General features: G+C 47.2%; 47 protein-coding genes, 10 tRNA genes, 3 rRNA genes and 1 other RNA gene (2 of these 61 running past the window's edge). 57 read left to right on the forward strand and 4 right to left on the reverse strand.

Going from position 1 to position 57671, the window contains the following annotated elements:
- Positions 1–899, reverse strand: partial view of a PBP1A family penicillin-binding protein gene (locus NSQ20_RS00545; protein ID WP_340031587.1) — the beginning only. It extends 1180 nt beyond the left edge of the window; 899 of the gene's 2079 nt are visible here — the first part of the coding sequence; it begins with the start codon at positions 897–899; the stop codon falls past the left edge of the window.
- Between the two features lie 413 nt (positions 900–1312).
- Here NSQ20_RS00545 and speE point away from each other — a divergent pair, with 413 nt between their 5' ends.
- Positions 1313–2140, forward strand: coding sequence for a polyamine aminopropyltransferase (gene speE / locus NSQ20_RS00550; protein WP_340031589.1), 828 nt, complete (start codon positions 1313–1315; stop codon positions 2138–2140).
- Between the two features lie 15 nt (positions 2141–2155).
- On the forward strand, positions 2156–3025 hold the full coding sequence (gene speB, locus NSQ20_RS00555) for an agmatinase (RefSeq protein WP_036607280.1): 870 nt from the start codon (positions 2156–2158) through the stop codon (positions 3023–3025).
- 308 nt (positions 3026–3333) lie between these two features.
- On the opposite strand, the gene NSQ20_RS00560 is transcribed toward speB, so the two are convergent.
- Positions 3334–3465 carry a hypothetical protein gene (locus NSQ20_RS00560; protein ID WP_017691304.1) on the reverse strand — a complete coding sequence of 44 codons (132 nt, stop codon included), beginning with the start codon at positions 3463–3465 and terminating at the stop codon, positions 3334–3336.
- Between the two features lie 628 nt (positions 3466–4093).
- On the opposite strand from NSQ20_RS00560, the gene NSQ20_RS00565 reads away from it, so the two are divergent.
- The 5 genes from NSQ20_RS00565 to argS all read left to right on the forward strand — a co-directional run bounded on the left by NSQ20_RS00565 (position 4094) and on the right by argS (position 9619).
- Positions 4094–5281 carry a hypothetical protein gene (locus tag NSQ20_RS00565; protein ID WP_340031590.1) on the forward strand — a complete coding sequence of 396 codons (1188 nt, stop codon included), beginning with the start codon at positions 4094–4096 and terminating at the stop codon, positions 5279–5281.
- A 218-nt stretch (positions 5282–5499) separates the two neighbouring features.
- Positions 5500–6981: an alpha-N-arabinofuranosidase gene (locus NSQ20_RS00570; protein ID WP_036667691.1), complete on the forward strand. Its 1482-nt coding sequence runs from the start codon at positions 5500–5502 to the stop codon at positions 6979–6981.
- A 3-nt stretch (positions 6982–6984) separates the two neighbouring features.
- A complete protein-coding gene (locus tag NSQ20_RS00575; protein ID WP_036667692.1) occupies positions 6985–7251 on the forward strand; it encodes a DUF6171 family protein in 267 nt (88 codons plus the stop codon).
- A gap of 266 nt (positions 7252–7517) precedes the next feature.
- On the forward strand, positions 7518–7943 hold the full coding sequence (locus NSQ20_RS00580; protein ID WP_017691299.1) for a DUF1934 domain-containing protein: 426 nt from the start codon (positions 7518–7520) through the stop codon (positions 7941–7943).
- Positions 7940–9619 carry an arginine--tRNA ligase gene (gene argS, locus NSQ20_RS00585; protein ID WP_036667693.1) on the forward strand — a complete coding sequence of 560 codons (1680 nt, stop codon included), beginning with the start codon at positions 7940–7942 and terminating at the stop codon, positions 9617–9619. The genes NSQ20_RS00580 and argS overlap by 4 nt, the downstream gene beginning before the upstream one ends.
- 289 nt (positions 9620–9908) lie before the next feature.
- Here argS and NSQ20_RS00590 read toward each other — a convergent pair whose 3' ends face one another.
- Positions 9909–11063 (reverse strand): S8 family peptidase, encoded by a 1155-nt coding sequence (locus NSQ20_RS00590; RefSeq protein ID WP_036667694.1) that lies wholly within the window; start codon positions 11061–11063, stop codon positions 9909–9911.
- A gap of 461 nt (positions 11064–11524) precedes the next feature.
- Between NSQ20_RS00590 and rpoE the strand changes: the two genes are divergently transcribed.
- The 49 genes from rpoE (at position 11525) to NSQ20_RS00835 (ending at position 56271) form a co-directional block, all read left to right on the forward strand.
- Entirely contained in the window at positions 11525–12094 is a 570-nt protein-coding gene (rpoE, locus tag NSQ20_RS00595) for a DNA-directed RNA polymerase subunit delta (RefSeq protein WP_036607268.1), read from the forward strand.
- 453 nt (positions 12095–12547) lie between these two features.
- Positions 12548–14152, forward strand: coding sequence for a CTP synthase (locus NSQ20_RS00600; protein WP_036607266.1), 1605 nt, complete (start codon positions 12548–12550; stop codon positions 14150–14152).
- 228 nt (positions 14153–14380) lie between these two features.
- Positions 14381–14767, forward strand: coding sequence for a response regulator (locus tag NSQ20_RS00605; protein ID WP_017691292.1), 387 nt, complete (start codon positions 14381–14383; stop codon positions 14765–14767).
- A 260-nt stretch (positions 14768–15027) separates the two neighbouring features.
- Entirely contained in the window at positions 15028–15882 is an 855-nt protein-coding gene (fba, locus tag NSQ20_RS00610; protein ID WP_036607263.1) for a class II fructose-1,6-bisphosphate aldolase, read from the forward strand.
- A gap of 147 nt (positions 15883–16029) precedes the next feature.
- Positions 16030–17283: a UDP-N-acetylglucosamine 1-carboxyvinyltransferase gene (locus NSQ20_RS00615; protein ID WP_036607261.1), complete on the forward strand. Its 1254-nt coding sequence runs from the start codon at positions 16030–16032 to the stop codon at positions 17281–17283.
- A gap of 465 nt (positions 17284–17748) precedes the next feature.
- On the forward strand, positions 17749–19074 hold the full coding sequence (rho, locus tag NSQ20_RS00620; RefSeq protein WP_036607258.1) for a transcription termination factor Rho: 1326 nt from the start codon (positions 17749–17751) through the stop codon (positions 19072–19074).
- Positions 19075–19171: 97 nt separating this feature from the next.
- Positions 19172–20446: a radical SAM protein gene (locus NSQ20_RS00625; RefSeq protein WP_340031592.1), complete on the forward strand. Its 1275-nt coding sequence runs from the start codon at positions 19172–19174 to the stop codon at positions 20444–20446.
- Positions 20447–20548: 102 nt separating this feature from the next.
- Positions 20549–20746, forward strand: a complete 198-nt coding sequence (gene rpmE, locus NSQ20_RS00630) for a 50S ribosomal protein L31 (RefSeq protein WP_036607255.1) — start codon at positions 20549–20551, stop codon at positions 20744–20746.
- Positions 20747–20893: 147 nt separating this feature from the next.
- An RNA gene (gene ffs, locus NSQ20_RS00635) (signal recognition particle sRNA large type) lies at positions 20894–21161 on the forward strand.
- A gap of 174 nt (positions 21162–21335) precedes the next feature.
- Positions 21336–23081, forward strand: coding sequence for a DNA polymerase III subunit gamma/tau (dnaX, locus tag NSQ20_RS00640; RefSeq protein WP_036607251.1), 1746 nt, complete (start codon positions 21336–21338; stop codon positions 23079–23081).
- Between the two features lie 41 nt (positions 23082–23122).
- The gene (locus NSQ20_RS00645) at positions 23123–23434 is read left to right on the forward strand and encodes a YbaB/EbfC family nucleoid-associated protein (protein ID WP_036607248.1); all 312 of its coding nucleotides are present in this window, start codon (positions 23123–23125) and stop codon (positions 23432–23434) included.
- Between the two features lie 36 nt (positions 23435–23470).
- Positions 23471–24070, forward strand: a complete 600-nt coding sequence (gene recR / locus NSQ20_RS00650) for a recombination mediator RecR (RefSeq protein ID WP_036607246.1) — start codon at positions 23471–23473, stop codon at positions 24068–24070.
- 184 nt (positions 24071–24254) lie between these two features.
- Positions 24255–24530 (forward strand): DUF2508 family protein, encoded by a 276-nt coding sequence (locus NSQ20_RS00655; RefSeq protein WP_036607244.1) that lies wholly within the window; start codon positions 24255–24257, stop codon positions 24528–24530.
- Positions 24531–24564: 34 nt separating this feature from the next.
- Positions 24565–24834 carry a pro-sigmaK processing inhibitor BofA family protein gene (locus NSQ20_RS00660; protein WP_036607241.1) on the forward strand — a complete coding sequence of 90 codons (270 nt, stop codon included), beginning with the start codon at positions 24565–24567 and terminating at the stop codon, positions 24832–24834.
- Between the two features lie 348 nt (positions 24835–25182).
- Positions 25183–26735: ribosomal RNA gene (locus tag NSQ20_RS00665) — 16S ribosomal RNA — on the forward strand.
- 106 nt (positions 26736–26841) lie between these two features.
- Positions 26842–26958 (forward strand): 5S ribosomal RNA (gene rrf / locus NSQ20_RS00670).
- A gap of 36 nt (positions 26959–26994) precedes the next feature.
- A tRNA-Ile gene (locus NSQ20_RS00675) sits at positions 26995–27071 on the forward strand.
- Between the two features lie 22 nt (positions 27072–27093).
- Positions 27094–27169: transfer RNA gene (locus NSQ20_RS00680), tRNA-Ala, on the forward strand.
- A 208-nt stretch (positions 27170–27377) separates the two neighbouring features.
- Positions 27378–30303: ribosomal RNA gene (locus NSQ20_RS00685) — 23S ribosomal RNA — on the forward strand.
- The 16S, 23S and 5S rRNA genes sit together here with 10 tRNA genes alongside, the layout of an rRNA operon.
- Before the next feature lie 81 nt (positions 30304–30384).
- A tRNA-Ser gene (locus NSQ20_RS00690) sits at positions 30385–30476 on the forward strand.
- A gap of 43 nt (positions 30477–30519) precedes the next feature.
- Positions 30520–30596: transfer RNA gene (locus NSQ20_RS00695), tRNA-Met, on the forward strand.
- A 9-nt stretch (positions 30597–30605) separates the two neighbouring features.
- A tRNA-Val gene (locus tag NSQ20_RS00700) sits at positions 30606–30681 on the forward strand.
- A 5-nt stretch (positions 30682–30686) separates the two neighbouring features.
- Positions 30687–30762, forward strand: a tRNA-Thr gene (locus NSQ20_RS00705).
- 9 nt (positions 30763–30771) lie between these two features.
- Positions 30772–30849: transfer RNA gene (locus tag NSQ20_RS00710), tRNA-Asp, on the forward strand.
- A 21-nt stretch (positions 30850–30870) separates the two neighbouring features.
- A tRNA-Phe gene (locus NSQ20_RS00715) sits at positions 30871–30943 on the forward strand.
- A 12-nt stretch (positions 30944–30955) separates the two neighbouring features.
- Positions 30956–31041 (forward strand) — tRNA-Tyr (locus NSQ20_RS00720).
- 7 nt (positions 31042–31048) lie between these two features.
- Positions 31049–31121 (forward strand) — tRNA-Lys (locus NSQ20_RS00725).
- Between the two features lie 144 nt (positions 31122–31265).
- Positions 31266–32459: a helix-turn-helix domain-containing protein gene (locus tag NSQ20_RS00730; RefSeq protein ID WP_340031595.1), complete on the forward strand. Its 1194-nt coding sequence runs from the start codon at positions 31266–31268 to the stop codon at positions 32457–32459.
- A gap of 103 nt (positions 32460–32562) precedes the next feature.
- A complete protein-coding gene (gene ugpC, locus NSQ20_RS00735; RefSeq protein ID WP_017691279.1) occupies positions 32563–33690 on the forward strand; it encodes a sn-glycerol-3-phosphate ABC transporter ATP-binding protein UgpC in 1128 nt (375 codons plus the stop codon).
- Positions 33691–34108: 418 nt separating this feature from the next.
- On the forward strand, positions 34109–35047 hold the full coding sequence (gene hprK / locus NSQ20_RS00740; RefSeq protein WP_017691278.1) for an HPr(Ser) kinase/phosphatase: 939 nt from the start codon (positions 34109–34111) through the stop codon (positions 35045–35047).
- Positions 35048–35169: 122 nt separating this feature from the next.
- Positions 35170–36195 (forward strand): prolipoprotein diacylglyceryl transferase, encoded by a 1026-nt coding sequence (gene lgt, locus NSQ20_RS00745; RefSeq protein WP_340031596.1) that lies wholly within the window; start codon positions 35170–35172, stop codon positions 36193–36195.
- A 6-nt stretch (positions 36196–36201) separates the two neighbouring features.
- A complete protein-coding gene (gene ppaX / locus NSQ20_RS00750) occupies positions 36202–36858 on the forward strand; it encodes a pyrophosphatase PpaX (RefSeq protein WP_017691276.1) in 657 nt (218 codons plus the stop codon).
- A complete protein-coding gene (locus tag NSQ20_RS00755; protein WP_036616162.1) occupies positions 36855–37397 on the forward strand; it encodes a DapH/DapD/GlmU-related protein in 543 nt (180 codons plus the stop codon). The genes ppaX and NSQ20_RS00755 overlap by 4 nt, the downstream gene beginning before the upstream one ends.
- 389 nt (positions 37398–37786) lie before the next feature.
- Positions 37787–38986, forward strand: coding sequence for an ATP phosphoribosyltransferase regulatory subunit (locus NSQ20_RS00760; RefSeq protein WP_036616165.1), 1200 nt, complete (start codon positions 37787–37789; stop codon positions 38984–38986).
- Between the two features lies 1 nt (position 38987).
- Positions 38988–39647, forward strand: a complete 660-nt coding sequence (gene hisG, locus NSQ20_RS00765; RefSeq protein WP_036616167.1) for an ATP phosphoribosyltransferase — start codon at positions 38988–38990, stop codon at positions 39645–39647.
- 133 nt (positions 39648–39780) lie between these two features.
- Complete coding sequence (gene hisD, locus NSQ20_RS00770; protein ID WP_340031597.1) at positions 39781–41085, forward strand: histidinol dehydrogenase; 1305 nt, start codon at positions 39781–39783, stop codon at positions 41083–41085.
- Entirely contained in the window at positions 41078–41707 is a 630-nt protein-coding gene (gene hisB, locus NSQ20_RS00775) for an imidazoleglycerol-phosphate dehydratase HisB (RefSeq protein ID WP_340031600.1), read from the forward strand. Before hisD ends, hisB begins: the two co-directional genes overlap by 8 nt.
- A 3-nt stretch (positions 41708–41710) precedes the next feature.
- Positions 41711–42337, forward strand: coding sequence for an imidazole glycerol phosphate synthase subunit HisH (hisH, locus tag NSQ20_RS00780; RefSeq protein WP_340031601.1), 627 nt, complete (start codon positions 41711–41713; stop codon positions 42335–42337).
- A 62-nt stretch (positions 42338–42399) separates the two neighbouring features.
- Positions 42400–43134 (forward strand): 1-(5-phosphoribosyl)-5-[(5-phosphoribosylamino)methylideneamino]imidazole-4-carboxamide isomerase, encoded by a 735-nt coding sequence (gene hisA, locus NSQ20_RS00785; protein ID WP_340031603.1) that lies wholly within the window; start codon positions 42400–42402, stop codon positions 43132–43134.
- Between the two features lie 30 nt (positions 43135–43164).
- Positions 43165–43926 (forward strand): imidazole glycerol phosphate synthase subunit HisF, encoded by a 762-nt coding sequence (gene hisF / locus NSQ20_RS00790; protein ID WP_338589869.1) that lies wholly within the window; start codon positions 43165–43167, stop codon positions 43924–43926.
- A gap of 1 nt (position 43927) precedes the next feature.
- A complete protein-coding gene (gene hisIE, locus NSQ20_RS00795) occupies positions 43928–44653 on the forward strand; it encodes a bifunctional phosphoribosyl-AMP cyclohydrolase/phosphoribosyl-ATP diphosphatase HisIE (RefSeq protein ID WP_076216873.1) in 726 nt (241 codons plus the stop codon).
- A 12-nt stretch (positions 44654–44665) separates the two neighbouring features.
- Complete coding sequence (gene hisJ, locus NSQ20_RS00800; protein WP_340031604.1) at positions 44666–45490, forward strand: histidinol-phosphatase HisJ; 825 nt, start codon at positions 44666–44668, stop codon at positions 45488–45490.
- Between the two features lie 302 nt (positions 45491–45792).
- Complete coding sequence (locus tag NSQ20_RS00805; RefSeq protein ID WP_036616184.1) at positions 45793–46740, forward strand: ribose-phosphate pyrophosphokinase; 948 nt, start codon at positions 45793–45795, stop codon at positions 46738–46740.
- A gap of 254 nt (positions 46741–46994) precedes the next feature.
- Positions 46995–49256 carry a helix-turn-helix domain-containing protein gene (locus tag NSQ20_RS00810; RefSeq protein WP_036616187.1) on the forward strand — a complete coding sequence of 754 codons (2262 nt, stop codon included), beginning with the start codon at positions 46995–46997 and terminating at the stop codon, positions 49254–49256.
- A 449-nt stretch (positions 49257–49705) separates the two neighbouring features.
- The gene (locus NSQ20_RS00815) at positions 49706–51307 is read left to right on the forward strand and encodes an extracellular solute-binding protein (RefSeq protein WP_340031605.1); all 1602 of its coding nucleotides are present in this window, start codon (positions 49706–49708) and stop codon (positions 51305–51307) included.
- Between the two features lie 114 nt (positions 51308–51421).
- Positions 51422–52321, forward strand: a complete 900-nt coding sequence (locus NSQ20_RS00820; RefSeq protein ID WP_036616191.1) for an ABC transporter permease subunit — start codon at positions 51422–51424, stop codon at positions 52319–52321.
- Positions 52322–52391: 70 nt separating this feature from the next.
- Complete coding sequence (locus tag NSQ20_RS00825) at positions 52392–53264, forward strand: carbohydrate ABC transporter permease (protein ID WP_036616194.1); 873 nt, start codon at positions 52392–52394, stop codon at positions 53262–53264.
- A 49-nt stretch (positions 53265–53313) separates the two neighbouring features.
- Positions 53314–54264 carry a TIM barrel protein gene (locus tag NSQ20_RS00830; RefSeq protein WP_047841453.1) on the forward strand — a complete coding sequence of 317 codons (951 nt, stop codon included), beginning with the start codon at positions 53314–53316 and terminating at the stop codon, positions 54262–54264.
- 255 nt (positions 54265–54519) lie between these two features.
- The gene (locus tag NSQ20_RS00835) at positions 54520–56271 is read left to right on the forward strand and encodes a hypothetical protein (RefSeq protein WP_076329604.1); all 1752 of its coding nucleotides are present in this window, start codon (positions 54520–54522) and stop codon (positions 56269–56271) included.
- 146 nt (positions 56272–56417) lie between these two features.
- Here the strand turns inward: NSQ20_RS00835 and NSQ20_RS00840 are convergent, their stop codons facing one another.
- Positions 56418–56870, reverse strand: a complete 453-nt coding sequence (locus tag NSQ20_RS00840; protein ID WP_340031608.1) for a hypothetical protein — start codon at positions 56868–56870, stop codon at positions 56418–56420.
- Positions 56871–57304: 434 nt separating this feature from the next.
- On the opposite strand from NSQ20_RS00840, the gene NSQ20_RS00845 reads away from it, so the two are divergent.
- Positions 57305–57671, forward strand: the beginning of a protein-coding gene (locus tag NSQ20_RS00845; RefSeq protein WP_340031609.1) for a tetratricopeptide repeat protein. Its footprint extends 1367 nt past the window's final position; the window shows 367 of its 1734 coding nt (coding positions 1–367); its start codon is at positions 57305–57307; its stop codon lies beyond the right edge, outside the window.

A 57671-nucleotide genomic window follows, 5' to 3' on the forward strand; every position in this document is an offset into this window, starting at 1 on the left:
TAGATATTCAATCCCCCATGATCCAGCATCGCTTCGCTGATTCCCAACTCTTTGATGGCCAGATTCCGGATATAGTCACGGAAATACGGGGCGCTTTCCACCGTTTTACGCTCACTTTCCGGTTTGAACGAAAGCATTTTCTCATAGGCCTTATCCGCTTCGACCTGGGTGATCTTGCCGATATCAGCCATGGCATTCAGCACAATCTTCTGTCGGTCTTTGGCATTCTTCATATGGTTATAGGGTGAATAGTAGGTAGGTCCTTTCGGGATTCCTGCCAGCATGGCACTCTCTGCGAGATCCAGCTGTTTGGCTGATTTGCCAAAATACATTCGTGAAGCCGCTTCAATTCCGTACGCACCATGCCCATAATAGATTTCGTTCAGATACATCTGCAAAATTTCATCCTTGCTGTATTTCATCTCCAATTGCGCCGTGTACATGGCTTCCTTGGCTTTGCGAGTCCATGTTTTCTCATGAGATAGATACAGGTTACGCGCCAGCTGTTGAGTCAATGTACTTGCACCTTGCGACATCTGCATATGTTCGAGGTTAACGAGCACAGCCCGTCCCATCCCTTGCACGTCGAACCCGTAGTGATTATAGAATTTGCGGTCCTCTACAGCCAGAGTGGCGTTGACCAGATTTGGAGCGATATCCTCCAGTTGAACGGGTACAGAGTCTTTGCCACCTGCGGAGAAGGTAGCGATGACTTCACCCTGACTGTCCAGTAATCTGGAATTCCGATCAGAGTCTGCTAGGGGAAGGCTGGTTGCGTATAGATAGACCAATCCTGCAGCGGTAGCAAGTATGGCGAGCACGGCGAGCAGAGACAGGTTTTTAAACAATTTACGTACACGGAACCCGCGTTTGCGGGTCTTTTGATTTGGCTTGGTCATGGAACGGGCTCCTCTCTTTTCTTCCAGTATGGGACTTGATTGGCAGGGATATTCAATCGGGTGCATAAGCAAACAAAATGTAGCATTTTCGCCTTAAAAACCGTTTTGCAGTATAAACGTCAATCGCGTATAATGCAAAAGGGTAATGAAAAGGTAAGATTCGGCACAAGATACTAAAGCGCGTAAGGACGAACAGACGAATGGTCATTGATTCATTGATTAGTCAGACGCTCTGCATGCTCTGGTCAAATTTAATCTATATAATGAAGTGAACCGCGGACCTTTCCCGCAGGCCAGCAATGATAACGCGATATGGCGCCGAACGCTGGACGTGCTTGGGCGAACCGATTATAGTGCACAGCGCTTGGTCGGGTATGGCTGATCATTAACTTTACGGAAAGAAGGTAGAGATTATGGAATTGTGGTTTACGGAGAAACAGACCCCGGTATTCGGGATCACCGCGAAGATTAAGCAGACCTATGTTACAGAGAAAACGGATTTTCAAGATTTGGCCATGGTAGAGACCGAGGAATTCGGTAACATGTTGCTTCTTGATGGCATGGTGATGACTACCGTAAAAGACGAATTCGTATATCACGAAATGGCGGCACATCCTGCGCTGAACACACACCCAAATCCGAAAAAAGTTCTGGTTGTCGGTGGCGGCGATGGCGGAGTCATTCGTGAAGTCATCAAGCATGCTGCTGTAGAAAAAGCAGTTCTCGTCGAAATTGACGGTAAAGTTATTGAATACTCTAAAAAATATTTGCCTGAAATCGCCGGCAAGTTGGACGAGCCTAATGTTGAAGTGCTCGTGAACGACGGCTACATGCATATTATTGAACATAAAAATGAATACGATGTGATCATCGTAGATTCTACGGAGCCTGTAGGTCCGGCTGCGCCATTGTTTGAGCGTGGGTTCTACCAAGGCATCTACGAAGCATTGAAAGAAGACGGAATCTTCGTTGCCCAAACGGACAACCCTTGGTTCAAGGCGGATCTGATCCAGAAGGTGAACAAAGACGTCAAAGAAATCTTCCCGATCGTACATGTGTACGGCTGTAATATTCCAACCTATCCAAGTGGTTTGTGGACATTCACCATGGGTAGCAAGAAACATGACCCGCTTGAAGTGGATGAGACTCAACTCCCGGAGATGGATACCAAGTATTACTCTCCGCGTCTGCACAAAGCAGCATTTGTACTTCCTAAATTCGTGGAAGATTTAACGAAATAAAAGGGGAAATCATTAATGAAACTGGATCAAGCTTATTCAGGAAACGTATTTATTTGCAGCTCTGAGGATTATGAGAACTCCAAAGCGGTTATCTATGGTATGCCGATGGATTACACCGTCAGCTTCCGTCCGGGTTCCCGTTTCGGCCCATCTCATATCCGTCAAGCATCGGTTGGACTTGAAGAGTACAGCCCATATCTCGACAAAAGCATTGTAGACATGACATACTTTGACGCTGGAGACCTGCTCTTGCCTTTCGGTAACGCGGGACGCAGCCTTGAGGTAATTCATGAATACATCGGCAGTCTGCTCGCTGACGACAAATTCCCAGTTGGTCTCGGTGGCGAGCATCTGGTTACTTGGCCAGTCATCCAACAGATGTACAAGAAATACCCAGATCTTATTCTGATTCATATTGATGCACACGCAGACCTTCGTGAAAACTATGAAGGCGAGCCATTGTCCCACTCCACGCCAGTACGTAAAGCAGCTGAGTTGATGGGTGGCAAAAACATCTATCAGTTCGGTATCCGTTCTGGCTCTCGTGAGGAGTTCCAGTACGGTCGCGAGAACATCAACTTCTATCCATTTGAAGTGGCAGCTCCGATGAAGGAAGCTCTTCCGAAGATGGGCAACCGTCCGGTGTATGTGACCATCGACATCGATGTGCTTGATCCGTCAGCAGCACCAGGAACAGGTACAGCAGAAGCGGGTGGCATTACGTCCAAGGAACTGCTGGAAGCCATTCATATGATCGCAGGATCTGATGTAAATGTAGTTGGTTGTGACTTGGTTGAAGTTGCACCAATCTATGATCCAACACAACAGACACAGATTGTAGCTGCGAAGCTGATCCGTGAAATGCTGCTTGGATTCGTGAAATAATTACTGAATAATCGATAAGTATAACGCTCTCTGTCTGCGCGGGTTCAACTTTGCGCAGGGGAGGGCGTTTTGTATTGTTAACTTTTGTACAGAGCTGTGCTATACTGACTACATAAGTATTCAGTAGTATATTAATTGATATATTACATTCGTGAAGTATATGGTGATCGGGTTCGGTCATATACTAAAAAGAGCCTTTACCGCTGCCAACGGTAAAGACTCTTAGGACCCGAAAGGCTGTGGATTGCCACGGCGCGCATGAACTAAATAATGCTATTCAAGCAAAACCCACCGTCAGGCTTCCGACCTTATGAGGTGGGTTTTCGCTTGCTACGAAACTTTTTGCGTAACCAACGGTAAAGCTTTCGCCCACTCAGTACAATACTGAGGATCGCAGCAATCCATCGAATTACATCAAGCAACGCCACAAGTTTGACCATCGACGTCACCCCCTTTCGGGAAGCTGCGCCGTGGTCTGGAAAACATCCACCGATATTCAAAAGTCCATAACATTAATTATAGCACGTATGTTCCCTTGACTCTACCATTTATTTCATGTATTAGTATGGACTCTCCTCTTACGCAGATATTGTGCCTTGGTATGACTCTATCTTAATATTTGTGTATAATATGGAAATAGAGGAAGGGAAAGGTGGATGTGAATGCGTGTGATTCGGACTCAATTGAGTATGTATCCCAAGTGGCTGACTGCAGTTTTTATAGTGTTTGTCATCAATTTTGTATTAGCAGTGACGATATTTCTCAACTTTACGTTGATGTTGGCTGATCTGGCTATGCTTTTTGCTGCATATAGTATTCGGGAATATAAATACAACAAAATATATTTTAGTTTATGCCTTTTATTAAGTATCAGTTTTGTTATCCTTGCTGTGGTGACGTATCCCATTTAACTTAGAGTACACAATGTTTGGTGATGAACCACCCTTGCCTACATGATCCAATCATGGGTAAAGGTGGTTTTTTTCTTGCAAAATTGTCATCAGGGTTAATCAGATTGTTACGTTAGAACCATCAAATTTGGGTAAAACCATAGAAGGAGGTGTTACGATGACAACCAAGAGTACAATGACATGGAAACGGATTGGTGCACTCGCATTATCGTTAACGCTGGCTTGGGGGATGGGTCCGGTACATACGCTATCAGGTGCTAACGCTGCATCCTCACAGGCATGTGGAAAGGGAGATCATGGACTATCTGCTACATTAAAAAAGGGCAGCAGTGTGGAAGAGCAACACCTGCAATTTACTGACATTGATTTTCTTAATGATACGACTGGACGAGCTGGGGGTGAAGGCTTCCTGATCGGTACTTCGAATGCAGGATGTACGTGGCAGTCCATATATACCGGGCAGTGGCAATTCACTCAGCTTGATTTTCCGAATAATGTGAACGGATATGCGCTGGCGCGAGTGAAGGATTCACCTGCAACCTATCTGATCCGTACCCATGATGGGGGATCGCACTGGACGCGGCTCGATACGCCGGGCATTCAATTCAAGCGAATTGATTTTCGCAATAAAGATGTAGGTTATGGTTACACCTATAATGGTGCATATCAGACGAAGGATGGCGGGGTAACCTGGAGTAAATTGAATACACCTGCCAACACGCGTGCAGCTGCCTTTGCGACAGAGAAACAAGGGTATGCCGTCGTGGTTGTACCTGGATCGGGATATCATCTGAAGCAAACGAGTGATGGCGGCAAGAACTGGACAACCTCTCTTCGAGTTGTCTCAGACACATGGAGCGGAGCGGATCTGTATGCACATGGCCAACAAGTATGGGCCCTTCTGTATGGTGATGCAGGCATGTCCCAACAATCTTACTCCCTCTATGCGAGCGATAATCAAGGCAAGAACTGGACCCAAGTATTTGCACAATCCACAGCAGGGGGAGGTCCTGCACCGGGTACAAACAGTACGGGCAAAGGAAACGGACCAGCCAACCCGGGTGGTCATCCCGGCAACATGGCGTTGATTGGTAATCAGACGGCGTATCTGTCTGCAGGTTCACCCGCAGCTGGCAAAGTGGGTATTGGACGTTCTTATGATACAGGTTCCACGTGGAAAAATATTGACCTGAGAGATCCGGGATACAGTTCCCGTATCTCGTTCCCATCGGCCAAGACGGGTTGGCTCGTAGTCACAAGTGATAACTCTCCTGCGATCTATCAGACTATAGATGGTGGAACGACGTGGACACAAAAAATGTTGTTGCCTTCAGAGCAGGATTAAGTAGCCTGTTATTCTGAAATAATAAACGGGCAAATCCAAATTAGAAATGTATAAAAATCAATTTGGTAAGTCTCTGTATGAATTTCTATAATAAACAAGCCTCTTCCTAATCAATTACACAGGAAGAGGCTTGTTTGTGTAGAAATAAAAACGGTTGAAACCTACTCTAAAACGAGTTATTGTAAGCGATAACAATACATTATATGGAGGTTGAAATCATGGTTGATGTTATTTTAAAGGCGGATTCTGATAAAGGATTAATAAATCGCAATATATATGGTCACTTTTCCGAACACTTGGGACGTTGTATTTATGAGGGGCTGTGGGTAGGAGAAGATTCACCTATTCCGAATACGGATGGGATTCGAAATGATGTATTGACGGCCTTGCAGAAGCTTAATATTCCAGTACTTCGCTGGCCAGGCGGTTGTTTTGCCGATGAATATCACTGGAAAGATGGTGTAGGTCCGAAGAGTGAGCGTGCTCGTATGATCAATACACACTGGGGCGGTGTGGAAGAGAACAATCACTTTGGTACACATGAATTCTTGAGATTATGTGAGTTGCTCGGCACGGAGCCATACATCAGTGGCAATCTGGGTAGCGGTACAGTGCAGGAGATGCAGGAATGGGTGGAGTACATCACATTTGACGGCGAATCCCCGATGGCGAACTGGCGTAAGAGTAATGGTAGGGAAGAACCGTGGAAAATGAAGTATTTTGGCGTGGGAAATGAGAACTGGGGATGCGGCGGCAATATGCGTCCTGAATATTATGCGGATGAATATCGTCGGTATGCTACATATGTACGTAACTATTCCGGGAACGAGATTTATAAAATCGCTTGTGGGCCCAACGAAGGCAACTATGAATGGATGGAAGTCCTGATGCGGGAGGCTGCTCGCTTTATGGATGGAATCAGTCTTCATTATTACACTATCCCTACAGGAGAGTGGAATGATAAAGGCGCAGCTACAGGATTTGGTGAGGCTGAATGGTTCACTACCTTGAAAAAGACGCTCCATATGGATGAATTACTGGTGAAGCACTCCGAGATTATGGACAAATATGATCCAGAGGGCAGAGTCGGCATTATTGTGGATGAATGGGGCACGTGGTATAACGTTGAGCAGGGAACCAATCCAGGGTTCCTGTATCAACAGAATACGATGCGGGATGCTGTGCTTGCAGGTGTTAACCTGAATATTTTCAACCAACATAACAAACGGGTACACATGGCAAATCTTGCGCAGATCGTCAATGTGCTTCAATCGCTTGTGCTCACGGAAGGGGACAAAATGCTCCTGACCCCTACGTACCATGTATTTGATATGTATCAGGTCCATATGGATGCACAGCGACTGGATTTGAATTATGAAAGCCCAGGATACACATTCGGAGAAGAGACCATTCCGCAGCTCAGCTTATCAGCTTCCCGCAACAAGGATGGGGTCATTCATGTGACAGCTTGTAATCTGAGTCACACGGATGAGTTGGAAGTTGTGTGTCAGCTGGACGCAGCTCAAGCGGCTAAAGTAAACGGGCAGATTCTGCACCATACTGATTTTGGTGCATTTAATACCTTTGAACAGCCGAATCATGTTCAGCCTGTGGCGTGGGATGGAATCACACTGGAGAATAACACACTGCGTTTTGTCCTTCCACCAGCATCGGTTGGGGTGCTCGCTGTCGAGGGTTAATGCATGAAAAGGCAGGAACCTTGCAAAGGCTGTAATGATCAGTACGATGTGAAGATTAGCGATGCCAAAATGGCCAGACTTGTGGAGATTGCCTCACGTTCGCGTCCGACGGTACAGGATGAGGAATATGAACGTCGGCTATCCATCTGCTCTGCTTGTCCGGGATTGCAATATGGCACAACTTGTCGGCATTGTGGTTGTCTCGTACAGGTGCGAGCGAAGCTGAGTGAGTCGACATGTCCTTTTCCTTATGAATCCCAATGGGCCTGATCGGAGGAACGAATCTTATTATAATGAAGCAAAAGGGAGTTGCACTTTACCGGTGCGGCTCTTCTTTTTTTGGCTTGATGAGGAAAAAACTCTGAATTTGGATTTGAATTGAGCGAGGGAACTGGATATAGTTATACAGTAGAGTGTAGGATAGCGAGCTATCCGGGAATATGAGCGCGTATAGCGACACAACAATACGGGAAGGGCTGTTCTCACCAGCCGTGCCTGATTTTGCGTCGCCTCGAATATAATGGAGGTTAACATTCATGTCGAACATGCGACCGGTACACATCCGGCTGCACAGCCGTTATGAAGGTGAAGATGTGCTGCAGGAAATGCAGGGTGAAGCCGTGTTAAAAGGGTCTGTTCTTTATGTTCGTTATGAAGAACCGCAGGTTGGACCTGAGGGAGGTACAACCCGTACAACATTGAAGCTGGGCGGACAATCCATCAAGATTATACGTCATGGTGAGGTGGAATCGGAGCAGACTTTTGAGTTGAATCGGAAGCTTCCTGGTTTCTACCGATCACCATACATGTCGTTTGCCCTGTCCACGCATACACAGAAGCTGGAACTTTCCATTCAGGGATTGAGCGCACGCGCAGCGTGGAGCTACGACTTTTACCGCTTTGATGAAGAATCTGGACATTTCGCGATTAGTTTGCATATACAGGAGGAACCAATTTCATGACACGTAATCCACTAGATACGATTAACGAACGGGTAAGTACGGCCATCGGCAACGCCATTGTGACGGCCGGAATTGTTACGCAGGACGAATTGCCAGCCATCACATTGGAAGTGCCACGTGAGAAGACACACGGGGACTTGGCGACCAATGCTGCCATGCAGCTGACCAAGATTGCCAAGCGCAATCCGCGTCAGATTGCTGAAGAGATCATTGCCAATCTGAATCTGGCTGAAGCCGGAATCGAGAAGGCTGAGATTGCGGGCCCAGGATTCATTAACTTCAAATTGGACAAGAGTTACCTTTATCCAGTACTTGCGCTTGTGCAGGAGCAGGGTAAAGATTACGGAAGAATTAACATCGGAGAAGGACGCAAAGTCGAGATGGAGTTTGTCAGTGCCAACCCGACAGGCAGCCTGCATCTGGGTCATGCCCGTGGAGCAGCTGTAGGTGATGCACTATGTAACATCCTTGACTACGCAGGATATGATGTAACCCGTGAATACTACATTAATGATGCAGGTAATCAGGTGTTTAATCTGGCTCGTTCCATTGAAGCTCGTTATCTGCAAGAGCTGGGTCAGGATGCTGAGATGCCTGAAGACGGTTATCACGGTGAAGATATTAAAGGATTCGCCAAGCAGCTTGTTGCTGAAAAGGGTGACGAGTTGCTGTCCATGCATCCGGGTGACCGTGCGGCTTATTTCCGTGACTTTGGTCTGGAGAAGGAACTGGACAAGATCAAACGTGACTTGAATCGCTTCCGTGTTAACTTTGACATCTGGTTCAGCGAAACTTCCCTGTACGACAACGGAGAAGTGCTGCGAGTGCTTGATGAATTGCGTGACCGCAATGAGATCTATGAGCAAGATGGAGCAACTTGGTTAAAAACGATGCAGTACGGTGACGACAAAGAACGTGTATTGATCAAGAACGATGGCACGTATACTTACCTGACGCCAGATATTGCTTATCACCGCGACAAATATGCTCGTGGATACGATACGATGATCAACATCTGGGGTGCCGATCACCATGGATATATTCCACGGATGAAAGCCGCGATGCAAGCACTGGGTAATGACCCTGAGAAACTGGTGGTCTTGATTGCACAGATGGTGAGCTTGTTCCAGAACGGTGAAAAAGTGAAGATGTCCAAGCGTACAGGTAAAGCTGTAACGATGGAAGATCTGATGGATGAAGTCGGCATTGATGCCATCCGTTACTTCTTCACAATGCGCAGCATGGACTCCCATCTGGACTTTGACATGGACCTTGCGATTTCGACATCCAATGAGAATCCGGTATTCTACGTACAATACGCGCATGCACGTGTATGTAGCGTATACCGTCAGGCTGAAGAACAAGGTATTGAACTGTTGCCACTGGCACAGATTGACCTGTCCAAGCTGACAACAGAGCACGAGTATGACCTTCTCCGCAAAATGGGAGAGTTGCCTGAGGAAATCTCGGCAGCAGCAACAGGATATGCGCCTCATCGTATCATCCGTTATGTATACGAGCTGGCATCCCTGTTCCATAGCTACTACCGTGCAGAACGTGTCATTACGGAAGACACGCAGCAAACTCAAGCACGTCTGGCACTGATCGGTGCTGTACGTACCGTTATCGCAACAGCGCTTCGTCTGGTAGGCGTAACCGCTCCTGACAAAATGTAAGTTCCAGGCTAGCGGCACATCCGCCGCTCTGCCTAACAAAAAAAGTCTCCAAGTCCACGTTGCAACTTCAACGTGGTACATGGAGACTTTTTTTATTGTGTACCCGGAGTTGAAGAAAACGAAATGCCTGACCCATCCAAGGCACACTAGCCTGCTCTGACATCACAGTGGGTGTAACCTAGAGTTTCAGCCGCTACGTAATACTCCCTCGTGCGTACTGCCTGGGCCGGGCTACTGCGTTTCGCCACGAAGCCTCAATCAAGTTCGGCTGACGGCTGACAGAGCTGGCTCACTCCCCGCCCTCCTGCATTAGCTTCAGGGCATCAATCTCACCACCACGCACCTTGCTCTTTGCTGTGGTAGTCTTGCGGGCGCGCAACGGGATCGTAGCACGTTTGACGAGTGTCTTGATTTCACTAGGGGATAACCCCGGATGTTTGGAGAGCAGCAAGGCGATAGCGCCACTCACATGGGACGTCGCCATGGATGTGCCGCTCATCTCGTGATGCTTGCCTTGTACCCAGGAAGAGACGATTTTATCACCGGGTGCATAGACATCCACATATGCGCCACGATTGCTGAAGGACGCAATACGTCTGTTTTTGTCGGTTGCCCCAACAGATATGGTCTGGGGATACCGTGCAGGGTAATCAATACTGCGGCGTTTGCCGTCATTTCCTGACGAAGCAACAATAACGATTCCAGCATGGTATGCACGATTGACAACGTCAAGAAGCGCCTTGCTGCGTGTTTTCATGCCAAAGCTCATATTGATGATATCGACCTTGTTGCGCACACACCAGTCGATGCCAAGTACAATATCGGATACATAAGCCGATCCGTTGTGGTCAAATGCTTTCACCGGATAGATCAGGGAGCGTGGAGCTACACCAATCATGCCTGCGGTACTGTTGGCAGCAGCGATAGTCCCTGCTATGTGGGTGCCGTGTCCGTTATCATCATGAGGAAGCAGGCTGCGGTTTAACAGATTGATTCCGCGTGCCAGGGAATAACGAAGATCAGGATGGTGATAATCAGCACCTGTATCAATCACACCGATTTTAATCCGGTGTCCGGTAGACACAGACCATACTTTGGGCGCCCGAATCTGCTTCACTCCCCAGGGTATGCCTTGAGCATTGCTTGGTTTGCTGTGGAGTGCGTTGGCATGAAGGGAGATGGGAACGTCTTCTTCAATCGTAATTTCATCCCCATAGCGGTATAGGTCCTCCGGGCGTTGGACTGGAGCGATAATGGAACGAGCTAGTCGCGAGGAACGGACAGCCCCAAGGTCGGTGAATTCATTCCGCATTCGGGACAATTCTACGAGACAGGCCTCGTACTGCTGCGGTTTGGCAAATCGGATCAAATATCGCCCTCCCTGTTCTGGTTCAGGGCGTCGCATTCCGTCAATCAATTGATGCAATAAACCAGTATAGTCCATAATGGGCAGCCCCCTTCGGGATGAACATGCTGAGGTATTCTATGAATGCGCTCATCCCGCCGCATGGGGAACTTGCCCTTTTTTTACAAAAACACATTCTCTTCGTGTCAAAACGGGCGCAGGGACATATGATGGATGGAGAGCTAGAGGGCTCTTGCGGGGAACCTGGTGAGGAGTAATCCTCCAAGGGTATACAGTCAGAAGGCGGAGGGGACTCCGTCTTTTTTATTATGGAGTTGTCTCTTTGGCAAAGAGGATATTCCTGTGGGTTTGATGTCACTTCACGTTTAATATGTGGACATATTGTTGCTGCTCTCCGCATTTGCGTCACATCCGTACATAAAAACTTGCTTTTTAACGCTAAATAGGTTTTACTTAGGTTTGTTAATGGATATGTTATACGTAACAGTCCAGTTCGTAGGGGTTAAAAAGTGAATTTTGTGTGAGAGGAAGTGTCTGCAGTGAGTACCTCGCTCAATTTGAAAATTGATAAAGAAAAGGTAAAAGAGATCCCTTTGGTGGACCTTGCCTTTATGGTGCTGAAAGCGGCTAATACGCCGTATTACTATCGTGACTTAATGAATGAGGTAGCGAAGCAGCGCGGAATGACTGATGAAGAAATCAACGAGTTTATCGCCCAGCTATATACCGAGATTAATATCGATGGCCGTTTTGCTTGCGTCGGTACAAGTCTGTGGGGCTTAAAGCGCTGGTATCCGGTAGCTGGAACAGAAGATTCCATGACGGGTGCGAAGCGTCCGCGTATCATCAACGATGAAGACGATGATCTGGAAGATGAAGACTTCGGTGAAGAAGAAGACAGCTATAGCAGCGATGAAGGCTTCGACAGCACGGATAAAGAGGAAGAAGAAGACGAAGAAGAGGAAGAAGAAGACGACATCTTTGACGAAGAAGACAGCGAAGAAGAAGTGCTGGTTGAAGATGACGATCTGGAAGATGAAGACCTCGAAGAAGACGAAGAAGAGTCCGAAAACGAGGATGAATTTGACGACGATTCTGATAATCGGTAGTCATTTTTGACGTCTATAATTTACCCGTTTCCCCGGAATAGTCAGCCTTGACAGCAGACGGGGTAACGGGTAAACTATTGCATGGGCTTATGAATGAGCGACAATATATTTATGTTTTTTATAGAAGGTGCCCCGTCCTGCGGGAGTACTTTTTTTTGTATTTTTAGAGGCATAATTTTGCAAAAATGATTTTTTTCCGTATGCTCCCGGCCAACATTTCGTGGCCCGTTTTTGTATATCAAAAACACCAAATGGAATGAAGGCCATCGGAATATTTGCACCATTTTTTGCTGTAGAACAACGTGTATTTAAACCGTCTTCGCAGAAAGAGCAGTTCGCAGATGCAGGGAATTTCTGCCATTGCTCTTTTTAACGATGATTACCTGGGAAACAGGTTACGATAACACCATATATCGCCTGAATTTCTGTACTTATATTAGGAGGGTAATAACAGTGACAAAGTATATTTTCGTGACGGGCGGAGTTGTGTCCTCCCTGGGCAAAGGGATTACGGCTGCTTCTCTGGGCAGATTGCTGAAAAACAGAGGGCTTAAGGTAACGATCCAGAAATTTGATCCATATATTAACATCGACCCGGGAACAATGAGTCCTTATCAGCACGGCGAGGTTTTTGTAACGGATGATGGCGCGGAAACGGATCTGGACCTTGGCCACTATGAACGTTTTATTGATATCAATCTCTCCAAAAACAGCAACGTCACGACTGGTAAAGTATACTCTTCCGTCATCAGCAAAGAGCGGCGCGGGGAATATCTGGGCGGAACGGTACAAGTTATTCCACACATTACGAACGAGATCAAAGAGCGTGTATTCCGCGCTGGACGTGAAGCGGGTTCGGATGTGGTTATTACGGAAATTGGTGGAACAGTGGGCGACATTGAGAGTTTGCCTTTCCTGGAAGCTATCCGTCAGATCAAGAGTGATGTAGGTCGCGACAATGTGATGTACATCCACGTAACACTTATTCCTTATATCAAAGCAGCTGGTGAAGTGAAAACAAAACCAACGCAACATAGTGTTAAGGAATTACGCAGCATCGGTATTCAACCGAATGTGATTGTATGCCGTACGGAGTATGAATTGTCTAAAGACATGAAAGCCAAGATCGCTCTCTTCTGCGACATTGATGAGAATGCCGTGGTTGAATGTCGTGATGCAGACACGTTGTATCAAGTACCTTTGAACCTGCGTGAAGAAGGCTTGGATGAGATCGTGGTAAATCACCTGAAACTGACTACTCCTGCACCGGATATGAGCGAGTGGGAAGGGCTGGTTGACCGGATCAACAAGTTGGAGCATACAGTTGAGATCGCTATTGTTGGTAAATATGTAGCGTTGCATGATGCATACCTGAGTGTTGTTGAGTCGTTGTCTCATGCAGGATTTGCATCCAATGCTGATGTGAAAATCCGCTGGGTTCCTTCTGAAGATATTACGGATGAGAATGTAGGCGACCTGTTACATGGTATTGGGGGTATCCTTGTTCCTGGTGGATTCGGAGATCGTGGTATTGAAGGTAAAGTATCGGCAATCCGTTATGCTCGTGAGAAACAAATTCCGTTCTTCGGTATTTGCCTGGGTATGCAGGTTTCCGTTATTGAGTATGCACGTTCCATTGTTGGTTTGAATGGTGCGAACAGTTCCGAGATTAATCCGGCTACGGAATTCCCTGTGATCGACCTGTTGCCTGAGCAAAAAGATATTGAGAATCTGGGTGGCACGATGCGTCTGGGTCTGTATCCTTGTAAGCTTCAGGAAGGTTCTTTGGCGATGGCTTGTTATGATGACGAGCTGGTGTATGAGAGACACCGTCACCGGTATGAGTTCAACAATGAATACCGTGAAACGATCGAAAAAGCAGGACTGGTTATCTCGGGTACATCCCCGGATGGACGTCTGGTTGAGATCGTGGAACTTCCAGGACACCCATGGTTCCTGGCGGTACAATTCCATCCGGAATTCACTTCCCGTCCGAACCGTCCGCAACCTTTGTTCCGTGATTTTGTAAAAGCTTCTCTGGTGAATGCGCAGAAGTAATAAATTTTTTTGTGTTAACGTAATAGATATTAGGGATGTTCCTGGCAACCATAGCGGCTGCCTGAACATCCCTTTTTTTGCGTAAAGAGCAGGTGGGAATGCTTTTTTGTCATTTTGTGAAGGTAGCAGGATTTTAATGGAAGAGGTAGAATACTTATCATGACGACTATGGGATAGTTATCCAGATTCGAAGGTGTGCATGCTTTCCTAATTCTAGGAGGTTACAGAGTGGAAGATAAAAAAGTTTTGATTGTTGATGACCAGAATGGTATTCGAATCCTGTTAATGGAAGTGTTCAGCAGTGAGGGGTATAACACGTTTCAAGCACCCAACGGCAAGGTTGCTCTGGAGATTGTGAATAATGACAAGCCTGACCTGGTATTGCTCGATATGAAGATTCCTGGGATGGACGGTCTGGAAATCCTGAAGCATATTAAAGAAATTGATCCGGGTATCAAGGTGATCATGATGACCGCTTATGGTGAACTGGACATGATTAAGGAAGCCACGGATCTCGGAGCGCTCATGCACTTTACGAAACCGTTTGATATCGACGAGATGCGAGTGGCTGTGAATATGCAACTTCGCAACGGTACCGCCAATAAATGCAGCTGAATCCTGTTGATACAGGATTTTTTTGCGTGTGGAGAACATAGAAGGTACTTGGTGGGAAAATGAGGTATTTCACTCCTTCATCCGGGGAATATTGGAAATGGGGAAGTTATAAAGCGGTGTCTATGAAAACTGTGCTGCAAAGCACAGCATTTTTGCAAATGCTTGTTTAGTATTTGACATGGGATGTGGTATAATAAGCCCGTATGTGATTTCGGCTAAAAACCATAGACACAACCCAAACCCCTAGGAGGATTGAAACCATGCCATTAGTATCTATGACAGACATGTTGAACAAAGCACTTGAAGGAAAATATGCAGTTGGTCAATACAACATCAATAACCTTGAGTGGACTCAAGCGATTCTTGGTGCTGCTGAAGAAGAGAAATCCCCAGTAATCTTGGGTGTATCCGAAGGCGCAGCACGTCACATTGGTGGCTTCTACACTGTAGTTAAAATGGTAGAAGGACTTATCCACGACATGAAAATCACTGTTCCAGTTGCAATTCACCTGGACCACGGTTCAAGCTTCGACAAGTGTAAAGAAGCGATCGACGCTGGATTCACATCCGTAATGATCGACGGTTCCCACCACTCTATCGATGAGAACATCGAAATGACTAAAAAAGTTGTTGAATATGCACACGCTAAAGGCGTTTCTGTAGAAGCTGAAGTAGGTACTGTAGGCGGACAAGAAGACGACGTTATTGGCGGTATCATGTACGCTGACCTGAACGAGTGTATCCGTATCGTTAAAGAAACAGGTATCGATACATTGGCACCAGCTCTTGGTTCCGTACACGGTCCTTACCATGGCGAGCCTAACCTGGGCTTCAAAGAAATGGAAGAAGTTCGTGACGCGGTACAAGTTCCACTCGTATTGCACGGTGGTACAGGTATTCCTAAACACGACATCGACAAAGCCATTTCCCTGGGTACGTCCAAAATCAACGTAAACACAGAGAACCAAATTGCTTTTGCAAGAGTGGTTCGTGAAGTGCTTGCAGCTAAACCAGACGCTTACGATCCACGTACATTCATCGTACCAGGCCGTGAAGCAATTAAAGAAACCGTTAAAGGTAAAATCCGCGAGTTTGGTTCTAACAACAAAGCGTAATTTATCTTTACCAGTTCCATACTGTGAAATGGAAAAACACCGCCTAGCCGGTGTCTTTCCATTTTCACACCTTATTTCTACATCGGAAGCCAACAGCACGTATTGCCGTTCATCGGCTGCAAAACACGTAGGGGGACATTAAGCTTTATGGAAAAATTGATGATTAGTGGCGGACGTCCGTTACAGGGAACTGTAACTATAAGCGGCGCCAAGAACAGCGCCATTGCGCTTATTCCTGCAGCATTGCTTGCCGAGTCAGAAGTCGTGTTGGACAACCTGCCGCTTTTGAGTGACGTGGCGGTTTATGCAGAAATTTTGGAGGAACTCGGAGCACACGTGACTTGGGAAGGCAGTCAGATGAAGATTGACCCTTCTGACATCAAATCCATTCCTATGCCGAATGGTCCCGTGAAGAAGCTTCGTGCTTCGTATTATATGATGGGTGCATTGCTAGGGCGTTTCAAAGAAGCGACCATAGGTTTACCAGGGGGCTGTAATTTTGAGCCTCGTCCAATTGATCAACATATCAAAGGGTTTGAAGCGCTTGGCGCAACCGTAACAAACGAACATGGCTCCATCCATTTGCATGCCAAAGAGCTGCGGGGAGCAAAAATCTATCTTGATGTAAGCAGTGTCGGCGCAACCATTAATATCATGCTGGCGGCTACTCGTGCCAAAGGCTCTACAATTATCGAAAACGCGGCTAAAGAGCCTGAGATTATAGATGTAGCAACACTTCTGAATTCCATGGGTGCCAGCATCAAGGGTGCAGGTACCGAAACGATCCGTATTGAAGGGGTCTCGGAGCTTAAAGGCTGCCGTCATTCCATCATTCCGGACCGTATCCAAGCAGGTACGTATATGATCGCTGCAGCGGCGACGCGCGGAGATGTTCTGATTGACAATGTGATTCCCAAACATCTGGAAGCTTTAACGGCAAAGCTGCTAGAAATGGGTGTTGGCATTGAGGAATTGGATGAAAGTATACGTGTCATTGGTAAACCAAGCTATAACCATGTGGACGTGAAGGCACTTGTATATCCTGGTTTCCCAACGGATCTACAGTCACCAATGACCAGTGTTTTGACACAGGCAACCGGTGTGAGCGTCCTGAGCGACTTTGTATACAGTAATCGATTCAAGCATGTGCCTGAGTTAGTGCGGATGGGTGCAAAGATTCGAGTAGAAGGACGGTCAGCGATTATTGAAGGCAGTGCATTAAACGCGGCCAAAGTAAAAGCATCCGATCTTCGCGCTGGAGCAGCGCTGGTGATTGCAGGTCTCACCGTCAGTGAAGGTGTGACTGAAGTAACGGGGGTCGAATATATCGACCGCGGTTATGATCATCTGGTGACTAATCTGCGCCTGCTCGGTGCAGATGTATGGCGGGAAACTGATTAATAGGAAGCATTATGCATGATTCAGTCCTACACATGTTTATTTTAACTGAACTGCATATCTTTTTGATGATTAGGTAAACCTGTTTTAATAGAGTTCTCAGTCTCTCCGGCATAAGACGAAATGTTTCTGTTTCCTTTACCGGAGGGTCTTTTTTTGAAATAAACTTCATATGGCTGTAAGAACATCATTTCTCATCCCCAACCCCCGGTTTTGTTTGAACTGCGCTCCATAGCCGGTCTATCCGGATTGATCGCCTCAATGCATCGTTCACTCAATAGCGGATCTTGCCGAATGTTGGCCATCCCACCCGGAAACTTACACTCAAAGACAAGTATTTGCATTATAACGGTTACATTCCGTACAATGGACAGAAGGGATTGTGGCAGACGCCACTCTCTATAGCCGGAACATCTAGCGAAACTATCCATTTCACACGGACTTATTAATTGAATAGGTGGTTATTATATGGATCTACAAATTTCCGATTTGGAAGAAATGAAACTAACGGACCTCTACAAACTGGCCAAAAAATATCAGATACCTTACTATGGTACGTTAAAAAAGAAAGAATTAATCTTTGCTATACTACGTGCACAAGCTGAACAGAGTGGCCTGATGTTCATGCAAGGCGTACTCGAGATTTTACCTGAAGGTTACGGATTCTTAAGACCTATCAACTACTTGCCAAGTACGGAAGACATCTACATCTCAGCTTCTCAGATTCGCAAGTTTGACCTAAGAACAGGTGACCTCGTATCTGGTAAGTGTAGAACGCCTAAGGAAAACGAGAGATACTTCGGTTTGTTGCAAGTCAACGCTGTAAATGGTGAGAATCCATCGGCGGCTGCAGAGCGACTTCACTTCCCGGCACTAACCCCACTGTATCCGCAGAAAAAACTGGTTCTCGAAACATCCCCCAACCATTTGTCCACACGCATTATGGATGTGCTCGCCCCGGTAGGATTGGGACAGCGCGGATTGATCGTAGCACCTCCCAAAGCGGGTAAAACGCTTCTCCTCAAAGAAATTGCCAACAGCATCTCAACTAACAATCCTGAAATTGAACTGTTTGTCCTGTTGATTGATGAACGTCCAGAGGAAGTAACGGATATGTCGCGTTCGGTAAAAGGGGAAGTTGTGGCTTCGACATTTGATGAACTGCCTGAGAATCATATCAAGGTGGCGGAATTGGTGCTTGAGCGTGCGCTTCGTCTGGTTGAGGCCAAAAAAGATGTTGTTATCCTGCTGGATAGCATTACACGTCTTGCCCGTGCATATAACCTGGTTATTCCCCCATCCGGTCGTACGCTTAGTGGTGGTATTGACCCAGCTGCATTCCATCGTCCGAAACGTTTCTTTGGTTCTGCTCGGAATGTGGAAGAAGGCGGAAGCCTGACTATCTTGGCAACGGCATTAATTGATACTGGTTCACGTATGGATGACGTCATTTATGAAGAGTTTAAGGGTACAGGTAACATGGAGCTCCATCTGGACCGTCGTCTGGCAGAACGCCGCATATTCCCGGCGATCGACATTCGTCGTTCGGGTACACGTCGTGAAGAAGTGTTGCTTAGCAAGGAAGAGTTGGATACAATCTGGGCAATTCGTAAAAACATGAATGATTCCCATGACTTTGTTGAAGGATTCCTGAAAAAACTTCGTAACAGCAAGACAAATGCAGAGTTTTTGGCGGCATTTGATTCGGCTGGTAACAGCCCGACAAGCAATTCGGGTACAACAACAACTCGTCGCTCACCTAGACAGACAGCAACGTCAGGTACATCGACGTAAGTGTCGTTCGACTAATCACTTTCTTTTTGCAGCATTGCTGTGAATGTTACAATACACTCGTCGTTAGGTTTAACCCATTAGATGTGAGGAGAACATCATGTATTTAGTATACGCAGATGAAAAAGGTAATGTATTTGATCATCCTTCCCTGTACGGGCTTGCCCGCAGTGGAGATATGATCGTGGAGATTATGGAGGATGAGTTGATTCCTCTGCCAGAAGGTGCAACGTTGGTTGGACTCCCGAGTACCCGGCCCATTGGTATGGACCCGGACACCGGTGAGATGCTGCCGATGCCATCAGACACACAGGCTGTAGGTGCATTGCTTCCACAGGGATTCACTCGTTTGTGTCTCCCTGGTTATGTGAAGACGGATAAAGAGTATAAATTGCCGTTATTCGGCTATTCCGCAGTAGTCTGGAAAGATGGCGGTTTCTATGTCACCGCTTCGAAGTCGGATAGTCCTGAAAAATGGAATCCACTCAACTGTGATCGTGACGATGTGCGTTCCGGGGTCAAACGATTGACGGAGCAATACCCCGAGAACCGTCTTTACACCCATCTATCCAACTGTGCGCTTGGATATGAATGTCTAACTTCATCAAACACGTTCCTGAATCGTTGGGAAGGTGGAGTGCCGGTATCCTATTCTTGCAATGCGGGCTGTTTCGGGTGTATCTCCGAGCAACCGGATGATAGCGGCTTTGTTTCCCCGCAGACACGTATGAACTTCCGACCACGTGTGGATGAGATTGTGGAGGTTATGCTGGAACACCTGAAGACGCCGGAGTCCATCATTAGTTTTGGACAAGGTTGTGAAGGGGAGCCTTCCACGCAGGCCAAGCTGATTATTGAAGCGATTCGCGAAGTGCGTTCCGTAACGGACATGGGGTATATCAACATTAATACCAATGCCGGTCTGAATGATCACATTAGAGGTATTGTAGATGCTGGATTGGATCTGATGCGCGTAAGTACAATTAGTGCACTGGATGACCATTATAACGCTTACTATAAACCACGTGGTTATACCTTAGTCAATGTTGAGAAGTCGATGAAATACGCAGCGCAGCAGGGTGTATACACGTCCATTAACTATCTGATCTTCCCAGGCGTAACAGATCGTGAAGAAGAGATTGAGGCGATGATTGAGTTTGCAAGAAGAACCGATCTACGCTTGATTCAGATGCGTAATCTCAATATTGATCCAGAGAGCTATCTGGAATTAATTCCTCCTGCTCAAGGTGATATCTTGGGCATGAAGCAGATGATTGAGATCTTTGAAGACGAGTTGCCTGGTGTTGTGATTGGATCGTATACTCATGTTCCACCCGCTGGAATGGCACGTCCAAAACGGTTGATTACCTCTTAACAATAATGGATTGCAACAGGCGCAAGGTCGTGTTATAATCTCAGGGTTGTGCCATTTACTCTGGGTCCGCTTGAGGCTCAGGGCGGAAAGAGGTGAAAGGTAATGAAAGAAGCAATTCATCCTAATTACACGATTGGTCAAGTATCTTGCGCTTGCGGGAATACTTTTGAGACAGGTTCGGTTAAAGACGGACTTCGTGTAGAGATTTGCTCCGCGTGCCACCCGTTCTTCACAGGTAAACAGAAGTTTATCGATGCTGGCGGCCGTGTTGATCGTTTCAAAAAGAAATACGGAATCTAATTGGACAATTCTTGGAGTTGTCTGCTAATTGCATCCAACACACCCCTGCTGATCTGGCAGGGGTTTTTATATGTTATATGTTAAGCATAATCGCATTCACGTTCCTCTGGTTGCAATTTGGATAACCTTACGTTATACTATTTCTTACCGTGCTAGATGGGGAGGTAGCGGTGCCCTGTAACTCGCAATCCGCTATAGCGAGGTTGAATTCCTGCTAGAGGTTTTGCCGATGTGAGGTTTGGTCCCTAAACGTGGTGTTGACGGTTGGGTCCTCCGCAATGAGTACTCATGAACCTGGTCAGGTCCGGAAGGAAGCAGCCATAAGTGAGATCACTCTTGTGCCGGAGGGTTGCCTAGCCCGAGCTATTGTTCAGGGGTGCCACTTGGATCGCAAATATCGATAGCAGGTGCACGGCTTACCTTTTAAATGTAGAGACCTTTGCAGTTGTATGTATGCAGAGGTCTTTTTGATATGTCTTAATAAACCACGCATGAATGAGTCAGATAAAGTTTGGATTCACCCTGGAATATAGTATAATAGGGGAACGACAAAGGACTCGAATGCGAAGTGGAAGGAAGGTAACGCATCATGGAGCATATCGCGTTATACCGGGCTTGGCGTCCCCAGTCGTTTCAAGATATGGTGGGGCAACAGCATATTATTCAGACCTTGCAGAACGCGATTCGTGAACAGCGGACTTCCCATGCCTACTTATTTAGCGGGCCCAGAGGAACGGGAAAGACAAGTGCCGCCAAGATTTTGGCCAAAGCTGTGAACTGCGAACGTGGGCCTGCGCCTGAACCTTGTAACGAGTGTGAAGCTTGCCGCAGAATTACGACTGGCGCTGTGATGGATGTGCAAGAGATTGATGCTGCATCCAATCGGGGCGTTGAGGAAATACGTGATCTTCGGGAAAAGGTTAAATATGCGCCAACCGAAGTCCGGCAGAAAGTCTATATTATTGATGAAGTGCACATGCTGACAACGGAGGCATTCAATGCTTTGCTCAAAACATTGGAAGAGCCACCACCACATGTGATGTTTATTTTGGCAACAACGGAACCGCACCGCCTTCCGGCTACCATTATATCGCGCTGTCAGCGATTTGATTTTCGTCGGGTGTCCCTGGAAGAGCAGACAGCGAGACTTACACTGATCTGTGAACAGGAAGGCATGGAAGCTGACCAGGATGCGCTCCAATACATTGCCCGTTTATCGGACGGTGGAATGAGGGATGCACTTAGTGTGCTGGATCAGATCTCTTCATTTACGGATGGACGAGTAACGTACCAGCAGGTTATGGACATGACGGGTGGAATTGCTTCAGAGCAATTTGCCAAACTGGCTGCTTCGCTGCTCAAAGGTGATGTTGGTCATATTTTGCAGATGATTGAAGGTTTCATGCATGAAGGAAAGAGTGCAGACAAGTGCATGGAGAATTTACTGTATTATTTCCGTGATTTGCTTATGATTAAGATGGTACCTGATGCAGATAAACTGACGGACCGGGTACTTAATCCGGAGTCTTTCCGTGATATGGCGGAGTCATTCACCAAGGAACAACTGTTCCACATGATTGACACCCTTAATCGGTACCAGAGTGAAATGAAATATGCAGTACAACCACAGACATTATTTGAAGTTGCATTGCTTAAACTGTGTAGTATTCCAGCTCAAGGTGAGGCTTCTGTTCAGGTGGGAGCTTCAGCTCATGCAGCACCTGCTGATGGGGGAGAGATCAACCGCTTGAAGCAGCAGCTTGCTGAGTTGGAGAAGAAGTTGGATCGTGCACTGAAAAGTGGTTTGTCTGGTGGAGAAGGTTCATCGAGTGCTCCATCTCGCCCGGCAACAAGAGCGCCGGTATCGAGAGGCAATTCACCTGCGAAGCTTCCTGCACAGTTGGATCAGTATGTTGCGCGCAAGGGAGCCCCTGAGTTCGCAGAGATCAGCAAAAAATGGAGTCAGATCCTGCAACGAGTGAAGGAAGAGCGGGTTACCGTTCACGCCTGGTTTGTGGATGGTGAGCCGGTATCATTGCTTGAAGACAATGTGTTGGTTGCTTTTAAAAACAATATTCACCGTGAAACGACGGAGAAGCAGGCTAACCGCGAAGTCATTGAGCGGGTGTTGTCGGAACATCTTGGGCGTTCGGCACGATTGGTGACGATGATGCTCAAAGATTGGACCGGAGCAATGGAGGGAGCTTCTGAAGCGCCAAAGGAGGACTTTAAGCTTGAACCTGAGCATGAAGACGGCGGTTCAGGCAACAAACAGCCTTGGATTGATGAAGCCATCCAGCTCTTTGGTGAGGATCTTGTAGTGATCAAAGAATAATGCGCATAGCGCGATAACCATAACAAAGGAGATGAACAATTATGAACAACATGAACCAAATGATGAAACAAGTGAAGAAAATGCAGGAGCAAATGCTGAAAGCACAAGAGGAACTGGCGGACAAAACAGTCCAAGGTACTTCTGGTGGCGGTGTAGTGACGGCTGAAGTTAACGGACACAAGAAATTGCTTGCTATCACGATCAAACCTGAAGCGGTAGATCCGGAAGATGTTGAAATGTTGCAGGATCTCGTTATGACAGCTGTTAATGATGCTATGGCCAAAGCCGATGAGATTGCCAACAAGGATATGGGCAAGTTCACAGGCGGCATGAATATTCCGGGATTATTTTAATTAAAAAATTGATCCTGTCAAAGGAGACACAATCGATTGTATTATCCCGAACCAATAGCCAAGCTGATTGATGCCTTCACCCGGTTGCCGGGTGTGGGTCCCAAGACGGCAGCGCGTTTAGCTTTTCATGTGCTTAACATGAAGGAAGATGACGTTATCGATTTTGCCAAAGCGCTCGTTAGTGTGAAGCGTAATCTTCATTACTGTTCTGTATGTTGTAATATTACTGATACGGACCCATGTCGCATCTGTCAGGATAAGTCCAGGGATGTATCTGTTATCTGTGTAGTTCAGGATTCGAAAGATCTGGTGGCCATGGAGCGCACCAAGGAATTCGATGGGTACTATCATGTGTTACAGGGCGCGATTTCACCTATGGAGGGAATTGGCCCAGACGATATTCGTTTGAAGGAACTCCTGGTTCGATTAAGTGATGAACGTATAAAAGAGATCATCTTGGCAACGAACCCCAACATTGAGGGTGAGGCTACAGCGATGTATATCTCCCGGTTGGTGCGTCCGTTTGAGATCAGTGTGACTCGTATTGCGCATGGATTGCCTGTAGGTGGCGATCTTGAGTATGCGGATGAAGTGACCCTTTCCAAAGCGTTGGAAGGTCGCAGGGAGATGCGTTAGTGTGATCGATTTGTATTACGCAGCGGACTTCCTTGGAAACTTCGGATGCTAAATAAGTTTCGATATGCAAAGAGAGCCTTAGGGCTCTCTTTTTTTATGGAAAAAATGAATGTCCGAGTTCTAAGTTTGTCCTTTCCCTGATAAGTATGAGAATATGCTGTGCTGATCAGGAGGGGGAGAGATTATGTTTTTGTGGCGAAACACACGGAACTCGGTAGAGAAACACAACAGAATGTTGAAGGAACTTGAGGCGGATCAGATCTATGCAGATATTCAGATGGCTAAGCAGGAATGGGAACGGGCTATGAGACAGTTTGAAGATGCACAGGGACAGGATGAGATTGATTATGCTATTTATGTATTGGAGGCAGCTGAGCGGAAGTACCAGATCCACTTGAGAAGAGCAAAGCGAGCCAGAGCTAATGATGATGTTACATCACAGCGAGGGGTTAGTATGTAGAGTCACGTTTACATTAAACACGGAGGTGAAACATATGAAGAGTATTATACTGGGAAGTGTATTGGTTATATCGTTACTGGGGCTTATCGTTATTTTATTCAGAAAGCGGATAGGGTTATCGTTTTTCACGTCATTTGGAATTCATCTGGTGCTGGCTGCAGTAGGGATATATATCGTGAATTATTCCGGCTGGATTACAGGGACCTACATCCCGCTGAACCCTGCAACGATAGGGACGGTAACTGTTTTGGGATTGCCAGGTGTGGGGCTATTATTAGGGTTGAAAATTTCTTTGTTCGGATAGTTGACTCGCAGGATATTTATATGGTACATTATATCTCGTTGCTTTGCTTGCTTGGTTAGATGCTTTAGATGAAATGAAGGAGTTCATTGCGAACTTCGAAAAATAATTTCAAAAAAACACTTGACCAAAACAAACGAAGTATGATATATTATAAAAGTCGCCGCTGAGAGAAAATGGTGACGAAAAAACGAGTTTGATCTTTGAAAACTGAACAACGAGTGAGTAAACATTCTGCTTGCAGAATGAACGCGAAAGTTTGAGACAAGCCTTGGCTTGGATCGACTGGAGCACAAATGAGATTTTTAATCTCGTCAGATTCAAAATGAGCTTATCGCTCTTTTCAATACTTTATTGGAGAGTTTGATCCTGGCTCAGGACGAACGCTGGCGGCATGCCTAATACATGCAAGTCGAGCGGACTTGAAGAGAAGCTTGCTTCTCGGATGGTTAGCGGCGGACGGGTGAGTAACACGTAGGCAACCTGCCCTCAAGTTTGGGACAACTACCGGAAACGGTAGCTAATACCGAATAATTGTTTTCTTCGCCTGAAGGAAACTGGAAAGACGGAGCAATCTGTCACTTGGGGATGGGCCTGCGGCGCATTAGCTAGTTGGTGAGGTAACGGCTCACCAAGGCGACGATGCGTAGCCGACCTGAGAGGGTGATCGGCCACACTGGGACTGAGACACGGCCCAGACTCCTACGGGAGGCAGCAGTAGGGAATCTTCCGCAATGGGCGAAAGCCTGACGGAGCAATGCCGCGTGAGTGATGAAGGTTTTCGGATCGTAAAGCTCTGTTGCCAGGGAAGAACGCTTGGGAGAGTAACTGCTCTCAAGGTGACGGTACCTGAGAAGAAAGCCCCGGCTAACTACGTGCCAGCAGCCGCGGTAATACGTAGGGGGCAAGCGTTGTCCGGAATTATTGGGCGTAAAGCGCGCGCAGGCGGTCATTTAAGTCTGGTGTTTAATCCCGGGGCTCAACCCCGGATCGCACTGGAAACTGGGTGACTTGAGTGCAGAAGAGGAGAGTGGAATTCCACGTGTAGCGGTGAAATGCGTAGATATGTGGAGGAACACCAGTGGCGAAGGCGACTCTCTGGGCTGTAACTGACGCTGAGGCGCGAAAGCGTGGGGAGCAAACAGGATTAGATACCCTGGTAGTCCACGCCGTAAACGATGAGTGCTAGGTGTTAGGGGTTTCGATACCCTTGGTGCCGAAGTTAACACATTAAGCACTCCGCCTGGGGAGTACGGTCGCAAGACTGAAACTCAAAGGAATTGACGGGGACCCGCACAAGCAGTGGAGTATGTGGTTTAATTCGAAGCAACGCGAAGAACCTTACCAGGTCTTGACATCTGAATGACCGGTGCAGAGATGTACCTTTTCTTCGGAACATTCAAGACAGGTGGTGCATGGTTGTCGTCAGCTCGTGTCGTGAGATGTTGGGTTAAGTCCCGCAACGAGCGCAACCCTTATATTTAGTTGCCAGCACTTCGGGTGGGCACTCTAGATAGACTGCCGGTGACAAACCGGAGGAAGGTGGGGATGACGTCAAATCATCATGCCCCTTATGACCTGGGCTACACACGTACTACAATGGCCGGTACAACGGGCTGCGAAATCGCGAGATGGAGCCAATCCCAACAAAGCCGGTCTCAGTTCGGATTGCAGGCTGCAACTCGCCTGCATGAAGTCGGAATTGCTAGTAATCGCGGATCAGCATGCCGCGGTGAATACGTTCCCGGGTCTTGTACACACCGCCCGTCACACCACGAGAGTTTATAACACCCGAAGTCGGTGGGGTAACCGCAAGGAGCCAGCCGCCGAAGGTGGGATAGATGATTGGGGTGAAGTCGTAACAAGGTAGCCGTATCGGAAGGTGCGGCTGGATCACCTCCTTTCTATGGAGAATCGTTTCCTGCAACGGAAACATTCAAATACAAAATCTAGCCAGGTCGGCTAGTTACTCACTCGTTGCTCAGTTTTGAGAGCTTAAACTCTCAAACGTTTGGTGGCGATAGCGAAGGGGTTCCACACGTTCCCATCCCGAACACGACCGTTAAGCCCTTCAGCGTCGATGGTACTTGGACCGCAGGGTCCTGGGAGAGTAGAACGCCGCCAAGCGTAACCCATTTTGGGTTCAAATAGTATATGTAATGTGGGCCCTTAGCTCAGTTGGTTAGAGCGCACCTCTGATAAGGGTGAGGCCGGTGGTTCGAGTCCACCAGGGCCCACCATCTATACCTTTAAACTTTATATGGGGCCATAGCTCAGCTGGGAGAGCGCCTGCCTTGCAAGCAGGAGGTCAGCGGTTCGATCCCGCTTGGCTCCACCAAAAAAGTCTTACAAGTTTGTTCTTTGAAAACTAGATATCGAAACGAAACAAACGCGAATTAGAACATTCCTTTTTAGCTGAACTTGTGTTAAACAAGTTTTAATAAAAACGGTAGTCAAATTGCTTTTGTGATGGTATCGGGTGAGAGCGACTTTTGGCTTTGCGCAAGCAAAACAAGGGAAGCGAGCGACCGAAACCGGAACAAAATGGTTAAGCTACTAAGAGCACACGGAGGATGCCTAGGCGCTAGGAGCCGATGAAGGACGTGGCGAACAACGAAACTGCCTCGGGGAGCTGTAAGCAAGCTTTGATCCGGGGGTGTCCGAATGGGGAAACCCAGCTGGGGTAATTTCCAGTTACTCACAACTGAATACATAGGTTGTGTAGAGGCATACCAGGGGAACTGAAACATCTAAGTACCCTGAGGAAGAGAAAACAATAGTGATTCCGTCAGTAGCGGCGAGCGAACGCGGAGAAGCCCAAACCAAAGAGCTTGCTCTTTGGGGTTGTGGGACGTCTCACATGGAGTTACAAAGGAACCGGTTAAGCGAAGAGGTCTGGAAAGGCCCGCCAAAGAAGGTAAAAGCCCTGTAGTTGAAAGTTGGTTCCCTCCGAGACGGATCCCGAGTAGTGCGGGGCACGTGAAACCCCGTATGAATCCGGCAGGACCATCTGCCAAGGCTAAATACTTCCTAGCGACCGATAGTGAAGCAGTACCGTGAGGGAAAGGTGAAAAGCACCCCGGAAGGGGAGTGAAATAGAACCTGAAACCGTGTGCTTACAAAAAGTCAGAGCCCGTTTTAGGGGTGATGGCGTGCCTTTTGTAGAATGAACCGGCGAGTTACGTTCCCGTGCAAGGTTAAGGTGAAGAGCCGGAGCCGCAGCGAAAGCGAGTCTGAATAGGGCGACTTAGTACGTGGACGTAGACCCGAAACCGGGTGATCTACCCCTGTCCAGGGTGAAGGTGCGGTAACACGCACTGGAGGCCCGAACCCACGCATGTTGAAAAATGCGGGGATGAGGTGGGGGTAGCGGAGAAATTCCAATCGAACTCGGAGATAGCTGGTTCTCCCCGAAATAGCTTTAGGGCTAGCCTCGGAAAACAGAGTCGTGGAGGTAGAGCACTGATTGGGTGCGGGGCCCGCAAGGGTTACCAAGCTCAGTCAAACTCCGAATGCCATAGACTTACTTCCGGGAGTCAGACAGTGAGTGCTAAGATCCATTGTCAAAAGGGAAACAGCCCAGACCATCAGCTAAGGTCCCCAAGTGTGTGTTAAGTGGGAAAGGATGTGGAGTTGCACAGACAACCAGGATGTTGGCTTAGAAGCAGCCATCATTGAAAGAGTGCGTAATAGCTCACTGGTCGAGTGACTCTGCGCCGAAAATGTAACGGGGCTAAACACACCACCGAAGCTATGGCTTGATGCTTTGCATCAGGGGTAGGGGAGCGTTGTATAAGGGTTGAAGGTGTACCGTAAGGAGCGCTGGACATTATACAAGTGAGAATGCCGGTATGAGTAACGAAAAGATCAGTGAGAATCTGATCCGCCGAAAGCCTAAGGGTTCCTGAGGAAGGCTCGTCCGCTCAGGGTAAGTCGGGACCTAAGGCGAGGCCGAAAGGCGTAGTCGAAGGACAACAGGTCGAAATTCCTGTACCACCGTAAGCCGTTATGAGCAATGGGGGGACGCAGTAGGGTAGTGACGCGGACTGATGGATGTCCGTCTAAGCAGTAAGGCTGATGTGTAGGCAAATCCGCACATTGTAAGGCTGAGCTGTGATGGGGAGCGAAAATTATAGTAGCGAAGGTCATGATCTCACACTGCCAAGAAAAGCCTCTAGCCAGGTGATGGTGCCCGTACCGCAAACCGACACAGGTAGGCGAGAAGAGTATTCTAAGGCGCGCGGAAGAACTCTCGTTAAGGAACTCGGCAAAATGACCCCGTAACTTCGGGAGAAGGGGTGCCCCGGTAGTGTGAATAGCACGAGGGGGCCGCAGTGAAAAGGCCCAAGCGACTGTTTAGCAAAAACACAGGTCTGTGCGAAGCCGTAAGGCGAAGTATACGGGCTGACGCCTGCCCGGTGCTGGAAGGTTAAGGGGAGTGGTTAGGAGCAATCCGAAGCTGTGAACCGAAGCCCCAGTAAACGGCGGCCGTAACTATAACGGTCCTAAGGTAGCGAAATTCCTTGTCAGGTAAATTCTGACCCGCACGAATGGCGTAACGACTTGGGCGCTGTCTCAACGAGAGATCCGGTGAAATTTTAATACCTGTGAAGATGCAGGTTACCCGCGACAAGACGGAAAGACCCCATGGAGCTTTACTGCAGCTTGATATTGAATTTGGGTACGATCTGTACAGGATAGGTGGGAGCCTTTGAAACGTGAGCGCCAGCTTGCGTGGAGGCAACGTTGGGATACCACCCTGATCGTATCTAGGTTCTAACCTGGTACCGTAATCCGGTGCGGGGACAGTGTCAGGTGGGCAGTTTGACTGGGGCGGTCGCCTCCTAAAGAGTAACGGAGGCGCCCAAAGGTTCCCTCAGAATGGTTGGAAATCATTCGAAGAGTGCAAAGGCATAAGGGAGCTTGACTGCGAGACCTACAAGTCGAGCAGGGACGAAAGTCGGGCTTAGTGATCCGGTGGTACCGCATGGAAGGGCCATCGCTCAACGGATAAAAGCTACCCTGGGGATAACAGGCTTATCTCCCCCAAGAGTCCACATCGACGGGGAGGTTTGGCACCTCGATGTCGGCTCATCGCATCCTGGGGCTGAAGTAGGTCCCAAGGGTTGGGCTGTTCGCCCATTAAAGCGGTACGCGAGCTGGGTTCAGAACGTCGTGAGACAGTTCGGTCCCTATCTGTCGTGGGCGTAGGAAATTTGAGAGGAGCTGTCCTTAGTACGAGAGGACCGGGATGGACGTACCGCTGGTGTACCAGTTGTTCCGCCAGGAGCACCGCTGGGTAGCTATGTACGGACGGGATAAACGCTGAAAGCATCTAAGCGTGAAGCCCCCCTCAAGATGAGATTTCCCAGTATGTAAGACCCCTTGAAGACGACGAGGTAGATAGGCTGGGGGTGGAAGTGCAGCAATGCATGGAGCTGACCAGTACTAATCGGTCGAGGGCTTATCCAATAGCAAGTTCTAAATCGCATGTTTCGTTTCGAATCTAGTTTTCAGGGAGCAATCCTTGAATGATGTTGATGATTGTTATTTGGAGAGATACCCAAGTGGCTATAAGGGGACCCTCTGCTAAGGGGTTAGACTGCGTAAGCGGTGCGAGGGTTCGAATCCCTCTCTCTCCGCCATCTTTACCTAAAGATGGACAAGCAATCAAGACACAAATAATATGGCGGTGTAGCTCAGCTGGCTAGAGCGTACGGTTCATACCCGTAAGGTCGGGGGTTCGATCCCCTCCGCCGCTACCATATTACCCAGGAGGCTTAGCTCAGCTGGGAGAGCATCTGCCTTACAAGCAGAGGGTCGGGGGTTCGATCCCCTCAGCCTCCACCATATACGCCGGTGTAGCTCAACTGGTAGAGCAACTGACTTGTAATCAGTAGGTTGGGGGTTCAAGTCCTCTCGCCGGCACCATTAATGCCTGGAACCGTGGTGTAGTTGGCCTAACATGCCTGCCTGTCACGCAGGAGATCGCGGGTTCGAATCCCGTCGGTTCCGCCATTAATCCTAAAAATTAAATATGGCTCGGTAGCTCAGTCGGTAGAGCAGAGGACTGAAAATCCTCGTGTCGGCGGTTCGATTCCGTCCCGAGCCACCTTTAATCCCTGGAGGATTAGCGAAGTGGCCAAACGCATCAGACTGTAAATCTGCTCCCGTACGGGTTCGGTGGTTCGAATCCATCATCCTCCACCAGTTTTATGAGTCATTAGCTCAGTTGGTAGAGCACCTGACTTTTAATCAGGGTGTCGAAGGTTCGAGCCCTTCATGACTCATCTTTAAGAAAAGAGTGATTAATCATTAATTTGATTAGTTGCTCTTTTTTTGTTATGTAATTTTAGCTCAATATGGATATTTATTAATGCTGGGCAAGATATGATAAACTAATAGAAAACATGCAGAGTGGTGACGTTCATTATATGAAGCTCATACCTGATCTAAAACAGCAAATTGAAGTCATTATAGGCACAACTTTAGACGAATATGAAATTACAATAGAAGAATGGATGCAATCTGTTGCCAATCTAGTTGGTAATCATGAAAATTCAGAGACCTTTGGTGATGAAGGTGAGCGTCAGGAGTTATCTGATCAATCTGCATCTCCAATTTCATCCGATGTGATCAGTTTGAAAACGGGAAAGCGTATATTTTTTAAGGTTCGGATGAATGAGCAAGAAGAGACTGTCGTGTGTTGGGGATGCCCTGCAAAATCTATTACCGTGGAGACACGACAATTGATTGAGCTTTTGATCCGTACTAACACGGCTCTACCCGATGAGGTACAACCTGTTGTATATGAGAATGATAGGGAGCAGTATTTGACTGAATTGGGTCTCTGGCTTAAAGAGCAGATCGAAGAACCAACCAAGCAGGAATTTGAAGCGGTTCCTGATCGCTTTGTGGTGCCCGCAGGATTAAATGCTGAGAAGATTCTCTTCTTGCTGCAAGGGGATACACCGGATGCACATCGTTTACGATCCAAGGAACTCAACAAGTTGCTTGAGAGTTACTTTGGCGAGGAGATAGTCTTGATTCCTTTGGGGGAGCAAGAGTGGATTTTCATGGGTGATAAAGAAATTGTTACAGAAGAAGCCGAGGAAGATACAACGGAAGCCAAAAAGGATTCACTGAACGCTTTTTGTCTGGGGTTACATGAATTGGTTGCCAGTGAGTGGGCTGGAGTGTTCCATCTGTCTGCATCTCTGCCATGCATTCCTGCGCAACAACTTGTATCGGTCACAGTTCTTCTTAAAGAAAGTGTTCACTTAGGGAGAGCATTCCATGTTACGCAGCATATTCATCTCCCATGGGATCTTCACCTGGAGCGGTTGGTAGCGAGCATTCCAGATGATCAACGTATACGTTTTATAAAGGAAACTGGTAAAGACACGGTAATCTTCAATGACAGTGAGACACTTGCTACGCTGGAGACCTTTTTTAGCCTGGACTGTAATGTCAGCGAGACAGCGAAACGACTTTTCATTCATCGTAATACGTTGGTTTATCGTCTGGACAAGATAAAACAGGAGATTGGTTACGATGTGAGGCACTTCGAAAGTGCTGTTCTAGTGCAGTTTTTACTACTAATGTACAAAGTGACGAAAAAGCATTGATATTTTTGTGCAGTTTGCGGATAGTCAAACCTCACGTAGATAGGGTATTATAAAAATACAAATTGTATTCGATTACAAAATGATCTCTGAGGAGGCAACAATCATGGCTGGAGTACGTTTAGAGCATATTTTCAAAAAATACCCGGGTTCTGATAAAGCAACTGTAGTTGACATTAACCTGGACATTAAAGATAAAGAATTTCTGGTACTGGTAGGTCCGTCCGGTTGTGGTAAATCAACAACACTTCGTATGATCGCAGGCCTTGAGGAAATTTCTGAAGGTAAACTCTATATCGGTGACCGTGTCGTTAATGATGTTGCACCTAAAGACCGCGATATCGCGATGGTATTCCAATCCTATGCCTTGTATCCGCATATGAGCGTATATCAAAACATGGCGTTTGGTTTGAAATTGCGTAAGGTTAAAAAAGATGAGATCGACAAACGTGTACGTGAAGCAGCTAAAATCCTGGATATCGAACATTTGCTTGAGCGTAAACCTAAGGCATTGTCCGGTGGTCAACGTCAACGTGTCGCTTTGGGACGTGCGATTGTCCGAGATCCACAAGTGTTCTTGATGGATGAGCCTCTCTCCAACTTGGATGCCAAACTGCGTGGTCAAATGCGTGCTGAGATCACTAAACTTGCGAAACGTTTGGAAACAACTGTTATCTACGTAACGCATGACCAAATCGAAGCTATGACGATGGGTGATCGGATCGTTGTTATGAAGGATGGTATCATCCAACAAGCAGCTTCTCCGGAAGAGTTGTACAACCTGCCGGCTAACCTGTTCGTAGCTGGTTTCATCGGTTCCCCGACAATGAACTTTATCTCGGGTAAACTCGCTGAGCAAGGTACTAGCATGCATTTCATAGCTCCTGGTGTGGATGTTGAAATCCCGCAAGGTAAAGCACAAGTGTTGAAATCTAGAGGATACATTGGTAAAGAAGTGATTCTGGGTGTTCGTCCAGAAGACATTCACGAAGAGCCAGTATTCCTGGAAGCATCCCCGAACTCTGTATTCTCTACACACGTAGATGTTACAGAGAACCTGGGTCACGAAATGCTCCTCTACTTGAGCGGTGTTGGTAATGATACAACGATCGCACGTGTAGACGGACGTTCTAACACTCGTGATGGTTCCACAGTTAAAATGGCCATCGACATGAACAAAGTTCATATCTTTGACAAAGAGACTGAAGTGAACGTACTTCTTCAAGACAAATAATACTGGGATTCCTCGGTGACGATGGAACCTGACAGTTAACGCAATTATACATTGTAATGAGAGCCCCTTCCGTTATTGCTGGAAGGGGCTTTTTTAAGATTAATGAATTTATAAGTTTCGGCAGAGTTGAAGGATTAATAATCGTAAGAAAAACACCCCTTGAACTACGAATGTAGTATCCTAGAAGGTGCTTCGATCAGAAGACTTTTCTTACTAATGGTTGTCGGAGGCTGCGATTGCATTCATCCCGGAATTCATTTAAGATTATTTGAAGGTCTGTCTTCATTTATTTGAGAGAATCGACTGTTGGAAGGGTATGCATTCTGTACCCCATGTTGTGAATGCGCTAATAATGGAAATAACTGATACACGATCTGATGTACATAGAGGGACAGCTAATGCTGAAAGGAAGAGACAAATGGCGAAAAAAGTGAAAGTATCTGAACTGGTGCAGCAATTTCAGTTGGAGGTTGTTTCTGGATCTCACGGATTGAAAAGAGTCATTACGGTAGATGACCTGAACCGTCCTGGTCTGGAAATGGCCGGTTATTTTGAATACCATCCACAAGAACGGGTACAGCTGCTTGGAAGAACGGAGTTAGCTTTCTTTGCAATGTTACCTGAGCAAGAGCGGCGCGATCGTATGCAACGTCTTTGTACGGAAGAGACGCCTTGTATCGTTGTCACGCGTGGACTGGAAGTTCCGCAAGAGCTGATTGATATCAGTGAAGAGCAGAATCTGGCTGTACTTCGCAGCAACATGGCTACTACGATTCTATCCAGCCGGATCACGGGATTCCTGGAAAAGAAATTGGCACCAACTGCAACCATTCACGGTGTACTTTGTGATGTCTATGGCGTAGGTATGCTGATCACAGGTAGCAGCGGTATTGGTAAGAGTGAAACAGCGCTTGAACTGGTGAAACGTGGACACCGACTGATTGCCGATGATGCGGTAGAGATCCGCCAAACGTCAGATTTTCAGCTGCACGGTACTGCACCTGAATTGATCCGCCACTTGCTCGAGATTCGAGGTGTCGGTATTATCAACGTCATGACATTGTTCGGGGCTGGTGCGGTTCGGAATAACAAACGGATTACTTTGGTTGTACGTCTGGAAGCATGGCAGCAGGATAAACAATATGATCGTCTGGGTCTGGATGAAGAGACTACACGTATCATTGATACGGATGTACCTCTTGTTACAATCCCTGTTCGTCCGGGACGGAACTTGGCGGTTATTATTGAAGTGGCAGGTATGAACTATCGCCTTAAACAGATGGGTCTGAATGCTGCGCTGCAATTCACGAACAAGCTGACAGCAACCATCTCGGAAGATATGGAAGACATGGATTAAGAAATATTTTGTACAAGGATATTGAAGATAAATGGTTGACATGTACTGCTTCTCTTAAGGCGCAGTGTATGCCAACCATTCGTCATGCGTGCGATTGATTGAATAAATAGGAGTGTGAATGAATGGATACATTATTACTGTTGAACCCGATTGCGTTCTCTATTGGAGCGTTAAAGGTTCACTGGTACGGGCTTATTCTTGGTGCTGCGGCACTTATAGGACTCCTGCTCGTGATCCGGGAGGGCAAACGATACAATATTCCACAGGAAGTGTTCATGGACATGGTCTTGCTGGGCGTGCCTTCTGCCATCATTGGTGCCCGCATCTACTACGTCGCATTTAAATGGGAAGATTATAAGGATAATTTCTGGGATGTCTTTAAAATATGGAATGGCGGTATAGCCATCTATGGTGCCCTTATTGGTGCAATCATCTGTGCAGTTATTTTCTTCCGTCGTAAAGGGTATAACTTCTGGCGTATGGCCGATATCTGTGCGCCTGGACTGCTCGTTGGACAGTTGATCGGACGTTGGGGGAACTTTGTGAATCAGGAAGCCTACGGCGGTCCTGTAGAAGAGTCATTTTTGAGAGACAAGCTTCATCTGCCGGACTTTATTGTGAATCAAATGAACGTAGAAGGCGTATTCCACCACCCTGCATTTTTGTATGAATCGATGTGGAGTCTCGTTGGTCTGGTCTTGTTGCTGGTTCTGCGTCGTCAGAAGTTTCTGCGTTCTGGTGAACTGTTCATGTCTTATTTCATCTGGTACTCTATCGGTCGTTTCTTCATTGAAGCTCTACGTACGGACAGTCTTGGCTTCCAAGCTCCGCAATGGGTTGCTTCATTAGTGAACGGGCTGTGGTCTCCAATGACTGCAATGGGCTTTGAACAAGGATATCTTGATCCTGCTTACGGTAACGTAAGAATCTCGCAACTGCTCGCGATTGGCATCATTATTGTTGCTGTTGTATTCATTGTGGTGAGAAGAGTGACAGGTAAAGCAGATGTTCGTTACAGTGATCCGATTGTATCGTCCAAAGTTACCTCAGATGATATGGAGCATACGGGAACAGTTGCTGGCAAAGAGAAAAAGGTAACACCTCCAGCCAAAGATGAATCCAAGCAAGTTGATGATAAAAAGGAGTAATGCAACATGATTGACACGGTATTGTTTGATCTGGACGGAACGATTATTGATACCAATGAGTTGATTATCAGCTCATTCCAGCATGTCATGGGGGGATGGGAGCATTCAGCTCCATGGACACGGGAACAGATCATTCCACATATGGGTGGCACACTGGAGCAGCAAATGCGTACCTTCTCTGGCCAGGAGGAAGTCTCCGAGTACGTGAAAGGTTACCGTGCTTATAATGATATCCATCATGAAGCGATGGTTAGACCTTTTCCACATGTTATTGAGGTAGTAGAGGCGCTGCATCAGGCTGGCATTGTGATGGGTGTGGTCACAACCAAAATTCGTCCATCTACATTAAAGGTGCTAGAACGTTTTGACCTATTGAAGTATATGAAGACGATTGTAACAGTAACTGACGTAACGAATCCGAAGCCGCACGCTGAACCGGTACTGAAAGCGATGACGGAACTGGGTGCAGATCCTGCCAAAACGTTAATGGTGGGTGACAGTCCAGTGGATATCCAATCGGCTCAAAATGCGGGCGCACTCTCGGCGGGGGTTGCATGGTCCCTTAAAGGGGAAACAATCCTGAACGGATATGGACCCGATCATATGTTGCATGACATGAGAGATTTATTGAAACTCATCCGTATTGAAACGGGACGTTCATGAGAAAAGTAACCCGCTATCCGGTAGAGGACCAGAATGCACTTTGGCATATCTACAAGACAGTGAGTCCGTGGAAGGGCGTTCGTAATTTTATCTGGATCCAGTTGTCACGTTACTGTCCGATCCTATCGGTGAAGAATTGGATTTACCGCCGAATGCTCGGTATGAAGGTGGGAAAACACACAGCCTTTGGCCTGATGGTGATGGTGGATGTATTTTTTCCGGAGAAAATAACGGTCGGCGAAAACTCGGTCATCGGTTACAACACAACGATTCTCGCTCATGAGTATCTCATTAAGGAGTACAGACTCGGTGAGGTGATTATCGGGGAAAATGTACTGATAGGTGCCAATACAACGATTCTGCCCGGGGTAACTATAGGAGATGGAGCTGTTGTGGCTGCTGGAGCTGTCGTACATAAGGATGTTGCACCAGGAGCTTTTGTTGGAGGTAATCCACTTCGTGATTTATCCCGCGCGGCAGCTTCTACAGAAGAAACTGTCTTTAACACGGATGATTCTTCTCAGGGTAGTGTGCATTGAGTCAATAAAGTAATGAATGAAGATGGGTTGAAGTTAAAAGCTGCTTATGGCAGCTTTTTTCGTATATAAATACCGATTGGCGAGCGTAATGGTGTGCATATAAAACGATATGTCGATCCAAGGGCAATCAAGCTTTGGTATTGTTGACGGTAGTGCGGATTTCGTGTTATCATATCCCATATCCTTTAGTTTGTTAGCACTTTACCATGTGAAAGTATTCTTGGAGAAATGAAGCATGATAAGGATTGGACTAAACCAATAGTTGAAGGCTTATGCGATAATACTGTGATTCAGGTTTATAAGATAGAATGGGGATTTACACTACATAAATCCTGTTGAAATAGAACGAGTGCAACTCTTAAATTACTGACTCGGGGTGAATATTACCAATGTCCAAACCAAAAGGTTTTGAAAAACCGACCGGATTCCGCGACTATACACCACATGTAGTATCCAAGCTGCGGACGATTGAACGCAATGTACTGGAATGTATGGAACGCTGGGGTTACCGTCAGATCATCACACCAACCATTGAATATTACGATACGGTAGGTGTGGCAAGCTCTACATCAGATCGTAAATTATTTAAATTGCTAAACAGCCGGGGAACCACACTGGTACTCAGATCGGATCTAACGGCTCCTATTGCACGCGTCGTTTCATCCATGCTCAAAGATGAGCAGTTGCCGCTGCGTCTGTCCTATCATGCGAACGTATTCCGTTCTATTGAAGAGGAAGCTGGGCGTGAGGCTGAATTTTTCCAGACGGGCGTGGAGTTGGTTGGAGACGACTCGCCTGAAGCGGATGCAGAAGTTGTTGCGCTTGCGATTGCCTCTTTGCAGGCAGCGGGTGTGTCTTCTTTTAAAATAGCGATGGGTCATATGGGATTCCTGAACGGATTACTGGAGGAAGTGATTCCAGGCCAGACCGCTGAGCAGGAGCAATTGAAGGAAGGGTTGCTCGGACGTGATTATGTCGGCTATCGCCAGTCGATTGAAGCATTGAATCTGGAGCCTAAGTTGAAAGAACAGCTTGAAGCGATCCTTCGTCTGCGTGGTGGCAAGGAAGTATGCACACATGCGGTAGAGCTAAGTTCAAGTGCTGAAGCAGCACAGTCGATTGCACATCTGTGTGCCGTATTCGAAGTGTTGGAAGCGTACGGTGTATCCGAGCATGTGCTGATTGATCTGACGATGATCGGTGATTTCTCCTATTATACGGGCATGACCTTTGAAGGGTATGCAGCCGAACTGGGATCTCCGGTATGTAGCGGCGGACGGTATGATAATCTGTTACAACAGTTTGGTCGTTCATTGCCAGCTACAGGATTTGCACTGAAAACGAACCGTATTATTGATGGTGTTCATGGCATTACCATTGAAGAGAAAAAACCGGTACTTATCCAATATACCCCGAAGCGTCGGGCCGAGGCACTAACAGAAGCGGCAAGATTACGCAGTATGGGACAAAATGTAGTGACACTCCTTCTTCCTGAAGATGGGGCTGGGGCAAGTGCCGTATCGGTTGAAGCAAGAACCGCTCACGCTGAGCAGGTTATTACTTACGGATCTGAAGAAGGAGGACGCTGAGATGTCGGATATTCTGAAGGTGGCCATGCCGAAGGGCCGAATCTATAAAAAAGCCTCCAAATTGTTTCGTGAAGCGGGGCTGGATATTCCAGAAGACGTGGACGATACACGCAGATTGGTCATCGAAGTACCGGAAGCGGGAATGGAATTCATTATGGCTAAGCCAGTAGATGTTCCAACATATGTGGAGTACGGTGTTGCCGATATCGGAATTGTTGGTAAAGACGTGCTGCTGGAGGAAGATCGGGATGTGTACGAACTGTTGAATCTGGGAATCGCTCAGTGCCGTATGTCTGTGATCGGACTTCCAGACTGGAAGCCAGGCATCCAGCAACGTGTTGCAACGAAGTATCCAAGGATTGCTTCACAGTATTTCCGGGAGCAGGGGCAGCAGGTCGAGGTGATCAAGCTGAATGGTTCCATTGAGCTAGCGCCCCTGATTGGTCTGGCAGACCGGATTGTCGATCTGGTGGAGACAGGTCAGACACTGCGCGAGAACGGATTGGTGGAGATGACAAGCATTCTGGACATCACCAGCCGTCTTATCGCCAATCGGGTAAGTTATCGGATGAAAAATGCACGAATCCAGGCTTTATGTGATGCACTTCAGCAGGTCATACCGGCATCGAATGAGATATCGGCGGGAAGCTTTCGGGGATAAACTACTGCGTCAGAAATATAGATGAGAAACATGTAAAGCAGAAGCAGAAGCAAAAGCAAGAGTAAGAGACACAAAAAGGAAACGAATCGGCCACAAAAAGGCAGGCATTACAGAGGATGAGGAGGTTGTACGTATGAAAATTGTACCTGCACGGGAGTTTGATCTGAAGCGGGAAGTGGAGTATGGCACGCCGGAGCAAAATGAAACGGTACGGCGTATTGTCAGCGACATTCGCCGTGAGGGTGATACGGCACTGCTGCGTTACACGGAGCAGCTGGACCGCACAAAGCTGACTGCCGCGGAGTTGCGCGTGCCGCAGGAAGAGCTGCAGGCGGCTTATGCAGCCGTGGAGCCATCCTTTGTGACGGCGATCCGGCAAGCCGCCGCCAACATTCGTGCGTTTCATGAGAAACAGAAACGCAACTCGTGGATGGATTGGCAGCCGGACGGCAGCCTGCTGGGCCAGGTCATCCGACCGCTGAAGCGGGTCGGCGTTTATGTACCTGGCGGCAAAGCAGCGTATCCATCGTCTGTGCTGATGAATGTGATTCCGGCACAGGTGGCAGGCGTGCCGGAGATTGTTCTCGTGACGCCGCCGTCTACGAATGGTGGCGAAGGTATTAACCCGTACATCCTCGTTGCTGCTGCGGAAGCAGGCGTGAGCGAGATGTACCGGGTTGGCGGCGCTCAAGCTATCGCCGCCCTCGCTTACGGCACGGAGAGTATTGCCCCGGTCGATAAGATCTGTGGACCGGGCAATATTTACGTGGCGCTCGCGAAGCGCGAGGTGTACGGTGCGGTCGATATCGACAGTATCGCCGGGCCGAGTGAGATTGTGGTACTCGCCGATGATACGGCGAATCCGGTGTATGTCGCCGCCGACCTTTTGTCGCAGGCGGAACATGACGAGATGGCATCGGCCATTCTCGTCACGAATTCGGCCACGCTGGCGGAAGCCGTGCAGGGCGAAGTGCAGCGGCAGCTTGAAGTACTGCCGCGGCGGGATATCGCTGCTGCATCCGTGGAGCAGTATGGCGCGATTATTGTGGTCGATTCCATCGATGAGGGAATCGACGTGGTAAACCGGCTTGCACCGGAGCATCTGGAGATCATGGTGCAGGAGCCGATGGCATACGCTGGCCGGATCGAGAATGCCGGCGCGATTTTCCTCGGCCCGTACAGCTCGGAGCCGGTAGGGGATTATTTTGCAGGACCCAATCACATTATACCGACCAATGGAACTGCGCGATTCAGTTCACCAGTGGACGTGGATGATTTTATCAAGAAATCGAGTCTGATCTATTATAGTAAAGAAGCGCTGCTGAAGAACGGAGCGGCTATTATAGAGTTGGCCCGCCATGAGGGTCTTGAAGGGCATGCCCGTGCAATTGCTGTACGGTTAGAACAGGAAGGAAAGGCGGAATCGGACAATGGATAAGCAAAATAATGGTGTGGAACTTGAAAACAAAGGTGCAGTGCGCCAAGCAGAGGTTGACCGTAAAACAAACGAGACCAATATCCAATTGGCTTTTGCCGTAGATGGAACAGGACAATCCACGATTGAAACGGATGTGCCTTTTCTGAATCATATGCTGGATCTGTTCACAAAGCACGGACAATTCGACCTGAACGTGCATGCTCGCGGAGATATTGATATTGACGATCATCACACGGTTGAAGACATCGGAATCTGTCTGGGACAGACGTTGAGAGAAGCGTTGGGTGACAAACGCGGAATCAAGCGTTACGCCAGTGTATTTGTACCGATGGACGAGGCACTCGCTCAGGTCATTATTGATGTGAGCAACCGACCTCACTTTGAATACCGTGCAGAATACCCTTCCCAACAGGTTGGCAGTTTCTCCACGGAGCTGGTACATGAATTCCTGTGGAAATTAGCGCTGGAAGCTCGGATTACGTTACATGTCATTGTGCACTATGGTCAGAACACCCACCACATGATTGAAGCGATCTTTAAGGCGCTGGGACGTGCACTGGATGAAGCAACGATGATTGATCCACGTGTAACGGGTGTGCCTTCCACGAAGGGAGTGCTGTAGACGATGGCGATTGCAATTGTCGATTACGGTATGGGTAACCTGCACAGCGTCGGCAAAGCGGTCGAACGTCTTGGCTACGAAGCGCTGGTCACGGGTGACCGGGAAGAGATTCTTGGCGCAGATGGTGTCATTTTACCAGGCGTAGGTGCTTTTGGTGATGCGATGGTTCATCTGCGGGAGAGTGGACTGGATAAGGTGGTGAAGGAAGCCGCTGCCGGGACCAAACCACTGCTCGGTATCTGTTTGGGCATGCAATTGTTATTCAGCTCAAGTGAAGAGCATGGTGAGCATGAGGGACTGGATATTTTTCCAGGTAAAGTGGTGCGATTCGCACCAGGAGAGCTGAAAGTTCCTCATATGGGATGGAACCGTTTGGAATTTCTGCACGCGGAAAATCCTCTATTTACGGGGCTTGAAGCAGGTCACGTCTATTTTGTCCATTCCTATCATGCGCTTACTGAAAACAGGGACGATCTGCTGGCGGTAACGGATTACGGACATCCGGTGACAGCCATTGTAGGCAGAGGATCCAACTTCGGCATGCAATTCCACCCAGAGAAAAGTGGAGAGCTCGGTATGAAGCTGCTTGGCAACTATTTGGCTCTGACAGGAGCACCTGTACAAAGGTAAAACATCATCTCTTCTTAACTATAGAAAGCGTACAAATCTAATTCATATTCAGGAGGCCTTGTATGTCATCTTTTATCCTATATCCGGCGATTGATATCCGGGACGGCAAATGTGTAAGACTGGTGCAGGGAGATTATAATCAGGAGACCGTGTATAACGATGACCCGGTTCAAGTGGCTTTATCCTGGGAGAAACAAGGCGGTACATATGTCCATCTGGTGGATCTGGATGGTGCGAAAGCGGGTTATCCTGTTAACGATGAGCTGATCGGGCGGATTGCCTCGGCTGTGAACGTACCTGTTCAGGTAGGTGGCGGACTTCGTACGGTAGCTGATGTAGAACGTTTGCTGGGTCTGGGTGTTAGCCGGCTGATCATTGGAACAGCAGCGATTGAGGATCGTGCATTTACAGAGGAAGTACTGGGACGTTATGGCGACAAAGTGGCAATTGGCATCGACGCTCGTAACGGTTACGTGGCAATTCGCGGTTGGCTTGAAACATCGGAAGTACAGGCAGAGGTGCTCGCGAAGGAACTGGCGGCATATGGCGCAGAAACGTTTATCTTTACGGATATATCCCGTGATGGCATGATGCAGGGTCCTAACGTAGAAGCGATTGTATCTCTTGCCAAGGCGAGCGGACGGACGGTTATTGCTTCCGGTGGTGTAAGTGTGATGGATGATCTGCTTCGTCTGAGTCGTCATGCAGATGATGGTGTTGGTGGAGCGATCGTGGGTAAAGCACTGTATACTGGGAGTATCGATCTGTCTGAAGCAGTACGTGCGGTAAACAAGTAAAGGATATTCGGGTAGAGAGGAAGAGGTAGCATGCTGGCAAAAAGAATCATCCCCTGTCTGGACGTGAAGGATGGCCGGGTCGTCAAAGGCGTCAACTTCGTTAATCTCCGCGATGCGGGTGATCCGGTAGAGCTGGCGGCACTATATGACCGCGAGGGCGCGGACGAATTGGTGTTTCTCGATATCTCCGCTTCGGTAGAAGGTCGCGAAACGATGGAAGAAGTCGTGCGGCAGACGGCGGGCGAGATCGCTATTCCCTTTACGGTAGGTGGTGGCATCTCCAAGGTAGAGGACATGAAGCGGATTCTCCGTGCAGGAGCGGATAAAATTGCAGTGAATACAGCCGCGGTACTTAATCCGCAGTTGATTGCAGATGGTGCACGTCGCTTTGGCTCGCAGTGTATCGTGGTAGCGATTGATGCCAAGTTTAACGAAGCTTGGGGCGAGTGGGAAGTCTATACCCATGGTGGACGGAAACCCTCCGGGATCAAGGCGTTGGAATGGGTTAAACAGGCTGAGAGCTTGGGCGCGGGAGAGATTCTGCTCACAAGTATGGACGCGGACGGAACAAAAGACGGCTTTGATCTGAAGCTGACGGCAGCAGTATCCGAATCTGTGCGTATTCCAGTCATCGCATCGGGCGGTGCGGGCAAAGAATCTCATTTCTATGATGTATTTACCACAGGCAAAGCGGACGCAGGGCTGGCCGCAACGATTTTCCATTACAAAGAAATCGCCGTACCGGCGCTTAAACAACATTTGAGAGAACAAGGGGTGGAGATCCGTGACTAAAGTGAGCGATGAAATCAAGGAACAGTTATCCTTGGAACAGGTTGTGGAACACATTCGTTGGAGTGACGGTTTGGTTCCTGCCATTGTGCAGGATGTAGATACTCGTGAAGTTTTAATGATGGCTTATATGAATCGCGAATCCCTGAAGTTGTCGCTGGAATCCGGGGAGACCTGGTTCTGGTCACGCTCCCGTCAGGAGTTGTGGCATAAAGGGGCAACATCTGGCAACGTGCAGACGATTACTTCCCTAAAATATGATTGTGACGGCGATACCTTGTTGGTTGAGGTGAAACCGAACGGTCCGGCTTGCCATACAGGGGCGGTAACTTGTTTCCATAATGAAATCATTGGTTTGCCAGAGAAATCGGCAGACAAGGCTTCGGATGAAGCGGGTGCGGCATCTGCTTCTGCAAGTTCCGGTTCCGAAAGTCGCTTTGAGGTATTGGCTGAACTGGAATCCGTTATTGCAGAGCGTGAACGTGAGCGTCCTGAGGGTGCATATACAACGTATCTGTTTGATAAAGGTGTAGACAAAATACTGAAAAAAATCGGTGAAGAAGCGTCCGAGACGATCATCGCCGCCAAAAATAAAGATAATGACGAGCTTCGTCTGGAAGTCAGTGACCTGATGTATCACCTACTCGTCCTGTTACAGGAGCGCAAGCTGCCGCTGGACGATATTATGTCAGAGCTGAGCCGCCGTCATGAACGGCCTCGCCGCGATTAGGAGGCGAGTTACGTGCGTATAGACTATCACACACACCATGAGCGGTGTGGACATGCCGTTGGCAAACTGGAAGAGTACGTACAGCGTGGTGTGGAGATCGGACTATCCCAGATTGGATTGTCCGATCACATGCCATTGTTGCATGTCGATCCGGCTCAATATTATCCGGAAATGGCGATGCCTATGGATGAGCTGCCGCGTTACGTAGAGGAGTGTTTCTCCCTGAAAGAACGTTACCGTGGTCAGATTGACGTACGTGTTGGTCTGGAAGGTGACTATATTGAAGGCTGGGAAACAGAGATCCGCGCGATCATTGAGCGCTATCCATGGGATTATGTGATTGGCTCTGTTCATTTTCTCGGGGAATGGGACATTACGGATTTCCGCCAGACCCATCACTGGGAGGGCAAAGACATCCTTGAGGTATATCGTCAGTACTACGATGCCGTAAGCAAGGCAGCCGCCACGGGCATGTACGATATTATGGGCCATACGGATGTCATTAAACGGTTTGGCTTTGTTCCTTCAACGGAGCAGACAGAAGAACGTATCTCACTGGAGAACGCAGCGCTGCAGGCTATTGCCAAAAGTGGCTGCGCCATGGAACTGAATGCTTCCGGGATATCGAAGCCTTGTGTCGAGATGTTCCCTAGTCGCAGAATGCTGACAGAAGCCATTCGCTTGGGTATTCCATTAACCATGGGCTCTGATGCACATGACCCAATGAAGCTGGGCGATTATTTGCCTGAAGCTGAAGCACTTTTACATGAGTTGGGCTGTACGGAAGTCGCTGTTTTTGAAGGCCGTCATCGCTCGTTCATTCCTTTAAATGTATAAGCCATTGGAGTATAATGAGGGTAGGAAATAACCTTTTAGAGGTAGTTCAAAAAGTCCGCCTTTGATTACGAAGGATGCCTAATGGCATCTTCAGCATCGAAGCTGGAATTCAGCCGAAATAGGTGGATGCTTACGAAGTATGTTTCCTCTGGAAACATTGTGGTTGCTCACGTAGTTTTGCCTACGCTCCGCTACTCCACTTCTAGCTTTATCCCATCTTCTCGGTACTGAAAACCGGTCTTTTTGAACACTCGCTTTTAGATAAGGGATTATATAGGGACTTCAACCCTCGGGAGGGCATTATGCAGCATTCGTTACGTATTTTTTCCGGTTCATCGAACCCTAAGCTGGCAGAACAGGTATGTGACAAGCTGGGTGTACAACTGGGCAAGATCAAGCTGTCCAGGTTCAAGAGCGGAGAAATATACGTTCATTATGAAGAAACGATCCGTAATTGTGATGTGTTTCTGGTACAGTCGTTGTCTCATCCGATCAATGAGCTGTTTGTCGAGTTGCTTGTGATGATTGATGCTGCAAAGAGGGCTTCAGCGCGCACTGTGAACATCATTGTTCCGTATTACGGCTATGCTCGTCAAGAGCGCAAATCCGCACCACGGGAACCGATCTCGGCCAAGATGGTAGCAGATGTATTAACTACGGCTGGCGCCAATCGAGTGGTAACGATCGACCTGCACGCAGCGGCCATTCAGGGATTCTTCAACATTCCGGTTGACCATATGACATCACTGGATCTGATTAGTGATTATCTGTTAAGCAAAGGAATCGAGAACCCTGTTGTCGTCTCCCCGGATGCGGGACGAGCATCGATGGCAGAGAAGCTGGCGAACCGTCTGGATTCTCCATTTGCCATTATGATCAAGAAACGTCCAAGCCATAATGAATCGGTGATTACCCATGTCATTGGTGATGTAGAAGGACGGACACCTATTATTATTGAGGATCTGATCGACACTGGAACAACCATTCTGAATGTTGTGGAAGGGTTGAAGGAACGTGGCTCCAAAAATGTATATGTATGTGCAACACACGGATTGTTCTCGGATGGGGCAGTAAGTAAATTGAATCACCCGTCAATTGAAGAGGTGGTCGTTACGGACTCGATCGCACTGCCAGATGACCACCCTGAATGCTTCAAAGTGTTACCTGTTGCGCCAATGCTGGCCCGCGCCGTACGCATTATTGTGGATGGTGGCTCCATGGCCACATTGTTTAAAGATTCTGGCATATAGAGCATCGAAGATATAACGGTGTGCTGCCAGATGAACTGTTCCGTGTCTGAGTTGTTGTCTGCTCAGCACGGTTTTTTTGTTTTGGCTCTTTGAATTCAATTCTTGCTTTGCTGCTCAGAGGCTTGTGCTATAATAACATAAAATCAGTTATGATAGCGTTATCATATAGTATTCAGCCCCTAAGGTGAGATGGATGCTGAACAGTAGAACCACGGCTGAGAACATTGGCATCGTGGAGTGAGGAGTGGGGTCTATTGTCTCGTAATTGGTACTACCGGTTATTGTTCTCGTACTTCCCAATTTTTTTTCTTACGGTGACCATACTCATTTTTATCGCGTTTGTTTTCATCAATGACATCTCTAAAGAGGAAACAAAAAAAGCAGACCGGATTTCCTCCAGTTATATGATAGACACGGTGGATCGCACAATCAGGGATATTGAACTATCCATCCTGGAAACGGTACAGAGTCAGCAGGCATACAAACTCTATTTTAATAACACAAACCTGACCAGCTCGGACACGGTGTATGCAATTGCGCAGAATTTACGTGAGTTATCCAATTCGTCCTCATGGATTCAGTCCATCTATCTATATGACAAGCGAAATAAACATGTTCTGACCGTAAGTGGTTCCAGAGAAGTGGAAGGTTTCTCGGATAAGGCATGGATTGATCAGATGGGTACCGGGTCGATCGGTTCAGGCTGGCAGCCGGTCCGGGAATTCGATGCGGACTCTGTTCAACGTACCCCTATTCGCGTATTAACCGTGAACAAGGACATGCCTTTGCCTTTTGGCTCTCAGGGCACATTGGTCATTAATATCAAGATGAGCAGCATTGAACAGAGTGTAGATAGTATGGTTAATGGTCAGCTCTCATTCCTGACGATTACGGATCGGGACGGTAAGGTTGTGTATAACGCACATTCGGACCAAGAGGGCTCGATAGACGGTCAGGAACTGAATAGGCTAGCGCTAGAAAGACTGGGCTGGACAATATCCAGTGGAATTAAGGCTGGCAACTTATTTGGCTGGGTATCGGTCATATCTTATGTATGGGTGATCATTGCTATTGTGACTGTCATCTGTGCGATTGTATATATCGTGTATATTACTCGCCGTAACTATAAACCCATTCAGATCATCATGAACCGGATTGAGTCTCATCAGATTCGGGCGTTCGAACACTCAGGTGCTCGCACGGATGAGATGAAGATGATTGACGGTGTGCTTGAGAATCTGATTAATCATATGATGGATTATGACAAGAAAAGCAGGGAAAATGTACTTATGCAGCGCAGCAAGTTGTTCAATGCCCTGTTGCATGGTGAACACATGGAAAATGCAGCAGAGCAATTAAAAGAGCTTTCTCCACTGAATGACGTGCATGACTCGTCGCGTTTTGTCGTTGTTGTTGGAGAGATTAACCGTTATGAGAAGGGATTTCAGGAGAGGTACACGAGAGGTGAACAAAATACGCTGAAGTTTGCCTTGATGAACGTTTTGCAAGAGCTGTCACGTAATACGGGAGTTCAATGCTGGACGGAATGGATTAGTGTGGATCGAATTGCAATCCTTTTTGTGTTCAAAGAACAGAATGATAACAACTTGGATATGTCTGGGCAGATTCGTGTTGTAGCTGAGGAATGCAAATCTTGGGTAGAACAAAATCTACGCATTTCCTTAAGCTTTGGCATTGGACCTATCGCTCAGGGAATCGGTACAATACGAGATTCCTATGCGGCCGCAGAAGCGGTAATGCAACGTAAACTGTTGATGACTGGAGATGTCGGCCAAGCCGACTGCGGTGAAACGCAGCATCCTTTGCTGGATACCTATACCTATCTGCAGATGATTGCGGACTTTGTTAAGCGGTTCCGGATGTCGAGTGGACAGTGGCGGGAACAGTTGGAGGAGATCTTTACAGCGTTTGAACAGAACAAACTGCCGGATGATGAGATTCGTTCTCTGATTCAGGCCATGTTACAGATGCTCAGCCGAGAGGTGGCCATGATGTCGGAGGGACTCCAGGAAGAGCTGTCCGAAGAAAACATCAACAGATGGTTGAGTGCTGTAGAAGAGGCAGAGACGCTTGCGGATGTGAAAAGTCTTTTGTTTGATGGTCTGACGGACTTGTTCAGAACGTATGTAGCGGTAACGGAAACCAAGAGTTACAAAGCCATGGTTAATGAAATGAAAAATTATATCGAAGAACAGTTTGCGAATCCTGATCTTTCATTGAAACATCTGAGCGATCGATTCCAGATTACGGGCAAACATGCGAGTTATTTGTTCAAGACAGAATTCAACATGAAGTTTGTTGATTTTGTTACAGAGCTTCGCATGAAGGAGACGGAGCAGCTTCTGCTCAATACCGATTACTCTTTGCAGGATATTGCCCTGAAGGTGGGGTATGCAAATGGAATTACGTTGGGACGTGTATTTAAGCGGGTAACGGGTATTACACCAGGAGATTATCGTCGTTTGAAACGTGAACATCGAGAACCCGAAGAGTAAAGCAAAAGTGATCCTATTCTGAGATCTGTACATCAGGACAACACAGGGTGAATTTCATGCAGTCACTTTCCACTTAGGAGAGAGAGGCTTGCAGAGGTTCGCCCTGTTTTCGTTGAACAATACTCTTATACTGAGATCGGATGCAACTGTTTTCGCAGGATAACAAGCTAGTATTCCTGTTTTTTTCCCGTTTACGAATATAGGCAGTGTGTGAAAATGGTTTATCCGACTTGGGACAGGCAGTTCTGATCCTTGAGGTGAAGAGTGCCGTCAAAGCCTAGAGCAGCGTGGCTTTGGGAAAAGAATCAGTCTGCGAAAATAGGCTTAACATATAAACCATAATCCGTTTGTAAGCGCTTCCGAAAGAGGTTTATTGCAGGATGACGGAAAAATGTGAAATACTCTGGGCAAGCTTTAAACATTCACGCAAAGCCAAAGGGGATGACTAAATGAGAAGCAAAGCAACCAAAGGGAGTCTAAAGAAATGGATGGGTTTGGCGCTTACGATGGTAATGGGCGTTTCTTTACTTGCGGGATGCTCATCAGCATCAAAAGAATCAGCTGAAGGCGGAACATCAGGCAAAGGCGAGCGCGTTACTTTAAAGGTGGAGATTTTTGACCGTGGTAACAGTCCTTCACCGTACACAATTACGAACAACTATCTATCTAAAATGATTCAGGAGAAGTTCGGTGATCCCAACAATATTGATGTACAGTTTGTACCCGTTCAGCGTTCTGAGGAAGTTACCAAGCTGAACGTCCTGATGGCTAGCAATACGGATGTCCCTGATATTGTCTTTGTTTATGACTCAAGCGTGTTTTATCGGTATGCCCAGCAGGGTGGTTTGACTGATGTTGGAGAGTTGATTGATCAGCACGGTCCGAACCTGAAGAAGTTCCTGGGTGAAGATACTTTGAAGTTTGGGCAAGTGGAAGGACAACAGTTTGCTGTTCCGGGTAAACGTGCTATCACAGGCCGATACAGTTCTTACATTCGTCAGGATTGGCTCGATAAGCTGGGATTGCCAGCGCCGAAGACCACGGATGAATTATATACAACTTTGAAAGCGTTCAAGGATAAAGATCCTGGTGGACTCGGAAGCAAAAACATCCCAATGGGTATGGCTCTTGCACCAGCTCAATTCGAAACACTCATCTACTCATTCATCAAGCCAGTTAGTGGCGACCTGACCTATGGTCAACGGTATGAATTGCCACTGCATGAAGGATTCAAAGAATCGATGCAGTTCCTGAACAAACTGTACAACGAAGGTCTGATCAGCAAAGACTTCAGTTTGGATGAAGACAAAACGCAGTTAGGGAAAGACATTCAAAACGGTAACGTAGGTTACTGGTCTGAAGATGTGGATGCCATGTTCTACGGAGATGGCACACTGGATAATTTGCATAAAAATGTGAGTGGCAGTGAAGTGTTGCCGGTAGATGTATACACCAATCCAAATGCAGACAACAAACACATCAAGTCACGCTACGGAACAAATGGTATGTACATTATGATTCCGAAGAGCAGCAAACGTTCTGTCGAAGCGATCAAATATCTCGACTGGATGGCATCTGACAACAATCTGATTGATATCTACAGTGGTGTGGAAGGCGAGAACTATGATTTGGTAGACGGCATTCCGGTAGTGAAAGAGGATGCATCCCAGGAAGCGCAGGATCGTCTGTTTAACGCAGGGGATACAGCCATTATCTCGAACGGTAAAAACATTGGTGATCAAGCGACGAATGAAAAGGCATGGATTATGGGCTTCCCGCAAAATAATCAGGAGATGCTGAAACAATCCATTGATATTGCTAACACCGATACGGTAGGACCAATCATTTTCGACAAACCGATTGAAGCAGAGATGAAGTACAGCACAGCTCTCAAAGACAAATTAAATGTCATTATCGTAAAAACAGCGATGGCTAAGCCAGCAGAATTCGATGCGGTATATGAAAAAGAAATGGCTGATTTCATGTCTCTGGGTGGTACTGAACTGAAAAAAGAACTTGAAGAAGCAGTTCAGGCAATTCCTGCAAATTAAGTAGCTCCACATTTCAATCCAAGACAGATACCCATACTACGGCTTAACTAGAAAGGAACGTGTGCCGCCGAACTGGCGGCACAGCCGTTTCCTTGTTGATAGGAGGAAACCGACTTGACCACCACATACTTGAAGAGGTATTGGCAATTATACGCTCTGATTTCACTGCCCATTATCTACTTTTTAATCTTTCGTTATGGACCGATGTACGGTGTACAGATCGCCTTTAAGGACTTTAACCTGTTTCAGGGAATCAGCGGCAGTGAGTGGATCGGTTTTGATGCTTTTCGCGAAGTATTTGGAATGCGGGACTTCTACACGACATTGCGCAACACCTTTATGCTGAATTTTCTTGATCTGGTCGTTTCATTTCCAGCTCCTATTATTCTGGCAATCATGCTTTATGAAGTTCGATTCAAATGGTTCAAAAAAATCTCACAAACGATATTGTACATTCCTCACTTTATCTCATGGGTAATCATCGGGGGAATTGTGTACCAATTGTTCGGTAATCAATCCGGTATGGTTAACGGCGTACTGGAAAGCATGGGCTTAAATTCAATACCATTTTTGACAGAAAAAAATCCATGGCTTGTGACGTATCTCTTCACAGGTGTCTGGCAAAGTGCAGGATGGGGAACCATTCTATATCTGGCCGCATTAACCGGCGTCAACAAGGAATTGTTTGAAGCAGCTGAGATCGATGGAGCATCGCGGCTGAAGAGAATCTGGCATATTACATTGCCAAGTATTAAACCAACCATCGTGACCTTGCTTATTCTCAATCTTGGACATATGGTCAGCATCGGTTTTGATCGGCCTTATATCATTGGTAACACGGCCGTGCGTGAATATTCCGATGTACTCAGTACCTTTGTATACAGAGTTGGTCTTGAATCAGGACAATACACGCTGGCAACTGTCGTCGGACTGTTCCAAGCAGTGGTGGGACTCATATTCGTGCTAGGATCTAACTATATTTCGAAGAAAGCAACCGGTGAAGGTATTTTGTAGGTTGTGGATGAACGGAAGAGACGCCAATCGGCTTGTTTGTATAGACCATCAGTAAAGGAGCTGTGCGCATATGAGTGAACGCACCTCAAACCGGATTTTTGATATCGTTAATATCTCCTTTATCACCTTGTTTGTTATATTCTGCCTGGCTCCATTTCTGCACACGATCGCGATCTCATTCAGTTCTAACCGTGCGATTACGTCAGGAGAAGTGACCATATTCCCGAAAGAATTCAATTGGGATGCGTATATTCAGGTGTTCTCTGATCAGTCGATGATCTATTCACTGGGTTACACGACAGTTCTGACCATTGCTACTACTGTGCTGTGCATGGTGTTCACACTGGCAGCTGCTTACCCGTTAACCAAGAAAAAATTAAAAGGGCGCAAGCTCTTCATGTATGTCATCATCATTACGATGTTCTTCAGTGGCGGGATCATTCCTGAGTATTTGCTCATTCGTGACCTGAACTTACTTAATTCCGTGTGGGCACTGATTCTGCCAGGACTGGTCAGTCCGTTTAACCTGATTATCCTGATTTCTTTCTTCAGAGGTATTCCTGAAAGTCTGGAAGAATCCGCTGAGATTGACGGCAGTTCCCATGTACACACGCTATTCAAAATTATATTGCCACTATCCATGCCTGTACTGGCTACATTAGCTCTTTTCTATGCGGTTGGACGCTGGAATGGGTTCCAGGATTCCCTGATGTATATTAATGATCCGAAGCTGTACCCGCTTCAACTGAAGTTATTCCAAATGGTACAGAACAATATGGTCAGCGAGCTTACCCAGATGGAGGGTGCTAACCGTACGCCATTGACTCCCGAGAGTCTCAAGGCCGCAACCGTTATTTTTGCAACCGTTCCGATTCTACTTGTCTATCCGTGGCTGCAAAAGTATTTTGTCAGTGGTGCGATGCTTGGCGCGGTAAAAGGTTGAGTTAAGGCTGATGTAAAAAGTTTAGCCAGAGGGAGGAGAAGGAAAACAGATGCAGCACATAGACAAGGGCGAATACTCATTCTCGACATGTTGGAACATCAGGAAACATCCAGTAGGGGAAGATATGATTCGGGAGATTGCGGATCTCGGCTTTCGTCGGGTGGAGCTCAATTATAATGTGACGAAGGAGATGCTCACGACGATTGAGCCGATGATTGAGCGTGGAGAAATCGGAATTTCTAGTGTCCACAACACCTTTCCACATGACCCTGATCCAGACTACGGTACGGATTCCATCTTGCTCGGCTTCGAAGATGAAGTGAAACGTAAACGGGCGATCGAATTGCTGGTAGAGTCGGCTGAATATGCCCAACGTTATGGTGGAGAAGCAGTTGTTGTACACCCGGGAGAGGTACCTTTTCCTGAGGATATCAGCAAAGACCTTGGAAAGATCTATAACGAGGAAGGTCCGGACTCACCGAAGTATCGCAGTAAATGGGCTGAATTGATGGAGCGGCGGGAAGCCCTCAGTTCAGGGTATGTGGAGAAAATTATCGCCAGTCTGGATGAGGTATGCAATCGGGCGGCAGCTAAAGGTCTGGATGTTCGTTTTGGCATCGAGACAAGATCGCGACCACAACAGATTCCTACCCTTGCCGAAGCCAAGACTATCATCACAGCTCTCAAAGGGGCTCCGGTTGGTATCTGGTACGATACAGGTCATGCCATCATGATGGACCGAATGGGCCTTTATGACAGTGTGGGAGAAATGCAAGGCCTGATGGATGATATCGTAGGGGTCCATATCCATGAGACACTTGGTCTCTCGGATCACTGGTGCCCGTATGTACACAGTAAGGATATGAACTTCTATGATGCCTATCTGCCGATGATTCGTCGCGCACAGGTGAAGGTGTATGAGTTGAAGTCTGCCTGTAAGGCAGAAGAGATTCATGAGAGTCATGACTTGCTAATGAAGAAGCTTGGAGTGACAGAGTAGGCGCGGTGAAGTGGGGAACAGTTTGCATGTTCACAGCCTGTGTTCAACGACTGTTTCCTCAGTGACGGAGACACATGAGTATTTAGTAAAACAAGCACAGATTTTCTGGCGACTTTTGTAGAAATATGATATATACTGACGAGAAAAATGAACTCACCTACGGGCGGTATGAGTAGGCTTCCGGTCTGAATTGAAGGCACTGAAGCAACATACTCCGCACATCGGGAGAATGCATTGGTATGGAGGGGACTGCACATGTACAAACAACTGGTGGACAGTAATGACAGAGCGGTAGAAAGAGGCATATCCCGGCAGATGCTTGACCCGGAAAGCCGTTACTATGGAGGGACAATTGATCCCTTCACAGGTGTTGCCTGGGTCAACCATACGACTGGAACGCCCACGGATATGTGTTACTGGGGAGCTGCGCTCTCCAATCCGGACTCTATCTATTACCGGGATGAATCGTTGTTAAATCGACTGCTGTTAGCTACGGAATTTGTACTCCGCTTCCAGCATGAAGACGGTTCAATATCGCCTGGCTGGACCAATTACCATTCCCCTCCAGATACTGCATTTGTCGTTGTAGGGTATTCACAGTTGTATCAGCTTCTTCAGCAGCAAGAATGGGAGCCGCTTCAACCTGTATTGAACAATATGAGGCTGTTTCTGGAACGGACAATCCCAACCATGCTTACGGGAGGTTGTCATACGCCCAATCATCGCTGGGTGCTATGCGCGGCGCTTGGTTTCCTGCATGAAATATTTGATCTGGAGGAAGCTGTGCAGCGCGCAGAGCAGTGGATGGATGAAGGCATGGATATTACACCTGATGGGGAGTGGACAGAACGGAGCAATGGGATATACAGCGCAGTTAGCGACATCATGTTAATTCATGCTGCGCGCCTGCTCAATCGTCCTGAACTGCTGGAACCAGTGAGGCTTAATCTCCGCATGATGGTGTATCTTGTCCATCCTACGGGTGAAATTGTTACGGACTATTCAGGACGACAGGATCTGGGCAGTGTTCATGATCTGTCACCTTATTATCTGCCTTATGCCATTTTGGCTCGGCTGGACGGTGATCCACTCTTAGCCGGTATGGCAGCCTGGGCTGGAGATACATTGACAGATCCGGGAGTATGTTCGGTGAATACGCTCATTCGATTAATGCTTGAGCCGGAGCTTCAACAGACCAATGACACACGTGATGCATTACCGGAACAGTATGAGGTCATGCTGAATGAACATTTTGTACGGGGAGAATATCTGGAGCAGATGGACGCAGTAGGGCATCACGGTCGTATTTCGCACAGTCGGATGCATACGGATTTTGGTGCTCCGGTAGCCCGAATTCGGGATGGTGCTACAAGTGTGACTGTGATGACAGAAGTTCCTTCTTTCTTCGCGCTTCGTCATGGCAAGGTGCGCCTGCTGGCTGTGCAACTGGCCTCTTACTTTAATCCAGGGTATGTACCTATGCAGCAAATGACGAGGCTGTCCGAAGGCTATCGACTAACTGGTGAGCAGAAAAAAGGTTATTACGGCCCAATCCCTGCGAACCTGCTTCCAGAATCGGCTGCATCAGATATAAGTCCATGGTATTTGTTACCTCATCAGAGTCGTCAGCTTACTCATGAGCAGACATTCCGTGTAGGAGCAGAATTACAGCCAACGGAAAACGGATGGAACATGCATCTATCTGGACAGGAACCGGAGGACATTATGATGCAGTTATCCTTTGTATTCGGAAGCGAAGGTGAGCTGACCTGTGAGGACGCGATTGAAACGAGTGAGGGTCACTATTTGTGGAAAGGCGGTACATTACGCTATACCTGCGGAGAAGACTGGCTGGAGATCACCGGGGGCGAACTGGGTCATCTGGCGGCAACGGTACGTGAGGCAAAACTGCCGGACAAGTGTAAGGTTGTGCTGGTCAATTTCATGACGCCGTTTGATAAAACCCTTCAAATTTCACTTTCTCCTTCGATGGCGTCGAAGATCTAGATTTATTAGATATTTAAGCCATAATAGTTAGAAGACCGAGCCCAAATGCTCGGTCTTCTTTTTTTACGAACGACGAATGACTGCAATTAACGTTCTAAAATGATATTCCCACTGTCCAGCTCAGTCCAGTAATGTATGAACTATGATCATTTCAGTTGCTCTAACGCAGTTTCGATTGGTTTAGTGAACAGAGGATCATCTTTGGTTTTGCTCCAGTAAACAATAAAAACATTTCCTTTCTCATATAGAAAAGGGAATGTTGTAAATTGGGCGCTTTCCATGTGTTTATTGAAGTCTTTTGTCCCGTTGATGCGATCCTTTTCAGAATTGAAAATATAAAAATGTATAAATTCAGGGCTATATGGTTCTTCTTCTACGGGCACTTCAACGGAGTACACCTCAGGTACAACATCATTTAATTTCAAAGGATACCCGGTGATACCAAAGGACACTAAATCCAGTTCTTGAGACTCGAGCGCTCTCAGTACATCCTCTAATGTGAACTGATTTTCTATGTTTTCTATATCTTTTGAACATCCATTCAAAGCAAACAAGCATATTAAGATGAATATAAGTGGTTTTATCTTTGAGATCCTCAATATAACATCCCCTTAAAATATTTATTTTTTATTACATACGCGAAAAAGAGGCTGACCGTCAGAGCTAATATACGTTGTTTGATTTTTAATGGAGATAAACTACTAAAAAGGACAATAAGGATAATAATACCATAGACTACACTCGTATTATTATAACCGGACCGAATCCAGTTAGATGCCGCGTAACCGACAAGAATAGACTAATGCAATACTGCAAAGAGAGCCTATGGTAAGTGAGTGTAGGAGTCTCTAGGTAAACATGGTTTTCCTTTGAATAAACAACGCTCCAAGGTGATAGGTTTCCGCAAAATGGAATATCATCTTCTTTTGCATTTTTTTCATAAACGACATGAAACTACATATTGAGAAGTGGGCCTTAAGATGTGGTATACTGAAGAGTATGAATGAAATGCAAAGAGGAGGTGCCTTGGAAGATGAAGGGCAAGCTAGTGCGGGCTGAGGGACACCTTGCCAATATTATACCGATTCACTTGGATGCTTCTTTCTTCTTTGAAAGAGCTGTCCGCTCGCTGGACCGTAATCATGTCGACAAGGCATTAAAATATTTTCGCAAAGCTGTTGAATACGAACCGGAAAATCCGGTAAATCATTGTAATATGGCGGGTATATTATCGGAGAAGGGGGATTACGAAGCCTCCAATGCCATTCTGGCTAACGTGCTGGAAGTGGTAGATCCGTCGATGACGGAATGTTATTTTTATATGGCGAACAATTATGCAAATATGGATCGGTTTGAGGAAGCCGAGCAAGCACTTGTTACCTATCTGGAGGAGGACACCC

This window comes from Paenibacillus sp. FSL K6-1122 (genome assembly GCF_037977015.1).
Classification (GTDB): domain Bacteria; phylum Bacillota; class Bacilli; order Paenibacillales; family Paenibacillaceae; genus Paenibacillus; species Paenibacillus amylolyticus.

Excerpts from the sequence above, each read along its gene's own strand:
- speE (WP_340031589.1), top strand. The coding sequence starts at position 1,313 with ATGGAATTGTGGTTTACGGAGAAACAGACCCCGGTATTCGGGATCACC.
- speB (WP_036607280.1), top strand. The coding sequence starts at position 2,156 with ATGAAACTGGATCAAGCTTATTCAGGAAACGTATTTATTTGCAGCTCT.
- NSQ20_RS00560 (WP_017691304.1), bottom strand. The coding sequence starts at position 3,465 with ATGGTCAAACTTGTGGCGTTGCTTGATGTAATTCGATGGATTGCTGCG.
- NSQ20_RS00565 (WP_340031590.1), top strand. The coding sequence starts at position 4,094 with ATGACAACCAAGAGTACAATGACATGGAAACGGATTGGTGCACTCGCA.
- NSQ20_RS00570 (WP_036667691.1), top strand. The coding sequence starts at position 5,500 with ATGGTTGATGTTATTTTAAAGGCGGATTCTGATAAAGGATTAATAAAT.
- NSQ20_RS00575 (WP_036667692.1), top strand. The coding sequence starts at position 6,985 with ATGAAAAGGCAGGAACCTTGCAAAGGCTGTAATGATCAGTACGATGTG.
- NSQ20_RS00580 (WP_017691299.1), top strand. The coding sequence starts at position 7,518 with ATGTCGAACATGCGACCGGTACACATCCGGCTGCACAGCCGTTATGAA.
- argS (WP_036667693.1), top strand. The coding sequence starts at position 7,940 with ATGACACGTAATCCACTAGATACGATTAACGAACGGGTAAGTACGGCC.
- NSQ20_RS00590 (WP_036667694.1), bottom strand. The coding sequence starts at position 11,063 with ATGGACTATACTGGTTTATTGCATCAATTGATTGACGGAATGCGACGC.
- fba (WP_036607263.1), top strand. The coding sequence starts at position 15,028 with ATGCCATTAGTATCTATGACAGACATGTTGAACAAAGCACTTGAAGGA.
- NSQ20_RS00615 (WP_036607261.1), top strand. The coding sequence starts at position 16,030 with ATGGAAAAATTGATGATTAGTGGCGGACGTCCGTTACAGGGAACTGTA.
- rho (WP_036607258.1), top strand. The coding sequence starts at position 17,749 with ATGGATCTACAAATTTCCGATTTGGAAGAAATGAAACTAACGGACCTC.
- NSQ20_RS00625 (WP_340031592.1), top strand. The coding sequence starts at position 19,172 with ATGTATTTAGTATACGCAGATGAAAAAGGTAATGTATTTGATCATCCT.
- rpmE (WP_036607255.1), top strand. The coding sequence starts at position 20,549 with ATGAAAGAAGCAATTCATCCTAATTACACGATTGGTCAAGTATCTTGC.
- dnaX (WP_036607251.1), top strand. The coding sequence starts at position 21,336 with ATGGAGCATATCGCGTTATACCGGGCTTGGCGTCCCCAGTCGTTTCAA.
- NSQ20_RS00645 (WP_036607248.1), top strand. The coding sequence starts at position 23,123 with ATGAACAACATGAACCAAATGATGAAACAAGTGAAGAAAATGCAGGAG.
- NSQ20_RS00655 (WP_036607244.1), top strand. The coding sequence starts at position 24,255 with ATGTTTTTGTGGCGAAACACACGGAACTCGGTAGAGAAACACAACAGA.
- NSQ20_RS00660 (WP_036607241.1), top strand. The coding sequence starts at position 24,565 with ATGAAGAGTATTATACTGGGAAGTGTATTGGTTATATCGTTACTGGGG.
- NSQ20_RS00730 (WP_340031595.1), top strand. The coding sequence starts at position 31,266 with ATGAAGCTCATACCTGATCTAAAACAGCAAATTGAAGTCATTATAGGC.
- ugpC (WP_017691279.1), top strand. The coding sequence starts at position 32,563 with ATGGCTGGAGTACGTTTAGAGCATATTTTCAAAAAATACCCGGGTTCT.
- hprK (WP_017691278.1), top strand. The coding sequence starts at position 34,109 with ATGGCGAAAAAAGTGAAAGTATCTGAACTGGTGCAGCAATTTCAGTTG.
- lgt (WP_340031596.1), top strand. The coding sequence starts at position 35,170 with ATGGATACATTATTACTGTTGAACCCGATTGCGTTCTCTATTGGAGCG.
- ppaX (WP_017691276.1), top strand. The coding sequence starts at position 36,202 with ATGATTGACACGGTATTGTTTGATCTGGACGGAACGATTATTGATACC.
- NSQ20_RS00755 (WP_036616162.1), top strand. The coding sequence starts at position 36,855 with ATGAGAAAAGTAACCCGCTATCCGGTAGAGGACCAGAATGCACTTTGG.
- NSQ20_RS00760 (WP_036616165.1), top strand. The coding sequence starts at position 37,787 with ATGTCCAAACCAAAAGGTTTTGAAAAACCGACCGGATTCCGCGACTAT.
- hisG (WP_036616167.1), top strand. The coding sequence starts at position 38,988 with ATGTCGGATATTCTGAAGGTGGCCATGCCGAAGGGCCGAATCTATAAA.
- hisD (WP_340031597.1), top strand. The coding sequence starts at position 39,781 with ATGAAAATTGTACCTGCACGGGAGTTTGATCTGAAGCGGGAAGTGGAG.
- hisB (WP_340031600.1), top strand. The coding sequence starts at position 41,078 with ATGGATAAGCAAAATAATGGTGTGGAACTTGAAAACAAAGGTGCAGTG.
- hisH (WP_340031601.1), top strand. The coding sequence starts at position 41,711 with ATGGCGATTGCAATTGTCGATTACGGTATGGGTAACCTGCACAGCGTC.
- hisA (WP_340031603.1), top strand. The coding sequence starts at position 42,400 with ATGTCATCTTTTATCCTATATCCGGCGATTGATATCCGGGACGGCAAA.
- hisF (WP_338589869.1), top strand. The coding sequence starts at position 43,165 with ATGCTGGCAAAAAGAATCATCCCCTGTCTGGACGTGAAGGATGGCCGG.
- NSQ20_RS00805 (WP_036616184.1), top strand. The coding sequence starts at position 45,793 with ATGCAGCATTCGTTACGTATTTTTTCCGGTTCATCGAACCCTAAGCTG.
- NSQ20_RS00815 (WP_340031605.1), top strand. The coding sequence starts at position 49,706 with ATGAGAAGCAAAGCAACCAAAGGGAGTCTAAAGAAATGGATGGGTTTG.
- NSQ20_RS00825 (WP_036616194.1), top strand. The coding sequence starts at position 52,392 with ATGAGTGAACGCACCTCAAACCGGATTTTTGATATCGTTAATATCTCC.
- NSQ20_RS00830 (WP_047841453.1), top strand. The coding sequence starts at position 53,314 with ATGCAGCACATAGACAAGGGCGAATACTCATTCTCGACATGTTGGAAC.
- NSQ20_RS00835 (WP_076329604.1), top strand. The coding sequence starts at position 54,520 with ATGTACAAACAACTGGTGGACAGTAATGACAGAGCGGTAGAAAGAGGC.